This is a genomic window from Paracoccus beibuensis, assembly GCF_026162625.1.
GTDB classification, from domain to species: Bacteria; Pseudomonadota; Alphaproteobacteria; order Rhodobacterales; family Rhodobacteraceae; genus Paracoccus; species Paracoccus beibuensis.
The window spans coordinates 165,760-214,443 of record NZ_JAOTBD010000004.1 but is presented as its reverse complement, the minus strand read 5'-3'; the positions used below and the strand labels follow the sequence as shown (position 1 = coordinate 214,443).

Below are 48,684 nucleotides of genomic sequence, written 5' to 3'. Positions count from 1 at the left end.
TGGGAAAACGCTTTCTCAGCCTCTCGAGCCGATGTCTCTTGACCCCGCGGCCTGACTGGAGCCAACCTCACATGCCCGGAGCCCGCTGCTCAACAATTTCCACCACATTCGCGACACGACCGCTTGGCGTGTCTGCGATATACTGACGGCCCGTGCCTTGCCCATTGTTTCCGTAGACGGCAACGCGCTTCTCGCCAAACAGGGGTTTGCTGGCCGCCTCCCATTGGTATCTTAGGAAGTCAGCGGGCATCTTCTGCATGGCGGCAACAAGCGCCCCAATCCGGGCAGGCAGAGGCTGGTCCTTAGCAGCCAGAATGCGCGCCATCAGATCAGGGAAGCGGTTCGTGTTCTCGGCCAACTGATCCCGCTCCGCCTCCGCAGCCTCGGCACGCTTCACGGCGGCGTCACGCTCTGCGGCGAGGGCTTTGATGGCTGCAATGGGCAGATATTCCTCTGGCCAAGGGGCTTGCATCCCATAGTTTGCCGTGCCCGCGTATCGCCACGTTTCCATGAATGGCTCGCCGTTGTTAGTTTTGTAGCAGACATCAATCTGCCTAATTGGTGCTTGACGAATGCCATCACTCCTCTTGGCGCTTCTGATGCCGATAGCCAGTCAAGCCGCTCCACGTCTGCGCTCATGTGCGATCCTCCGACAGGGCGGCGGGCGCATCGGAAAGCGGCATCCAGTGGGTCGGCTGTTCAAGGGTGTTGTCATGGACATCCTGAAAGCGCGGTTCTTCAAGGTGAGGGGCGTCATTCCACTTCCCGGGCATGATTGCCTCTTGACGCCCAAGGTTCCTGCTTTCAGGCCACCACCCGAGAAACCACGTTCCATCTTTCGGCGCTGTCTCAATCGGCCGCCATCCCCGCAGCGCGTCATCAGCGGGGGCGGCGGGGCGGCCGAAGTCCTTCAGCGCAAAGTCCCGCTCGGCGCCCTTCTCCACGTCCAGCGCGGTCAGCAGCCATTGTGGTTTTCCTTTACTCTGCCGCCAGCATGGGCGGGTTGTCTTCGGGCCGACGCACGGTCGGCCAATCCAGGTCGCGGGCGATGCAGACGTCCTGCAGGTCGCGTTCGAAGCTGTCGGTGACGTCGGTGATCCCGGCAGGCAGCCCGTCGGCGGTCGCGATTTGCCAGACCTCCACCGGGTCGCCGTTGTCGGCCGCGCAGGTGAAGTCGTCGTAGGCCGAGTCCCGGCAGCTGGTCGGGTCGCTGCAGCCGATGCCGAGGTCGCCATGGTCGCGGACCACGATGTAGAGGATCGGGGGCATTGGGGTACGGGGATGATCAAAAGACATTCTTGTGCCCATCCCATCCGGCTTCGGCATGCATCCATGCATTCCTGATGATCGCGATCAGCGTCGATCTGTTCGACCATCTGCCGATGTCTGGCGTTCTGCCCGGTCCGAGCCTCCTGTTTGATTGCCTTGCATCGCTTGCTGCAAAACCTGGCTCAACCTCTCGCTCGGTCAACGGTGCGTGCCGTGAACGGTTTGCTGCAGCATGGGAAGTGTCGCGACATCGCTAGCTTACAAAGACGCCGAGGTTCGGATCTACGATCGTCATTGGCAATATGAACTGATCGCCTATGATTCTGAGGCCATTGACTTCATCATGGTTCACCTGGCCAACCCGAATGATCCGGCGGAACAGACCGTCAAGGCCGGGATGCCGTCCGGTCCGAATGAAGCCTACAACTCAGCCGGCTTGCAGCGCGGCGGGCGGTCTGCATCGATCCGCGTCCACGGCTGGAACCCGACGCAGAGCAACGCGGCGTCTTTCGGTATCGATCCGGCAGTTCTCGATACCGTCACGATCCAGAACCACATCACCGATGTCATGGGCGCGGCGGCGGATGGCGTGGCCGAAATCGACAAGATCAAGGCATACGACTACTGGTTGCGGACCAAGTCCTTCGCGGAACGGCAGGCGCTGAAAGACCAGGCGCTCAGCTATTTCGGAAGCCCGTGGGATCTCGATCTACCGAAGCGCATCAACCCGGTCGTCTGCGCGTTCGAGCCGCATGTCCAAACGTCGGGCCGCCGAACGCTACAACTGGTCCACGTCCGACACGCCGGGCACGGTGGACGGAGACAGCGCGGAAGCCCGGGGCGCTTTCGCTTTGTAGGGCGAGATCACCGCAGACATAGATTATTGGGACTCGGAGGGCGGCGATTCCAGGTTACATGAAGGTCAACGAGTTCCTAAACTCGCCCAAGATCACGGGCACGCTGTCGGGCACGATGATCGTGGACTCGGTGGTGAACTGCCCTGTTTGGGAATGGAACAGCGGGACCTTGGTCTATGAGAGCGCAGTCTCCGGGATCGACTTGAAGGTAGACGGCCGGTTCCCCGAAGTCCTCCTGGGGCCGGATTTCACCGTTTCGGCCGGGAAGGTTCTCGATATCTGCTGCGGCCAGAAACAAGGCGCGGTTGGCTGGGATCACGAAGCCAACCCCGTCCTGACCGTCGCTTCCGGCGGCACATTGCGTCTGCGCGCCTATAACGGCGGTATGTCCCGCATCGAGGTCTTCCGGTCGGGTTTCTGGGATGAAGAAGCCCCTACGTCTGTCGGCAACATAATGCTGGAAGCCGGTGCAATCCTGGAGGTGGACACCACTGGAATGGCGGTCGGAACCCACGACTTCCAGTGGCCCGGTGTGACAATCGCCGACAATGGCGCCATCAAACCTACGAACGCATCCATCGTCGGCGGTCAACTGAGGGTCGTGGTCAGCTAATCTTGCGGCGGCGCTTTCGCATCGCAGCGACAGCGCCGATGCCCATCGGAAGAAGTATGGCAGGTGCCGGCAGAGGGACGGGCGCCAACTCTATCGTGGCGTCCGCGAAGGTGTAATCGGGGTGTCCGTCAAAGGTATACTGCAATACGCCCGACAGCCCATTCCACGCGATCTCTTCCCACTTAGTCCCGGACACTTCATCCTGCAGCCCGCTGAATTTGTCGAACGTGCCGCTGACATTCTCGCTGAAAAGCGTTCTGCCGGCGACAACAAGCTCAGCGAACAGGCATCCAGCACCTGCGCAGTCCGATACCGTCAGCGTCCCTCGCTCGGAGGAGCCAGTTCCGAAGCCCCAGAAACCGGGCAGCGGTGTATCGATGCGTTCGTCTCCCGGCCAATATGAGTCGAATGCCGAAACGACTGTAAAAGAAACCCGGCGGCTGACCGTCGCCGCTTCAGCCGCCGTCCCAATCGTCATCGCCGCGGCCAAGCCGAAGCACCAGTTACCAACACCCATCTCAAACACCTCCAGCAGACCGCGGCGAATCATTCTTGAATCACCGTCCCGCGCGGATCTTCACCATCACGCCGCCGTGAGTCCCGGAGAATGGACGGCGCGCAAGTCAACCGGCAGGTGATCGGCGCGTGAATCCATCAGCATAAGGAGAGCCGCATGCGCTCTGACAACGCTCGCAGGCCGACATGCTGGGCCTGATCCGCGACATGCTGCGCACGCCCGAGGCGCAAGCAGACGGCTACAGTTGGTCCGCTACCTTCGGCGGCCACGCGTCGGTCGCCCTGGGGCCGTGGGGCATCATCGCAATCGTGCTGGATATGTGGACCGCGGCATGGCTGACCCCGCTGCTCTACTTCGTCTTCTGGGAAGGCATGCAATGGGCGCTCTCCCCGCGCCGCACATGCCCGCTTCTGTGGGACGGCATCCTGGACACCGTAGCGGTGGCTTTCGGCTGCTACGCCGCTGCCTTGCTGGGCCACGATCACCAATTCGCCGCAGTCATGTGCTGGGGGGCAAGCATCGGCGTCATGGCAACGGGATGCAGGGTCCGCGAATGATCGTCGTCAGACTTGCGCAGGGCGCTTGGGCGGGCGTTGTGGGTTCGCCCAGGTCGAGGCGGTGCAGGTTGTCGGGGTGGGCGTGGTGTGGGGCGGTCATGCTGCACCGTCTTCCGCGCGTTTGCGCATGTCTTTCAGAGCTTCCTCATTGCTCTCGTAGAGCAGCCCGAGCAATCCGAGCAGCACGCGCTATTCATCGAAGCTAATGTTGATGGCACCAACCAGATCATCGCGGCTGCCAACCGCTTTGCCGTGGCGACAGGGACAGGACCGGCTGCCACACGACGCATTCCGTTTCTGATCGACAACGGTCAAGTCTACATGGACATCGCGTTCATCAAAGACCTGTCGGTCGACACGATCAAAATCACCAATTCTGCCGTAACCAAGTTCGCGGAAGCACTCAACTGTAACGGAGTGGTAACTGACAATACATCAAGCACGGTTCTTGTTGTTCGGTCAGATTGGACAGCTGACACGCGCCACCTGGTGACAGCAAGGGTTGAGTATCAGCCCCGCGCCTCCGACGGCGGGGCCGTCAACATCGAGCCGTATATCGAACTGGTCAAGGACGGCACAAGAATACTCCAGATCAGGCGCCCGCAGATACCGAACGACGCAACATCAAGCTCGCACGGCACGCTCTACCAGTATGACCTTCCTTTGGAGTGGTATGATGCTGGCAACTACAGCTTACAGTTCAGGTTTACCACCACCGGCCTGTCGGCAAGGCTAGGCGGGCGCATCACGACTGCGAGGTGGGTGAGATGATCGCAGCCACCTACTACGACATCTCATCGGGCGAAATCGGCAAGACCCTGACGGCTGAGGGTGAAGACAACCCGGTCGCATACTTTGAGCTGAACGCCGAGCCGGGCACGGCTTGGGTCTTCGGCGCCTATGATGCCGATCAGTTTCATTTCGATGACGGGCAGATGGTTGAGCGTCCTGCCCGTCCCGGCCCCTGGGCTATCTGGGATGGTGAGAAGCGGATCGACCCTCGCACAGAGGCGACCGTGGCTGCTGATGCGCAGAAGGTCAGAACCATGGTCTTTGCAGACCTCCGCGATGACCGTGACCGCCGCTTGCTAGCCTGCGACGGGACGCAGGTTAGAGACGGCGGCGCGGTTCGGCTTCGCCCCGATGACAGCAGACACGACCCAAATATGTCGCCCGATCACCTTGCCTTGTTGTTTCAGCGATTGTTGCACGAGGCGGTAAGTCCGCCCTATCCGCTGAAACAGCCAACTTGACGCAGCCGGGCGGCAAAAATGTAGCTCTGCAGATTGAAATTCTTCGCCAGGATGAACAGGCTGAGGCGTAGCAACAGGATCATGTTACGCGATCCGGTGACCGACCTGGGGGCGCTGCATCGGCAAAACGCGGTAACCGTCAAAATCTGGCGGGTTCCTGCTGAAAGTGCAGACGGCTCTTTCTTCTGCGGGCGGTTCGTGGAACAGGGGCATCCAACAAGAGCGGTGCGGCCCCGAGTCGCGATCCGCCGGAGAGCAGGAGCAGAGTCGACGTGTCAGACCGATACGCCCGGACCCCGGACGAGACCATGCCAGCAAGGGTCGCTGCGCTTCAGGTGCGCGGCCGCTTCCTGACCGTGCTTGCATTGCGGGTCGATCCGCAGGCCCTGGACGGCCGGCTTTACGCGCAGCTTGATGACCAGCTGAGCAAGACGCCGCAGTTCTTCTCGGGCGCTCCGGTCGTGCTCGACCTCGGGAACGCACTGCAGCCGGGGGACGCCGATCCCCTGCGCGAATTGGTCGAGAACCTGCGCCGGCGCGAGCTGCGGGTCTTTGGCGTCCAGAACGCTGCGGGTCTGGATGCGGATGCGCTGCAGTCGCTGGGGCTGATCGCCGTCAGCACCGGCCGCGACGCGCCGATGCCGCGTGCTGCCGGTCCGTCCCGGGCGGCCGAAAAGCCGCGCCCGGTCCAGAACAAGGTTATCCGCTCGACCGTGCGGTCGGGGCAGATGATCGTGGCCGAGCAGGGCGACCTGACGGTCATCGGCTCGGTCGCGTCGGGGGCCGAACTGGTCGCGGCGGGCAATATCCACGTCTATGGCACGCTTCGCGGTCGTGCCATGGCGGGTGCCCATGGCGATGAGGACGCGCATATCTTCTGCCAGAGCCTGAACGCCGAACTGGTCGCCATCGCGGGTCTGTATCAAACCAGCGAAGCGATCGAGGACGCGGCCCGCAACCGCTGCACCCATATTTACCTGGAGGACGAGAAACTTCGCATGGAGGTGATCGCATGACGACGGAAGCCAAGGAAAATCCGCCCCTGGGGCGGGTCATCGTGATCACCTCGGGCAAGGGGGGCGTCGGCAAGACGACCTCGGCCGCGGCGATCTCGGCAGGTCTGGCAAAGCAGGGCTTCAGGACGGTGGTCATCGACTTCGACGTCGGGCTGCGCAACCTGGACATGATCATGGGATGCGAGCGGCGGGTCGTGTTCGACTTCATCAACGTCATCCAGGGCGACGCCAAGCTGAAGCAGGCGCTGATCAAGGACAAGCGCCTGGACACGCTGTCGATCCTGCCCACCTCGCAGACGCGCGACAAGGATGCCCTGACCAAGGAGGGCGTCGAGAAGATCCTGGCCGAGCTGAAGGCCGAATTCGACTACATCGTCTGCGACAGCCCCGCCGGGATCGAGCGTGGCGCGCAGATGGCGATGTATTTCGCCGACGAGGCGGTGGTCGTGACCAATCCCGAGGTGTCGTCGGTTCGCGACAGCGACCGGGTGCTGGGCCTGCTGAGCAGCCAGACCAAGCGCGCCGAGACCGTGGGTGCCGAGCCGATCAAGGCGCAGGTCCTGTTGACCCGCCACGACCAGGCCCGCATCGACAGCGGCGAGATGATGACGGTCGAGGACGTGCTCGAAATCCTTGCGGTGCCGCTTCTGGGTATCATCCCGGAAAGCAAGGCGATCCTGCGCGCGTCGAACGTTGGTACGCCGGTGGTCCTCGACGGTCCCTCGGCCGCGGCCCAGGCCTATGAGGACGCCGTGGCGCGCCTGACCGGCAGCGAAGTCGAGATGCGCATCGCGGGCGAACGTCGGCCCGGCCTCTTCCAGCGGCTGTTCGGACGTGCGTCATGAACCTGTTCAGCTTTGCCCGCAAGCCGCGCCCGCCCAAATCCGCGCAGACGGCCAAGGACCGGCTGCAGATCCTCCTCGCGCATGAACGCAGCGGCGGCACTAAAGAGGCCGACTACCTGCCGATGCTGCAGCGCGACATCGTCGCCGCAATCCGCAAGTATGTCGAGATCGGGGAAACCGATGTCGACGTCCGAATGGAGCGCGGCGAGCAGATGTCGAGCCTGGAGATCAACATCGACCTGCCGCAGGTCAAGCCGAAATCCAGCTGACGGCTGCCCCGGCAGGGGCGGCAGGATCTGAAGCCCTCTCGGCGCCGACCGCGCCGAGAGGGCATTATGCTTCGGATTGTTTCCGATTTTATATGAAATATGGAAAACAATCAGGCTCTGGACGCCTTGTCCGCCCTTGCACATGACATCCGGATGGATGTCTTTCGTCTGCTGGTCAAGGCCGGACCCAGGGTCTGCCCGCCGGAGAGATGGCCGACAGCCTGGACATCAGGCCGAACACGCTGTCGAACTACCTGACCATCCTGACGGCTGCCGGGTTGGTGCGCTCTGTCCGAGAGGGGCGCTCGATCCGCTATCTCGCACGGAGGGAGACGATGCGCGGCCTCCTCGGTTTCCTGATGGAGGACTGCTGCGGTGGGCACCCACAGCCGTGCCAGCCGGTTCTGGACCAGATTGCGTGCGGGTGCTGACGGTGACCACCGGTGTGAATGACATGACGCAGCCAAAGGCGAACCCTTGGGCATCTTCGAGCGCTGGCTGACCCTCTGGGTCGGCCATGCGATGATCGGCGGGCTGGCGATCGGTCATTGGCTGCCGGATCTGGCGCAGGGGATCGCGGCGCTCGAGGTCGCCTCGATCAACGTGGTCGTCGCCGTGCTGATCTGGGCGATCGTCTATCCGACGATGGTGCGAGTCGGCTTCGGTGCCGTCGCCGGCGTCGCGCGGCAACCCAAGGGGGCTGCTGATCACGCTGGCTGTCAACTGGCTGATCAAACCATTCACCATGGCGTTTCTGTTCTTCGACCACGCCTCCGCCCCCTGGTTCGCGCCCGAGGATGCGCAGCAATACATCGCGGGTCTGATCCGGCTCGGCGCGGCGCCCTGCACGGCAAGGGTATTCGTCTGGTCGCAACTGACCCGCGGCGATGCCACCTATGCGCTGCAGGTGTGACCTGATCATGGTCGTGGCCTTCGCGCCCGTCGTGGCCCTGCTGCTGGGCGTGACCCTGATCGCGGTGCCTTGGCAGACGCCGGTGCTTTACGTCGTGCTCCCCTTTGCGGCGGGTGCTGCGCGATCCCCGGCGCATCGAGGTCTTTTCGACCAGCGTCAAGCCGTGGTCGATGATCGGGCTGATAGCGACGGTCGCGATCCTCTTTGCGCTGCAGGGGCAGACGATCCTGAACCGCCCGACGATCACCGCGCTGATCGCCGTGCCGATCCTGATCCAGAGCTATCTTGTCTTCGCATCGGCTATGGCGCGGCCTACATCATGCGCATTCCGTACCGAATCGCGGCATGGTCTGATGTTTGCCAGACCGTCACGGCGGGGTGTCCGCCGTGATGAAGACCCTGAGCGGCTGGATCGCGCTGTCCCTTGATGGCGTGCGGTCGATGCAGGGCAAGACGCCGGCGGTGATGCACGTCCGGGCTGCAGCCAAAGCTTCAACACCGTGAACCAGCTGCGCATCCTGGGACGCTGGATGCGCCTTCTGACGATCCCGAACCAGTCGGTCGCCAAGGGGTGGGACGAGTTCGACGACGGCGGCCGGATGAAGCTCTCGCCCTGTTGCGTCCTCATGGTGGACTTGATCGAGGATCTGGTGCGGTTGGCCCTTCCGACCTGCGATATCAAGGACCACCATTTGGACCGGTACTCGGAACGGGTGGAAAGCCATGACGCTCTGTCGCGGCGCGTGTGCCAGACGAAAGTTGTCTGAAGATAGCGGGATCAATGGTTTTTCGCTTGTGCCACCCGCAATGCTGCCATGCAGCATCAGCGGTTGTGGCAGGCGCTTCGAGCGGTCATCTTGGCGGCAAGGGAGGAAACGACTTCGATCTTCGAAAGGAGTTTCCAAATGGCGACAATCGCCTCGAACCATCAAACCGTCGTCAGCCTTGCAGCTGCCCTTCTCGCTCCGCTGCGCGCAGTCGGTCGCATACTTGTCGATCTGGCGGATGCCGCCAGCCTGGCGCGCAGCCTCGCCGAGGTCAGCCGCATGTCCGAAAGCAGCCTGACGGCCAGAGGCCTCACTCGTGACGGAGAGATCCGCCGCCTTCTGCATGGCACCCCGTCGGCGTGACGAACATCGGCGTCCTGCCAGTCGGCCGAAACGTTCCCACGTCCGACCCGACATGCCTGCGCCTGAAGATCCCCCTGTCTGCCTTTGCCAGAAAGCTTACGCACATGAAAATGATCATCGTTTCCACCGTCGCCGCGCTTGGTCTCGCCGCACCTGCCATGGCCGAAGTCGCCGTGCTTTCAGCGCCGCTGCAGGCCGCAAGCCTGCGCACCGGCGCTCTCGACGTGGCGGCCTATCGCGTCGACCTTGCCGACGGCGCACATGAAGTCACAGCCATGTTCCGGGGCCGCACCAGCGCAGAACCCCAGCGCGTCGTAATGCGCCTGGAGGATGCGGACGAAGTCCAATTCTCGATGCCGGGCGAGCCGGACACGATCTACACCTTCGCCAGCGTCGGCAACGCCGTCGAGATCTCGGCGCAGCGCACCTCGGTCCAGATCGCCTCGCGCTGATCTTCCGGCGGCCCGTCGTCACCCGACGATAGGACGCCTTTCCACGACCAGGTCCGTCATCTGCCAAGACAGAGAGGCGGTCTGACCGCGAAAGACGCTCCAGTTAAGCGATCTGTCGTGCCTTCCGGCAGTTTCAGGCAACCTTCTCTCCACGACATGAAAGGCAGACCCCGAGGTTCTGCCTTTTCCCGTTCAGCGCATCCGCTTTTGTCCGCGCACTCATCCACCCGACGGTCAGACAACGTCCTGCATCCGCAACGCCGGCTTTGGAGCAGGCGCGGAAAACAGCGGGGCAGCCGCGGTCCATCGAGACATGCCCAAAGCCAACGCCCATCCACCGATCAGGCTGACCACTATCGAGGCGAATGCCGCAACCGCATAGCTGGTTATTCCCGCCCGACCTGCGCTCTTGGCAATCAGGATCATGAAGATGGCGTGGCTGACGTAGAAGACAATGGATCGCTGTCCGATCCAGATCGGGGGGCGGGCCAGCACGGTCCGTTCCAGCCTGACCGCCACTGCCGGGAAGAACAGCACACCAGCCAGCGACATCGCGATCCAGTGGGGTCCGAAGTTGAGGTCGAAGCGCACTGTCGCCAACCCGGTGACGACCACGGCCGGCGTCAGCCATCAGATCCAGCGAGAGGCCAGCGTTCTGGCCAGGACGTCCGGACAGCGGGCGGCCGAGGTGCCGAGGAAGAACAGCGCCATGAGGAAGAACAGCCGTTCGGAGTATTTGGCGCCGTCCGCCGACAGGATCGAGAGCAGGAAGGCCGTAACGGCCACAAGAAGCGGGTCCACGCTCTCAAGCGTCTTGGCGACCAGATAGTACACGAAGATGAAGCCCAGGAACCACAGGTGGCTTCCACCGGTATAGACTTTCTGAAGGTAATGCAGGTTCGTCGGCTCTGTCCCTGTCACCAGCACGTAGCTCGTGGACCAGACCAGGAACGGCCACAAGATGCCCCGCAGCTTGCCGCCAAGGTACTGGGACGCGGGCTTTGCCAGCGAGCGCGCCAGCAGCATGCCGGACGGAACACAAGCAGCGGCATCCGGAACAGCTTCAGCGTCTCGTTGAGCTGGCGCCAGGTGTCGTTGGAGGCGAAACCGCATTTCTCTGGGATGGTGACGGAATGGAACGCGATGACGGCGAGGATCGCGGCGCCGCGCAGGATGTCCATCCAGAACATGCGCTGGGACTGTTCGCGCGTCCTGTCGGATGTGGCGTCATGTGTCATGTGAGGCCGGTCCCATGTCAGTATCTTGTTCATGCCGACGCGGCTAGCGCGGCGGGTGGGTGCGCATCGCCCGAGAGAGGGCGGCGAACTTGTTACTGTTGACCGTCATGCCATGCTCGCACAGCGACCGTCGACCCGACGAGCCGAACGGAGATTGAAGAACTAAAGTCCATTTATCAAAGGTACATGACAGAACTCGCCGCAACGAACAGCAGCAAGGCGCGGGCGGGCGGCATGCCGCCCACGTCCGTCTGCAACGTCGGCAGCGGGCTGCTGGTCGGGCCTGGGAAGTGTCACCCGTGCAGGCAATCCTTCGCCGGGGCGGCAGACTTGCCCCGCGCTCCATCAAAGGGGATGATGCCGCGACACCGCGGAGGGGGGCTTGTGGCACAGGCGACGGACATGAGGCTCGGCACGGTCGTGCGACCCCTCTTCCTTTCGGAAGGGAGGCGGCGTGTCGTTGCAGCCGTTCTGCTCGGTCTTCTGGGCTGGGCGATCCTGTGGCAAGGGGGTGCATGGCTGGCTGCACGGCAGGTCGCCGCGACCGTGCCGCAGGGCGAGAACATCCTGCGGCTGGCCGTCTCGGGTCTGAGGGGCGAGCTGGCACGGTACGAGCGTCTGCCGGACCTGATGGCGCGCACCTCGGTCCTTGGGGCTGCGCTTGCGCCGGACGCCTCGCGCGCCGAGGTCGCCGCCGCGAACCTCTATCTGCGACACGTCACGTCGATGATGGGGCTGTCCGATGCTTATATCATGGACCGCGGCGGAACGACCGTCGCGGCCAGCAACTTCGACCAGCCTCTCAGCTTCATCGGCGAGACCTTCGACTATCGCCCGTATTTCCGCAGCGCGCTGGACGGCGGCACCGGGCGGTTCTTTGCGTTGGGCACGACATCCGGCAAGCGCGGATACTATTTCGGCGCGGCCGTCCACGACCGCGGCCGCGTTGTCGGCGTCCTGGCGCTGAAGGTCGACATGGACGCCATCGAGGACAGCTGGCGCGCTGCCGAATACGAGATCATCGTGACCGACAGCGAAGGCATCGTGTTCCTGGCCAGCCGCCGCGACTGGCATTTCCGGTCGCTGGCCCCGCTGACATCCGAGGCGCGGGCGCGCATTGCGGCCACCCGTCGCTATGGTGGCCAACCGCTGCAGGCGCTGCCTCTGCGGCCGACCAGTGACGTGGCCGGACACCAGCTGCTTCGTCTGGACGCCGGTGGCGCGCGGCGTGAATTCGTTTCGGTCGCCGAGACGATGCCAGAGGCCGATTGGACCGTTCAGGTCCTGCTGGACACGGCGCCCGCGCGGCGCCAGGCGCAACTGGCGGCGGCGGCGGGGCTGCTGATCGTCGGCGCGACGCTGGCGGCGCTGATGGCGTGGATGCAGCGCCGGGCGCGGCTGCGGGAACGGCTGTCCATTCAGGCCGAAGCGCAGGCCCAGCTGGAGGAGCGGGTGTCGGCGCGCACGCTGGAACTGGCGCGCGTCAACGCGCGGCTGGAAGCCGAGGTGACCGAGCGTCGCCTGACCGAGGCAGAGCTGCGCCGCACGCAGCGCCACCTGGTCCAATCCGCCAAGCTGGCTGCCTTGGGCCAGATGTCCGCCACCCTGTCGCACGAGTTGAGCCAGCCGTTGGGCGCGGTCCGCAACTTCGCCGCCAACGCGATGACCTATATCGACCGCCAGCGGGTGCCAGAGGCGCGCGACAACATCGCCCGCATCCTGACGCTGGCCGACCGGATGACCGAGATCGGTCGCACCCTGCGCAACTTTGCCCGCAAGCCGAACGCCCAGCTGTCGGATGTCGACCTGCACGAGGTGCTGCGCGACGCGCAGGAGGTCATCGCCTGGCGGATCGGCAAGCAGCCGGTCGATCTGCAGGTCGACCTGCCGCCGGGGCCGCTAATTGTCAGGGCAGGGGCAGTGCGGCTGCAGCAGGTGATCGTCAACCTGCTCTCGAACGCTTTGGACGCGCTGGACGGCCGCCCCGACGCGCTGATCCGCGTCACGGCCGAGGCCGCGTCCGACAGGATCGCGCTGATCGTGTCGGACAACGGCCCCGGCATCCCAGCAGAACTGGAGGAGCGGATCTTCGATCCCTTCTTCTCGACAAAGGGGGTCGGCAGCGGGCTGGGGCTTGGCCTTTCGATATCGTATAATATCATCAGGGACTTCGGCGGAGAACTTCGGCTGGTCCGTCGATCCGGCGGGGCCGGCTTCCGGCTGGATCTGCCGCGTCCGGGGAAGGGCAGATGAGCGGCGGCCGGATCCTTTTGATCGATGACGAGGCGGAGATGCGTCTCTCGACGGCGCAGGCGCTCGACCTCGAAGGGTTCGAGGTCGAGGACGTCGCCGATGCGCAATCGGCGCTGGATCGCGTTGGCTTTGGCTTCGACGGGATCGTCGTGACCGACATCCGCATGCCGGGAATGGACGGCCTGACGCTGATGCGCCGGATCCACGAGATCGACGCCGACATCCCGGTGATCCTGGTCACCGGCCATGGCGACATCCAGCTGGCGGTCCGGGCAATGCGGCAGGGTGCTTATGATTTCGTGGAAAAGCCCTTTGACGGGCAGCAACTGGCCGAGATCGCGGCCCGCGCCATGGATTACCGCCGCGTCGTGCTGGAAAACCGGGTGCTGCGGGCGGCGGCGGGGCAGGCGGACGACCTGGAAACGCGGCTGGTCGGCCGGTCGACGGCCATGATCGACCTGCGCCGCCGCCTGCGCACCATCGGTCCGACCGAGGCCGACGTGTTGATCGTGGGCGAAACCGGCGTCGGCAAAGAGATCGTCGCCCGCGCCCTGCACGACCTCTCGCCCCGCGCCCGCAAGCCTTTCATCGCGATCGACTGCGCCGCCCTGCCTGCGTCGTTGATCGAATCCGAGCTGTTCGGTCACGAGGCCGGGGCGTTTCCCGGCGCGCTGCGCCCGCGCTATGGCAAGTTCGAACATGCGCGCGGCGGCACCATCCTGCTGGACGAGATCGGCTCGACGCCCTGGGACGTGCAGGGCAAGCTGTTGCGGGTGGTGCAGGACCGGGTGATCTCTCCGCTCGGCTCGAACGAGGATCGGGTGCTGGACGTGCGCTTTCTTGCGACGTCCCGGCAGGCGCTGGAGGACGAGGTCGCGGCGGGGCGGTTCCGCGCCGACCTGCTCTATCGCCTGAACGTCGTGACGCTGCATGTCCCGCCCCTGTCGGCGCGGCGCGAGGATATCCAGCTGCTGTTCATCAAGCTGGTGCAAGAGGCCGCCGCCCGCCACCGGCGCCCCCCGGTGACCGTTCCCCCGCAGCTTCTGGCCGCCGTCGCCGAACGCGCCTGGCCCGGCAACGTCCGCGAGTTGCGCAACGCCGCCGACCGCCATGCCCTGGGCATCGCCCTGCAACCGGCCGAGGATCGCGCCCCCGACCAGATGCGCCTGGCGCATCGCGTCGCGGGATTCGAGCGGGACGTGATCGTCTCGACCCTTGCGGCTCATGGCGGCCGGCTGAAGCCGGTCTACGAGGCGCTCGGTCTGTCGCGGAAGTCGCTTTATGAAAAGATGCAGAAATACCGGATCAACAAGACGCAGTACATAGACACGGGCGACGACATTGATGGTTGATGGGAGGATTTCCACCCGCACACCGCGACGGATGTTACCGAATCCACCCATGACTTACGAAACAGGATCGAGAGTTGGCTGCGCGAACGCATGGCAGCGTTGCGCCGACCGCATGACAACCGCTAGCTGGCGCCACGTCATCCGGTCGCCGGTGCCAATGTCCCGCGGCCTGTCGTTTGATATGGGAGGATTTTACATGCGTTTTCTGACAGCCGCCGTTGCGGCCGCCACTGCCATCAGCATCACCCCCGCCGTCGCGCAGGACGATCGTGCCGACTGGCCGTCCAGCCTGACGATCGGGACCGCCAGCCAAGGTGGCACCTATTTTATCTATGGGACCGGCCTTGCCGGCATGCTCAGCCAGAACCTGGACCTGAACGCCTCGGCCGAGGTGACCGGCGGCCCGGTGCAGAATGCCACGCTGGTCGAGACCGGTGACCACCAGATCGGCCTGGTCACCATGGGCCCCGCCTACGAGGCGTGGTCAGGCAACAGCGAACTGGCCCCTGGGGTCGAGCACAAGGCCCTTCGCGCTCTTTTCCCGATGTACCAGACGCCGTTCGAGGCCGTAGCATTGGAGTCCTCTGGCATCGCCGATGTCACCGACATGGACGGCAAGCGCGTTTCCGTCGGCCCGGCCGGCGGCACGGCGGCGACCTACTGGCCGCGCTTCTTCGAGGTGCTGGGGGTCCAGCCCGACATCAGCTATGCAGGTGCCAATGACGCGACGGGTCAAGTGAAGGACGGCCTGATCGACGCCTTCGCCTTCGCGGCCGGCGTGCCGATTTCCGCTTTCGCGCAGATCGCGGCGGAAAACCCGGTGAACATCTTCGGCTTCACCGAGGAACAGCGCGCGCAGATCCTTGAGGCGATGCCGGAAGTGTCGGCTTTCGAGGTCCCGGGCGGCATGTACCAGGGCTTCCCCGAGGGCCATGGCACCGTCGCCATGTGGAACTTCGCCGTGGCGCATCAGGATATGCCTGAAAGCCTTGCCTACGAGATCACCAAGCTGGTGATGGAGAGCAACGAGGCGATGATGCAGATCCACGCCACGGCGGCCGAGACCATCCCCGAAAACGCCGACAAGAACTCCTTCCTGCCCTATCATCCCGGTGCCGTGCGCTATTTTGACGAAAAGGGCATCGAGATCCCCGACGAACTGCGCGGCTGATCCCGTTCCCGCCGGGGGCCGGTAAGGCCCCCGGATGTCCCCAACGCACCGACCGCGCCCCCGGACACCACCGCGCCGCGCGGCAATCGGAGATGTTTCCATGTCTGCTGATGCTGCATCCGTGGCCGCGCGCGGTCCCGTCATCGCGCAGGGCGTCGATGACGAGCCGATGGCCCCCAACCAGCGCCACCCCCAGGCACGCATCGGGGCGCTGATCGCCGTCCTTTGCGCGGCCTATACGCTGTTCCATCTTGTCGTGATGGTTCTCTATCCGCTAGAGACCTGGGCCTATCGCATGATCCACGTCTGCGGCGGCCTCGTCATCGGCTTTCTGACCTACTCGGCCATGACGCAGGACGATGAGCCGCACGAGGCCACGCGCCGCGGGCCGCTGGAACTGGCGCTGCTGGCCGTGGCCGCCCTCGGCATCGGCTATGGCTTCGTGATCGTCGCCTATGCCTGGGCGGCCTGGTGGCTGGCGGGCGAGGCGATGCCACCAGCCTTCGGGTTTCGCACCTATGGCATGGCACTGGCCATCGGCACGGTCGCCGCCATCGTGGCGGGCTGGCGCTATTCGCCGCGCGACCGTGGGCGCATCTACCCGGCCGATGTCCTGCTGTGCTTCGCCTCGGTCGCGGTGCTGGGCTATATCCTGTTCGTCGTTGGCGCACTGCGCATGCGGGCGGGCACGGGAATGGCGCAGCCGGGCGATTTTTGGGCCGCTCTGACCGGGGTCGTCCTGATCCTGGAACTGACGCGCCGCCTGACCGGCCTTGCGCTGGTCATCATCGTCGGCGTCTTCATCGGCTACAGCTTCCTCGGGCCCTGGCTGCCCGGCTTCCTGAACCATCGAGGCTATACCCCCACGCGGTTCTTCACCTATATCTTCACCGACCAGGGCGTTCTGGGGGATCCGATCGCCGTCAGCTCGACCTATATCATCCTGTTCATCGTCTTCGCGGCCTTCCTGCAGGCGTCGAAAGTCGGCGACTACTTCGTGAACTTCGCCTTTGCCTGCGCGGGCCAGGCGCGCGGCGGGCCGGCCAAGGTGGCGGTCTTCGCCTCGGGGCTGATGGGGATGATCAACGGCACCTCGGCAGGCAACGTCGTGTCCACCGGCTCGCTGACCATCCCGCTGATGAAGAAGGTCGGCTACTCACCGAAATCCTCGGCCGCGATCGAGGCCACGGCCTCGTCCGGCGGTCAGATCCTGCCCCCGATCATGGGGGCGGGCGCCTTCATCATGGCCGAGGTTACGGGCATTCCCTATACCGACATCGTCATCGCGGCGATCATCCCGGCGCTGCTGTATTTCGTGTCGGTCTATTTCATGGTCGACCTTCAGGCGCTGAAGCTGGACATGAAGGGCCTTCCACGATCCGAGCTGCCGCGCTTCGGCACGCTCGTCAGGCAGGTCTACCTGTTCCTGCCCATCGTCATCCTGATCTATACGCTTTTCGCGGGCTATTCGGTGATCCGCGCGGGCGCGATGGGCATGGCCTCGGCGGCGGTGGTCAGCTGGCTGACGCCCCACAAGATGGGCCCGCGCCAAATCTTCCGCGCGCTGGAGATGGGTGCCAAGATGTCCATCCAGCTGGTCGCGGTCTGCGCAGCGGCGGGCGTCATCGTGGGCGTCATCGCGCTGACCGGGGTGGGTGCGCGGTTCTCGTCGCTGCTGCTGACGATCGCGGACCAGAACCAGTACCTGGCGATGTTCTTCGCGATGTGCATCTCGATCATCCTGGGCATGGGGATGCCCACCACGGCCGCCTATGCGGTCGCGGCGGCGGTCGTGGCGCCGGGGCTCATCCAGCTGGGCGTGCCGGTCCTTGTCGCCCACTTCTTCGTCTTCTACTATGCTGTCATGTCGGCGATCACGCCTCCCGTGGCGCTGGCGGCCTATGCCGGCGCGGCGCTGTCGGGATCTGACCCGATGAAAACCTCGGTCGAGGCATTCAAGCTGGGCCTGGCCGCGTTCATCGTGCCCTTCATGTTCTTCGGTTCGCACGAGCTTCTGATGCAGGGTCAGGTGCTGGATATCATCCATGCCACGCTGACAGCGCTTCTTGGGATGTTCCTGCTGTCGGCAGGCGTCATCGGATACTACTTCGGCCCGGCAAGTGCCGTCGTCAGGATCGTGCTGATCGGCGCGGCGCTGTCGATGATCACGGTCGGCTTGCTCAGCGATATCGTCGGTCTGCTGACGGCGGGGCTGCTGTTCCTCTGGCAGCGGAAGGTGGTTGCGTCCTCGACACTGGCGCATGGTAGCGAATGACGGGCCGCGCGCACGGCATCGAATGGTCAGGTGCGCCCGACCCTTCGATGCATTTCGCAAGTCGGCGCCTATCTGCATCTGGCAAACTATCTGTCGTGCCGACGGAATAATCGCATGGCCCGATCGTCGTCCTGAGGACACGCCCCAAGCCGGACGGCAACGACCGGCCGGGCCTTGTCACCCAACGTGGTTCGAAAGGGAGACGATAACATGGCACGACTGTTTGGAAACGACGACGACAACCGCCTGAACGGCACCGCGTTCGGCGACCTCATCTATGGCCGGACCGGCGACGACCGCTTGCGGGCCCTTGCGGGCAAGGACACGGTCGACGGTGGGGAAGGCAACGACCTTATATGGGCGGGGACCGGCCACAACCGTGTCGTTGCAGGCTCTGGCAACGACAGCATCTGGGCCGGCAACTGCAGCGACCGGATCTTTGCCGGTGAGGGCAACGACATGATCGCGGCTGGTGGCGGACACAATCGCCTCTTTGCGGGCGAGGGCAACGACACCGTCCACGCAGGCAACGGCCGCGACACGATCAACGGCGGCGAAGGCAACGACCGTCTCTTTTCCGGCGCCGGCAATGACGTCGTTTCCGCGGGCGAGGGGGACGACCTGATCCTGGCCGGCTGGGGCGACGACCGGCTGATCGGGGGCGAGGGAAACGACCGTCTTAGCGGAGGTGCGGGCAACGACGTCATGACCGGCTGCGAGGGCGCGGACCGCTTCGTCTTCGTGGGCGGCCGCGACCGTATCACCGACTTCGAGAACGGCGACGACCGGATCGACCTGTCGTCTTTCGCGAGGATCGACGATTTCGGCGACATCCGCACGGCAGCGACGCAGCGCGGGGCGGATGTCGTCATCCGGATCGGGCAAGAGCATCTGGTCATCGAGGGCTTCCGCCTGAGCCAGATGAACGGCGACGACTTCAACTGGTAGAAAGGGCACGGCCCTATGCGTGGTGCGATCCTGGCTTGGCGTGTTCCGCAGGCGACATGATGCACTGGGCAAGTCGACGATCAGGCGACCTGACGCTGGCAGCCGGCCAGGCTGCATCAGGATGAGCCGTGACGCTTTTCAGATCAATCACGCTCTCGGTTGCGGAGTTGATCCAGCCGATGCGGTCGGGAACGTGATCGAGGTCGGACATCGCACAGCCGGGTCGATGCGGAGCCAGTTGCACATGCCGATCGACGGGATGGTGTCGGCCCCCGGGGCTCGCCCAGGGGGCCGCTCTTTCCACCGGCAGAGCCGCGGTTCTCTGCCGATCCCGGAAAGTGCAGCGCGACCTCTTGCAGCTCGGGCACGGAACACGTTGACCCGCCCGATGCCGCGACGGCGCATCAGACGATGCCCCCACCTCCGGCTGCCGCGGCGGGGCGGGCCGAGGTCGCGCGCGCGCGCCAGCCGGCGGCGCGGTAGGTCGCGACCGGGTCGATGGCCGCACCCTGGCGCAGGCGCGCCATTCGCAGGATCGGCTCGACGTCGGTGCGGAAGGCGCCTCGCAGGGTGGCGGCAGCCATCAGCGCGTCGTTGTCCTGCCGAAACTCCTCCAGCGCCGCACGATCCACAAGGCTGGCCTGAACGAAGGCCCGCTGGATCTCGCAGGCCGAGATCATCAGGCTTTCGATCGGGTCGGTGACGTTGTGGCTCTGGTCGATCATGTGCGACAGGTCGAGGTCTGGCGTATCCTCAAGCTCGACCAATTCGTTGAAGACCAGGAACAGGCGGAACGGCTCGATCGTCCCGGCGTCCAGGTCGTCGTCGCCATACTTGCTGTCGTTGAAGTGGAACCCGCCCAGCTTTCCGGCCCGGATCAGTCGCGCGACGATCATCTCGATGTTGACGTTCGGGGCATGGTGGCCCAGGTCCACCAGGCATTGCGCCTTGGGGCCCAGTTCCTGCGCGGTCATCAGGCTCGTGCCCCAATCCTGCACGACGGTCGAGTAGAATGCCGGCTCATAGATCTTGTGTTCGCTGAAGATCCGCCAGTCATCCGGCAGCCCGGCATAGATCTGCTTCATCGAGTCGAGATAACGATCGAACTGGCGCGACAACGAGGTCTGGCCGGGAAAGTTCGACCCGTCACCGATCCAGACCGTCAGCGCCTTCGATCCGATCGCCTGCCCGATGTCGATGCATTCCAGATTATGCTCGATCGCCTGACGGCGCGTCGCCGCATCGGTATGCGACAGCGAGCCGTGCTTGTAGCTGTGCGCCTGCCCCGACTGGTCCTGGAAAGTGTTCGAGTTCATGGCATCGAAGCCAAGTCCCACCTCTTCGGCCTTTTCCAGCAGCAGGGCGGGGTCGACCTTGTCCCACGGAATGTGCAGGCTGACGCGCGGCGTGGCGGCCGTCAGGACATGGATCACGCCGCAGTCGTCCAGCTTGTCCATGATGCCGGCCGGCTCTCCTCCGCCCGGGAATCGCGCAAACCGGGTGCCGCCGGTGCCGGTCCCCCAGCTGGGGATCGCAACGCCGAAGTTCATGGCGCGGGCGGTCAGCGCCCCGATGTCCACGCCCCGGCGCGACAGCCGTGCGCCAAGCGCGTCGTAGTCGGCCTGAAGGTCGGCGCGGCGGGCGTCATTCTGCGCCTCGATGATGCTTTTGTCGATCATGGCTTACCTCGTGAAGGCCTGGACGTTGCCCGCATCCACGTTGAGGATGTTGCCGGTCGACTTGGCAGACAGGTCGGAGGCGAAGAAGTACGCTCCTTCCGCGATGTCCTCGGGCAGGACCGCCCGCTTGAGCATGGACCGCTTGCGGTACATCTCCTCCAGCCCCTCCTTGTCGGTGCCATAGGTGCTGGCGCGCTGGTCCAGCCACTCGCCCTCCCAGATCCGCGACCCGCGAAGAACGGCATCGGGATTCACGACGTTGACGCGGATGCCGCCTTCGGCCCCCTCCAGCGCCAGACAGCGGGCCAGATGGATCTCGGCCGCCTTGGCGGTGCAATAGGCGCTGGCATTGGGGCTGGCCGCCAGCCCGTTCTTCGAGGCCACGAAGATCACCGAGCCACCGATCCCCTGCGAGCGGAAGGTCCGGAATGCCTCGCGCGAGACGAGGAAGTAACCGGTGGACAGAATGTCCATGTTCTTGTTCCAAAGCGCCAGCGAAGTCTCCTCGACGGGCGCCGACGACGCGATGCCGGCGTTCGACACCAGGATGTCGATGCCGCCGAACTCGACCGCCATCTCGGCATAGGCGCGGGCGACCTGGCTTTCGTCTGTCACATTCATCTGCACGCTGCGCACGACGTCGCGGCCAAAGTTGGCGGCCAGCCCCTGATGCGCGGTCTTCAGCGCACCCGCGTCGATATCGGCCAGCATGACGCAGGCGCCTTCGCGCAGGAAACGCTCGGCCGTGGCCGCCCCGATGCCGCCCGCACCGCCGGTGACCAGCGCCACACGGCCGGCCAGCGATTTCGGCTTGGGCATCCGCTGCAGCTTGGCCTCTTCCAGCAGCCAGTATTCGATGTCGAAGGCTTCTTGCTCGGGCAGGCCCTGATAGGTGCTGACGGCGCTGGCGCCGCGCATGACGTTGATCGCGTTCACGTAGAATTCGGCCGAAATCCGCGCCGTCGTCTTGTCCAGCGCGAATGTGATCATGCCGACGCCGGGGATCAGGTAGACGACCGCGTTCGGGTCGCGCAATGCCGGGCTGTCAGGCTTCTTGCAGCGGTCGTAATAGGTCGAATACTCATCACGATACCCCGCGATGGCCTGAGGCAGGCCTGACAGGACCGCATCCAGATCGGGATTGGCAGGATCGAGGTCGATCACCAGCGGCCGGATCTTGGTGCGCAGGAAGTGGTCGGGGCAGGACGTCCCCATCGGCGCCAGCGTTCCCAGTGCGTTCGACCCGACGAATTCCAGCACCGCCGGCTGGTCGTCGAAGTGGCCGACCTTGTGCCGGTCGTTCGAGATCAGGCCGCGGATTGCGGGCATCAGGCGCGCGGCGATGTCGCGACGTTGTGCAGGCTCCAGCGTGGGAGCCCGGGCGCCCCCAAAGGCGGGCTGGGCGGCGGTCTTGCGGTCCAGCCATCCAGCAGCCTGGTTGATGATCTCCAGCGTGGTCAGGTAGCAGTCCTTGGCGTCGTCCGCCCAGGTGAACAACCCGTGGCTTTCCAGCACCGCGCCGCGCATCTGCGGGTTATCGGTCGCCAGTTTTTCCAGCCACAGACCCAGTTCATAGCCGGGCTTCTTCCAAGGCAGCCAGCCGATCTGGTCGCCGAAGATCTCTGCCGTCAGTTCGCGCGAGTTGATCGATGCGGCGATGGCGATGATCGCGTCGGAATGGACGTGATCGACATGCTTGTGGGGCACATAGGCGTGCAGCGGTGTGTCGATGGAGGCCGTTCGCGGGTTCAGCGCGAAGGTGGCATGGGGCAGATAGCCGACCATTTCATCCTCGTGCGCGAGCCCCCGGTACTTGCCCTTCAGCGCCCGCAGCTTGTCCATGTAGAGGGTCGCGAACCCGTCCATCTTCATCGACCCGATATCGCCGCCCGAGCCCTTGACCCACAGCACCTCGACCTGTTCGCCCGTCAGCGGATCGGTCTCCATGACCTTGGCCGACGTGTTCCCGCCGCCATAGTTGGTGACACGTTTGTCCGAACCCAGAAGGTTCGAGCGATAGAGCAGCTTTTCCGACTCGCTCATGCCGGCGGCGCGGGCATCATCCCACAGGTTGTCCAGCCGGTTGGCGGCAATTGTCTCGGTCATGGATGTCTCCCTGAAAGCGGCCTTCGCGCCGCATCTCTTCGGTCAAGCGATAGCCGTGGGTGCCACGTAGGTCAATCAATTTCGATCATGAACGATCATTCATGGCGATCATGGATCATTGTTGATTGACAATGCGTCGGAATGAGGGAAACTGCGCGAAGAGGAGATCCTAATGTTGGAAGCGGAACGCCATCGCATCATCCTGTCGGCCGTGCAGGAACGCCCCGTGGTCACGGTGGCCGACCTGTGTGCGTTGACCGGTGCATCGGAAGCGACGGTGCGCCGCGACATTGCGCAGCTGCATGTGTCGAAAAAGCTGCGCCGCGTGCGGGGCGGGGCCGAAGCGATTTCTCCGCCGCAATTCGTGGGGATCAACGCGCGGCCCTTCGCCATCAACCAGACGATCAACATCGCGCAGAAACGCTCAATCGCGCAGGCGGCGGTGGATCTGTGCGACGACGGCGACGCGATCATCATCAACGGCGGGACGACCACGTTCCAGATGGTGCATCCGCTGACCACCAAGCGCCTGCAGGTCTTCACCAACAGCTTCCCGATTGCGGAACACCTGCTGAAGCAGTCGCGCAATACCGTGCTGCTGCCGGCGGGCGCGATCTATCGCGAACAGAACATCATCCTGTCGCCCTTCGACGACGACGGCAGCAACCATTTCTATGCCCGCCGCATGTTCATGGGGTGCCGTGGCCTGGGACCCCTGGGCCTCATGGAGGGTGATCCGCTGCTGGTGCAGGCCGAGCAGAAGCTGATCGACCAGGCGGACGAACTTGTCGTGCTGGCCGACAGTTCGAAGTTCGTGACCAGGTCCAGCCTGCTTTTGTGCCCGCTGACCCGCATCCACACCGTCGTCACCGATGACGGGATCGAGGACCGCGCCGTCCGGATGCTGGAAGCCGCCGATATCAAGGTGATCGTGGCCCCCGTGGCCACCGCCGACAAAAAGTCCCGCGCGCTGGAGGAGTGACGCGGCACCGCTCATAAGGGGAGGACGACATGAGCATCCTGAAGACGATCCTGACGACGGCGGCCACCGCCTCGGTCCTGATGGCCGGGGCGGCGCAAGCCGAACCCATGCGCATCGCGCTGGTCGCCAAGGCCCTGGGCATCGGCTTCTTCGAGGCCGCCAACAAGGGCGCCGAGGAAGCCGCAGCCGAACTGGGCGACGTGGAGATCATCTATACCGGCCCGACCGACACCACCGCCGAGGGCCAGATCGAGGTGCTGAACGCCCTGATCGCACAGCGCGTCGATGCGATCGCCGTCAGCGCCAACGACACGGACGCGCTGGTGCCTACGCTGAAACGCGCCATGGACCGCGGCATCACCGTCATCAGCTGGGATTCTGGCGTCGCACCCGAGGGGCGGCAGATGCACCTGAACCCGTCCTCGGCCCCGCTGATCGGCAACATGATCATCAAGCTGGCCGCCGACCAGCTGCCCGAGGGAGGCGACGTCGCGGTGCTGTCGGCCACAACAACGTCCACGAACCAGAACACCTGGATCGAGGAAATGAACAAGGTCGCAGGCGATTATCCGAACGTGAACGTGGTGGCGACGGTCTATGGCGACGACCTGGCCGACAAGTCCTACCGCGAGGCGCAGGGCCTGATGCAGAGCCACCCGGACCTCAAGGCGATCATCGCGCCGACCAGCGTGGGCATCGTGGCCGCCGCTCAGGCGGTGACAGACGCGGGCAAGATCGGAGACGTGAACGTCACTGGCCTGGGTCTGCCGTCAGAGATGGCCGGCCACGTCAAGTCGGGCGCATCGGAAAGCTTCGCGATCTGGAACCCGATCGACCTGGGCTATTCCGCAACAATGATCGCGCATCACCTGGCCTCTGGCGAGGCCGAGGCCGAGGCGGGCGCGACCATCCCCATCGGCCGCATGGGCGAGGTCACGCTGGACGAGAACAACGAGGCCGCGATGGCCGACCCCTTCGTCTATGACGCAAGCAACATCGACGAGTTCAGCTCAGTCTTCTGAGCCAGATTGCCCCGGCCGCTGCGCCGGGGCGCCCCAATTGCCAGGACAACATCATGCAGGCTGATCATCGGCCGCAGGACGGCGCAGCCCCGGTGCTGTCGCTGCGCGGCATCGTCAAGTCGTTCCCCGGCGTGCGTGCGCTGGACGGCGTGCAGCTGGACCTTTACCCGGGCCAGGTGACCGCGCTGATCGGAGAGAACGGCGCCGGAAAGTCGACCATCGTGAAGGTGCTGACCGGCATCTATCAGCCGGACGAAGGACAGATCCTTGTCGATGGCCAGCCCGCGACCTTTCCGACCGCTCAGGCGGCGGGCCGCGCGGGCGTCACGGCGATCCACCAGGAAACCGTGCTGTTCGACGAACTGACCGTGGCCGAGAACATCTTCATCGGTCATGCGCCCCGCAACCGGTGGGGCCTGATCGACCGCCGCGCCATGCGTGACCGGGTGGGCGCGATCCTGCGCGACATCGGGTCGGACCTGTCGCCGACGGCACGGCTGCGCGACCTTGGCATCGCCAGCCGCCACATGGTCGCCATCGCCCGCGCGCTGTCCATCGATGCCCGCGTCGTCATCATGGACGAGCCCACCGCCGCCTTGTCCCACAAGGAGATCCAGGAGCTTTATGCCCTGGTCGAGACGTTGAAGCGGCAGAACAAGGCGATCCTGTTCATCAGCCACAAATTCGACGAGATCTTCCGCATCGCCGACCGCTGGACGGTCTTTCGCGACGGACAGTTCGTGGGCCAGGGACTGATGCGCGATGCGACCGAGGCCGGGCTGGTCCAGATGATGGTCGGCCGCGCCGTCGACCAGATCTATCCCAAGCGTCCCGCCCGCATCGGAGAGCCGATCCTGACCGTCGCCGGCTATTGCCACCCGACCGAGTTCGAGGACATCACCTTTACCCTGCGGCAGGGCGAGATCCTGGGCTTCTATGGCCTGGTCGGCGCGGGACGGTCCGAACTGATGCAGGCGCTGTTCGGGATCACCCGGCCGTCGAAGGGTGCCTGCAAGATCGACGGCAAGGTGCGCGTCATCCGCTCGACCGCCGAGGCGGTGGATGCGGGCATCGTGTATGTCCCCGAGGATCGAGGGCGCCAAGGCGCGGTCAAAGGGCTGCCGATCTTCCAGAACGTCACGCTGCCCTCGTTGCAGCGCACCGGGCGTGGCGGCTTCCTGCGGCTGGCCGAGGAGTTCGCGCTGGCCCGCGAATACACGCAGCGGCTGGACCTGCGTGCCGCCAGCCTCGACCAGGACGTGGGGCTTCTGTCGGGCGGCAATCAGCAGAAGGTGGTCATCGCCAAATGGCTGGCGACCCGGCCGCGCGTCATCATCCTGGACGAGCCCACCAAAGGCATCGACATCGGTTCAAAGGCCGCTGTCCACGACTTCATGTCCGAACTGGCGGCCGAGGGGCTCTCCATCATCATGGTCAGCAGCGAGATCCCCGAGGTTCTGGGCATGTCCGACCGCGTCATCGTCATGCGAGAAGGCCGCATCGCCGCCGAATGTTCGGGCCGCGAGATGACGCCCGAGAACCTGGTCCGCGCCGCCGCCGGCATCGGCCTGACAAAAGGAGAGGCCGCATGAACGCCCTGAAATCGCGCGAGGCGATCCTGGCCCTGGCCATCCTGGCGCTGCTGGCTGCCATCGCCAGCCGTTTCCCGGCCTTCGTCGCGCCCGCGAACCTGGTGCGGGTGCTGAACGACACATCGCCCCTGATCCTGCTGGCGATGGGCCAGATGATCGTGATCATGACCAAGTGCATCGACCTGTCGATCGCGGCGAACCTGGCGCTTTGCGGGATGATCGCGGCCCTGATGAACGGGGCAGGGGTGCCGCTGCCCCTGATTCTGGTTGCGGTCATCGCCATCGGCGGGGCGCTTGGGGCCGTGAACGGGCTGCTGGTCTGGAAGCTGGGCATCCCGTCCATTGTCGTCACCTTGGGGACGATGACGATCTTCCGCGGCTCGATCTTTCTTCTGACGGGCGGCGCCTGGATCAACGCGCACCAGATGAGCGAAGGCTTCAAGGCGCTGCCCCGCGCGATGCTGCTTGGGTTGCCGGTGATGACCTGGATCATGCTGGCGCTGGTGGCGGCCATCGGCCTGATGATGACCCGCACGCCCCTGGGCCGCGCGTTCCTGGCCGTCGGAGGCAATCCGCATGCGGCGGTCTATGCCGGCATCTCGGTCGGGCGGACGCAGTTCGCAGCCTTTGTTCTGGCCGGAGCCCTTGCGGGGCTGGTGGGCTATCTGTGGGTGGCGCGCTATGCCGTCGCCTATGTCGACATCGCCGGCGGGTTTGAACTGGACGTCGTTGCGGCCTGCGTGATCGGCGGAATCGCGATCGCGGGTGGCGCTGGCACGGTTGCAGGTGCCGTCATGGGCGCGCTGTTTTTGGGCATCGTCAAGAACGCCCTGCCAGTCGTCGGCATCTCTCCGTTCTGGCAAATGGCCATTTCCGGTGCGGCGATTTTGGCCGCCATCGCCTTCAACGCCAGCCGCCGCACACCGGGCCGGATCATCCTGAAACCGTCCGAGGTGACCCCATGACCCCTACAGGCCGCCATATCCCCGACCACCTGACCAGCCCCGCGGCCCGCGCCCTGAAAAGCTGGGAGGCGCTGCTGGCCGTCGTCGCCGTCGCCATCTTCATCCTGAACTCGATGGCCTCGCCCTATTTCCTCGATCCCTGGAACCTCAGCGACGCGACGTTCAACTTCACCGAAAAGGCAATGATCGCCTTTGCCATGGCCATGCTGATCGTTGCCGGTGAGATCGACCTGTCGGTCGGCGCGATCGTCGCTTTGGCATCCACCGCAATGGGCATGGCGATGACGGCCGGCGCCGGGACACCGCTGCTGGTCGCGGTCGGGTTGGCGACGGGGCTGGCCTGCGGGGCGTTCAATGGCGTGTTGGTGGCGCGCTTCGGCCTGCCGTCGATCGTTGTCACCATCGGCACCATGAGCCTCTTTCGCGGCATCAGCTATATCGTGCTGGGCGACGGGGCATTCACCGGCTATCCGCCGGGCTTTGCCTGGTTCGGGCAAGGCTATGTTGTCTGGGTCATCACTGTCGAACTGGTGATCTTTACATTGTCGGCCTTGGTCTTCGGGATCCTGCTGCACCGCACCAGCTTCGGCCGCACCGTGCAGGCCGTCGGCAACAACGCAACCGCCGCACGTTTTTCCGGCATCCGCGTGGACCGCGTGCGCTTCATCCTGTTCCTTCTGACCGGGTTGATGAGCGGGATCGCCGCCATCTGCCTGACCTCGCGCCTCGGCTCGACCCGCCCCTCGATCGCGCAGGGGTTCGAATTGGAGGTCGTGACCATCGTCGTTCTGGGCGGCGTCAGCATCCTCGGCGGCTCGGGCACCATCCCCGGCGTCGTGCTGGCGGCGCTGGTGATGGGGCTGGTGACCTTCGGCCTGGGGCTTTTGAACGTGCCGGGCATCGTGATGTCCATTGTCGTTGGCGGGCTGCTGATCGGCGTGATCGCCATTCCCCGCCTCTGGACGATGAGCAGGAGCAGATGATGCAGAAACATGCTTTCCGGATGCAGCTGAATCCCGGCATGGCCGACGAGTACCGCCGCCGCCATGAAGAGATCTGGCCGGAACTCGTCGCGCTGCTGAAGGACGCCAGGGTGGAGGATTACTCCATCCACCTTGATCCCGACACAAACGCCCTCTTTGGGGTGCTGTGGCGCCGAGACGACCACGCAATGGACGACTTGCCTGCGCACCCGGTGATGCAGCGTTGGTGGGCGCATATGGCGGACCTGATGGAGACGCATCCCGACAACGAACCGGCCGCGGTTCCCCTGGTCGCGATGTTTCACCTGCCATGACCCATGTCGCCGTACTGGATATCGGCAAGACCAATGCCAAGCTGGCGCTGGTCGATGGCCACAGCTTGGCAGAAATTGCCGTCGTCACCCGCCCGAACCGCCCGTTGCCGGGACCGCCCTGGCCGCATGTGGACCTGGACGGCCACTGGCATTTCTTTCTGACCCAGTTGGCGGCCATGCAGGCGGAGCATGGAATCGATGCGATATCGGTGACCACGCACGGGGCCGCCGCCGTGTTGCTGGACGGGGCAGGGGCGGCCCTGCCGATGCTGGATTACGAACACACGGGTCCGGACGCGGCGGCCGCCGCCTATGATGTGCTTCGCCCCGGATTCGACGCGACAGGATCGCCGCGGCTGTCGTGCGGATTGAACCTTGGCGCGCAGTTGCACTGGCTGATGACGGCCCAGCCCGGGCTGGCGGACCGCGTGGCGCATGTTGTCACCTTTCCGCAATACTGGGGCTGGCGGCTGACCGGAAAGCTGGCCAGCGACATGTCCTCGCTGGGGTGCCACACGGACCTGTGGGACCCGTGGCAGGGCCGGTTCTCGGCCCTGGTCGGGGCGCTGGGGCTGATTGGCCGCATCGCGCCCGCGCGCCGTTCGGACGAGGTTCTGGGCGGGCTGACGCCAGAAGCGGCCAACGCGACCGGCATCACGGCGGGCACGCCCGTCGCGGTGGGCATCCATGACAGCAACGCATCGCTCTATCCGCACCTGCTGGGGCGGGAGGGGGCGTTTTCCGTCGTCTCGACCGGCACATGGGTCGTGGCGATGGCCGTGGGTGGCGACACTCCGCCGCTGGACCCGCGGCGCGACGTGCTGGTGAACGTGAACGCGCTTGGCCAACCGGTGCCCTCGGCCCGCTTCATGGGCGGGCGCGAGTTCGAGATGATCCGCGAAGGTTCTGACGCACGTCCAGCGGCGGATGACCGGGCGCAGGTGCTGCGCAGCGGGTCCATGATCCTGCCCGCGGCAGAGCCGGGGTCGGGTCCGTTCCAGGGCCGCCGGATGTCATGGATCCGCCAGCCATCCGCGGAGGGTGCGCGGATGGCGGCGCTGTCGTTCTATCTTGCGCTGATGACGGACACCTGCCTCGACCTTGTCGGCGCCAAGGGGCCGGTCATCGTCGAAGGGCCCTTCGCCCGCAATTCCGACCTGCTGGACATGCTGGCCGCCCTGCACCCGGACGGGGTGGAAACGGCGCCGTCCGCGACCGGAACTTCGGTCGGTGCGGCGTTGCTGTGCCTGCCGGATGCACGTCCGCCTGCGACGCAGCGATGGCCGGTGCCTGCGGATGCCCATGCGCTGCGGGACTATGCCGGCGCCTGGCGGTCAGCAGTCGAATGTCAGATGTAACCCAGCGCGGCCGAGGCGGCGCGTCCTGCATCGGTCACCAATCGCACATATTCCGGCCGCCGCGTCTCGTCGAAGCGCACCAGTGGGAACGCGATGCTGATCGCCGCGACGGACTTGCCCGTGTGGTCCAGCACCGGCGCGGCCATGCAGCGTACGCCCGCCTCGCTTTCCTCGATTTCCTCGGCAAAGCCGCGGGCCCGGGTGTCCGTCAGTTCCGCCAGCAGGCGGTCGCGGTCGGTGATGGTCCGGGGGGCAAGGCGCGTCAGCTCCATGCGGGACAGTCGCTCGCGGATCTCGTCCTCGTCGCGGAAGGCCAGCAGCGCCTTGCCAAGCGAGGTCGAATGCAGCGGATTGCGCTTGCCCAAGGTCGACTGCATCGACAGGGTGTAGGCGCTGTCGTACTTGTGGATATAGGCCACGCGCTGGTCGAAGTCGTCCATGACCCCCAGGTTGATCGACTCGCCCGTCGCCCGCGACAGCTTCCCCATTTCCCGGTCGCAGGCGCGCAGCAGGTCTTCCTGCCCCCGCAGGACCCGCGCGCCCAGGCCGAACAGCTTCAGCGTGAGGCCGTACTTCTCGGTTTCCGGTTCCTGCTCGACATAGCCGAGGTCCACCATGGTCTGCAGCAGCCGGTGCGCCGTCGTCTTGGACGTCATGGCCCGTTGCGCGATGTCGGCCAGTGCCGCCCGCCGTTCGCCCGCCAGCGATTCGAGCACGGCAAACACCTTGAGCACGGCAGCGGCATTTTCGGTCTTCTGCGGTTTCTGGGTCATGGAGACGTTCTTTATTTTTCGGAACTACATTCTGAAAACTGAGGCGAAATAAGTCAAGCTCCTTCCAGCGCGGGAAAAGCGCGTCGATGTTCCTCCGAATTCCCGATTGATTTTCGGAATGGAGTGTGGTTCCTTGTTTTTCGGAATGGAGTTCCGAAACAGGAACGGAGGAGATATCGCCATGCATCCGCTTCTGCGGCAGAAGGACCGCTTCATCTCGCGCAGCGAGGTTTCGGGCCTGATCGAGCGTCTGGCCGACAACCTTGTCGCCATCACCGATGAGACCGGAGAGTTCCTGCTGCGCCTGGAGGACGGGCGCGTGATCGACACCAAGGGTTGGGCCGGCTGGGAATGGACCCACGGCATCGGTCTCTATGGCCTGCTCAAGTACTGGGAACTGACCGGCAGCGACAAGGCCATGGGCATCATCCGCGAATGGTTCGACGCCCGCCTGGCCGAGGGCACGCCCACCAAGAACATCAACACCGTCGCGCCCTTCCTGACCTTGGCCTTTCTTTACGAACGTGACCGCCACCCCATGTGGCGCCCTTATCTGGAAGCCTGGGCCGAGTGGGTGATGCACGAGATGCCGCGCACGCGGCAGGGCGGGCTGCAGCACATCGTCTATAACAGCGTGAACGATCAGCAGCTGTGGGACGACACGCTGATGATGTCCGTGATGCCCCTGGCCAAGATCGGGCTGGTGCTGGACCGGCCGGACTATGTCGCCGAGGCGAAGTACCAGTTCCTGCTGCATGCGCAGTACCTGACGGATACGGCGACGGGCCTGTGGTTCCACGGCTGGACCTTTGACGGCGACCACAACTTCGCCCGTGCGCTCTGGGCGCGGGGGAACAGCTGGATCACCATCGCGATCCCGGAATTCGTGGAGCTGCTGGACCTGCCAGAAAGCGACCCGCTGCGTCGCCACCTGCTGTCGCTGCTGAACCGGCAAGCGGCCACCCTGCGCGACCTGCAGGACGACAGCGGGCTGTGGCACACGCTGCTGGACGACAAGGACAGCTATCTTGAGGCCTCGGCAACCGCCGGTTTCGCCTATGGCCTGCTGAAGGGCGTGCGCAAACGCTATCTGTCCGCCGACTACGCCCCCGTCGCCGAAAAGGCGATCCGCGGCGTCATCGACAACATTACCCCCGAGGGTGAACTGCTGAACGTGTCCTTTGGCACCGCGATGGGCCAGGACCTCGACTATTATCGCCAGATCAAGCTGACCTCGATGCCCTACGGGCAGGCGATGGCGATGTTCGCGCTGGCCGAATTCCTGCGCGGATACATCTGACGCGCATCTTTGCCTTGGAGGAGGAGAGTCCATGACCCATGCCAACACCGCGCTGACCGCGCTGGCGCTGATCCTGTCCGCAGGGGCCGTCCAGGGCGAAACGCTGCGCTTCGGCTATGCGCAGAACGCCACCCCCACCGTTGAAGCGATGGAAACTTTCGCCCGGCTGGTCGAGGAAAAGACCGGCGGCGACGTGACCGTCCAGTTCTTCCCGGACGGCCAGCTTGGCGGCGAACGCGAGATGGTCGAGATGGTGCAGGGCGGCGCGCTGGACATGACGAAGGTCTCGGGCGGACTTCTGGAGAGTTTCGCACCGATCTATGGCGTCTTTCCGATGCCATACCTGTTCGACGACCAGGACCATTTCTACCGGGTCATGGACGACGCGGCGATCATGGACCCGATCTACCAGTCGACGGCCGACCTGGGCTTCACCGGGCTGACCTACTACAATTCGGGGGCGCGCAATTTCTACACGGTGAAGACGCCGGTCGAGACGGTCGATGACCTGAAGGGCCTGAAGATCCGCGTGCTGCAAAGCCCGACCGCCATCCGCATGACCGAGCTTCTGGGCGCCACGCCCGTCGCCATGGGCCAGGCCGAGGTTTATACCTCGCTGCAGCAAGGCGTTCTGGACGGAGCCGAAAACAACGAGTTCGCCCTGACCATCGCCCGCCATGCCGAGGTGGCCAAGCACTACAGCACCGACGGCCACAGCCGCATCCCGGACATCCTGCTGATCGGCACCGCCGCCATGGAGCGCCTGACCGAAGAGCAGCGAACCGCCGTGGCGGAAGCCGCGAGAGAGTCGACGGAATTCCACAAGTCAGTTTGGGATGCCGCGGTCGAGGAAGCAGCAGCGCAGTCGCGCGACGAATTCGGGGTGACCTTCCACCAGCCCGACATCGCGCCCTTCCGCGATGCGGTGGCGCCGATGTACGACGAACTTGACGCCGACAAGCAGGCGGTCGCTTCCGCCATCCGCGACGCCGGGGTCAACTGATGCGGCGGCTGCGGCGCGGGCTGGACGCGGGTCTGGGCATCCTGTGCTGCAGCCTGCTTCTGACTTTGGTGGGGGTGCTGGCCTGGCAGGTCATCAGCCGATACGCGCTGAACGCGCCGTCGTCCTCGACCGAGGAAGTGTTGCGTTACGGCGTCATCTGGATGTCGCTGCTGGGGGCGGCCTATGCCACCGGCCGGGGCAGCCACATGAGCGTCGACATGCTGCGCGACCGCCTGCCGCGTCGGGGCAAGCTGCGGCTGGACGCGGTGGTGGCGGTGGGCTTCGTGGCCTTCGCGGGGCTCGTGCTGATCTGGGGCGGGATGAAGGGCGTGGCCATCGCATCCCTGCAGACAAGCGCCGTGATGCAGATCCCGATGAGCTGGGTCTACCTGTCGCTGCCGGTCAGCGGCGTCCTGATGATCCTCTACAGCCTGCTGAACCTGGCGGACCTGGCGCAGGGCCGGACGCATCACGCCCCCGCCGACGAGCAATCCGAGATGGTGGGGGAATAACATGGCCGGACCCGCAAGCCTGATCCTGATCGGTGTCTTCGGGGTGCTGACGATGATCGGCATTCCGCTGGCGCTGTCGATCACCGCCGCGGCCATCGCCGCCGTGCTGCTGGTGGTGCCGCTGGACATGGCGCTGTTCACCTCGGCACAGAAGATGCTGGCCAGCCTCGACAGTTTCTCGCTGCTGGCGGTGCCGTTCTTCATCCTGTCGGGCGTCATCATGAATTCGGGCGGGATCGCCGTGCGGCTGGTCGACTTCGCCAAGCTGATCGCGGGGCGCATTCCGGGGCCGCTGGCGCAGACCAACATCGCGGGCAACATGCTGTTCGGGGCGATCTCGGGCTCGGCCATCGCCGCCTCGACCTCGATCGGCGGCGTCATGGTCCCGATGCAGAAGCGGGAAGGCTATGACCCCGGCTTTGCCGCCGCCGTCAACATCGCCAGCGCCCCCACCGGCATGCTGATCCCGCCATCGACGGCGTTCATCATCTACTCGTTGGTGGCGGGCGGCGCGTCCATCGCGGCGCTGTTCATGGCGGGGGCAATGGCCGGGCTGCTCTGGGGCCTTGGCATGATGATCCTGACCGGCATCATCGCCCACCGCCGCGGCTGGCCTGTCGCCGCCGGCATCCGCGCGGCCGAGGCGCTGCGCGTGATCGGCCGCGCCATCCCCAGCCTGATGCTGATCGTCTTCATCATCGGCGGCATCATGCTGGGCATCGTCACCGCGGTCGAGGCCTCGGGTATTGCCGTCATCTACACCATGCTTCTGGCCTTCGCGGTCCACCGCACCGTGCCCCTGCGCGCTCTGCCGAGCTTCCTGATGGAGACGGTGCAGATGACCGGCACCATCATGCTGCTGCTGGCAGCCTCGGCCGCGCTCAGCTTCGCGATGGCGTTCACCGGCATCCCGGCTGCGGTGACCTCGCTGATCCTGACGATCTCTGAGGATCCGATCCTGGTGATGCTGATCATCAACGTGGTGCTGCTGGTCGTCGGCTGCTTCATGGACATGGGACCGGCGATCCTGATCTTCACGCCGATTCTGCTGCCCATCGCGCAGAAGGTCGGTTACGACCCCGTGCATTTCGGCGTCATCATGATCTTCAACCTGGCCATCGGCACGATCACTCCCCCGGTCGGGACTGGCCTTTTCGTTGGTGCCGGCGTTGCGCGCGTCCGGGTAGAGGTGGCCGTGCGTGCGCTTGGTCCATTCTATCTTCTGCTTCTGGGCGTCCTGCTGCTGGTGACATACGTGCCGGGGCTCACGATGTGGCTGCCGCGTCAGTTCGGTTTGTGAAACCGGGCGCTGCCGGGCAGGATCGGGTGGCGCGGACCTGTAACCGCTGGGGGTCCTTCAGGGGCGCGTCCTACAGATCTTGGCCCGCCGCAGCGGATGGTCCGGCTTAGGGGCGCCATCACGGCGATCGATGTACGCCTGATCAGCGACGGGGCACCCGAAGAACATCGGCAATATCACCACCGGTCGCCGATCAAAGATGGACATGGCACCGCCTCCACCCATGTCCGCAGCTTGTGTCGCCCTGCAGTTCCTCAGGGCGCTGCTCAGGTCTTGTCGGAAACGACGGGACGGGGGAGGTACGCTCAGATGGCGAAGATCTGACTTGCCGCGCCTGATCCTGCAACGCCGCCTGCCGGCAGCAGGCACTTGCGGCTCGAACGACGTCAGGGAGTGGTGAACGACCGCTGTATCGGCTTGTGGGCATCACCAGGATCAAGTTTCCTGACCGCGGTGAACTGCGAACGCCAAAGTGGTCGATTGGGGTGACGCCGATGGCGCAAAGGCTATTTTGCCACACCGACAAGACCTGGCACTGTTCCGCCACAAAGCTGAAGGAGAAAGCCGTTGTTGAAACTGAACCTTGCCGCCACCGCGACGATCGTTGTGTTGACGCTGGGACAGGGGGCCGCCGCCGAGTGTGTGGGCAAGAACCTCTTCGACCATTTGCCTGCCGCGCAAATGGACGCGATCGAGGCAGCCATCGTCGACGTGCCCTTCCACGAGGGCCTGATCTTCGAGGCCCGACGAGACGACCAGCGCATTACCCTGATCGGCACCTATCATTTCGGCGACGCGCGCCACCAGCCGATGATCGACCGCCTGCGCCCCGTCATCGCCGATGGGAACGCGCTCTATGTCGAAGCCGGGCCCGAGGAGGAGGCGCGGCTGACCAAGGCCTTGGCCGAGGACCCGTCGCTGATGGTGGACCAGAGCGGCGCGACACTGCCGGAACGGCTGTCGGGCGCGGAATGGCAGGCGCTGGCGGATGCGATGGCAGATCGTGGCACGCCGGCGGTCATCACGGCCCGGATGCGCCCTTGGTACGTGGCGATGATGCTCGGGATCTCTCCCTGCATGATCCGGACCATGGCCGAGCAGGGCGGCAAGGCAGGAGGGCTGGATCACCGGCTGGTCAAGGTTGCCGAAGAAGCCGCAGTCCCGGTCCGCGCGCTGGAGCCTTGGGACACCGTCTTCACCCTGTTCGCCGACCTGACGCCGCAAGAGGAACTGGACATGATCCGCGCCTCGCTGCCCGCCGCGGGCTATGCCGACGACTATGCCGTGACGCTGACGGACGCCTACTTCGAGGGCGACGTCTGGAAGATCTGGGAATTTGGCCGCTTCGACGCCTATGCCAATTCCGGCCTTTCGCGGGAAGAGGTCGACCGGCAGATGGACCTGGCGCAAGCGCGGCTGATGAACGACCGGAACCAGGCGTGGATCGGGCCGCTGCTGGACGGCGCCGCCGCGGCCGCCGCCGAGGACCGCGGAATCGTCGCGGCCTTTGGCGCGCTTCACCTTCCGGGCGATCGCGGCGTCCTGTCGCTGCTGCAGCGGGAAGGCTTCCGCATCGAGCGGCTGGACTGACCCTTACTGGCCGTTCAGTACGCCCAGGGCGTGGGCCTGGTTGCCCTTGCGATAGGTGATGCGGCTGTCACCGATGGCCGTGATCGTGCCGCCGTTGATGCGGTCGCCAAGCCGCAGCGTCAGCACGCGACCGTTCGACAGGCGCACCAGCGCGCGGCTGGCCTGTCCCGCGCCGATGGTACCGATGATCTGTGTGCTGTTCAGCCGGATGCCGTCCGACACCGTCGCGCTGGCCCCGGCATTGCCGACTGCATTTTGAGGAACGGCGGCGACGACGTCGGGTTCGTTGTCAACCTCTGGGGGGCGATAGTTCTGGTTGCGGGCGGCGGCGGCCCGCGCCTCGGCCTCGGCCTGCGCACGGGCGCGGGCCTCGGCGGCGGCGCGGGCCTGCGCCTCGGCCCGCGCGTCGGCGGCGGCCTGCGACCGCGCGCGCGCCTCGGCCTGCGCCTGCAGTTCGGCATCCTGGCGCAGCTGTTCGGCGCGGCTGGCCTCCATCGCCTGAGCCTCGGCTGCCGCACGCAGGTCGGCCGAGGACGGCACGGCTGCCGCGACCGGCGCGGCTGTCGCCACCATCGCGTTGACGGCCGCCCCGGCAGCGCGGCGGGGCGGAAGCGCGGATGACGTCAGAGCCGTCAGCGCCACGGCGCCCGGCGATGCGGGACTTTGCTCGATGGCCGAGGCGATCGCCGCCTCGACGGCGTCGGCGGACGCTCCGCCTCCGGGTTTGCTGCGTGGGCGGGCTGACCGCCCGATGCCAGCAGATGCCGAAGGGGCAGGTTCCACTGCGGCGGTGCTGGCGCGGCTGGCGGGCCGTGAGGACGCGACGGCTTCCGACACTGCGTTCTCGACCGCCTGTTGCGAAGGCGCGCGCAGCGAGACGGGCTTCCGGCTTGGCCGGGCATCGGCCAGTTGGAAGACCAGGCCACGCTCGGCCTTGGACAGCGGCGCGGCATCGGCTTGCGCCGTCCGCAGGTCGCGCAGCTGCTGGCGGACCTGGTCCTTCTCGGCCTCGGTCAGGCGACGGGGCTGATCATCTTCAGCCGTGCTGCCTTCCTCAAGCTGCGACAGGTTCGCGGGGCGCGACGGTGGGCGCGGGGACCCGGCGGCAATGGGCGCGGCGGGTTCGGCCGCCGCCGGAGCGGCCTGGCGCTGGGTGGGGCTGGGCGGACGCGCGGCCGTGGGTGCCGGCGCTGGCGCGGGGGACGGCGCAGCGGCCGCAGGCGCCGGAGCCTCGGCCGCAGCAGGCGTCGGCCGTGCCGGAGGCCGTGACCCCGACGGTCGCGCGGGCTGCGTCTGCGTGGCCGCATCGTAGGGCAGCGGGTTCGACGGCACGCGCGGCCGGCTGTCCGGAAGCGCCGGAGCACTGGCCGAGGCCGGCGTCGCCCGCGGCGGGCGCTGCGACGTCGCAAGCCGACCTGCTGGGCGGGCGGCCGTCGGTGCCTGTGGCGCGCTTGCCGCGGTCGCAGGGATGGCCGTGGTTGCCGGTGGTGCCGTTCCGGTCGCCGGCGCGGCCTGGGTCGCATCCGCAACGGGCGCTGGCTGAGGCGCGACAGCATCGGGCGCCGACGCAGTCGAAGCTGTCGGCGCAGCTTCGGCAACGATCTCGGCGGCGGGACCGGCGATCGACGCACCCGTTTCGCCGAGGTCACCTGCGTCCGGGGCGTCTGCGAACGGCTGCGGCAGGTCGGCTTCAGCTGACGCCTCGGCCGTGGGTGCGAGGGGCATCGCAGGCGCTGGCGCCACCTCGGGTGCGACAGGTTCAGCCGCTGCGGCGTCGACCGCCGCAGGCGCTTGGGGCACAGCGGCGTCTTCAGGGTCTGCCATCGCTTCGGCGAGGGCGCGGCTCAGAGCATCCTGACCCGACGGAGCCTCGGTCGGTGCGGGTTCAGGCTCGGTGGCCGGAGCAGTGGCGACCTGCGGCGCAGGTGCCACTGTCTCTGCGACGTCGGGGGCGGTGGCGGGTTCGGGCACCGGTCGGCCGAAATAGATGAGCGCGGCGACAAGCACCAGGGCCAGCGCCGCGACCATGATCGGCAGACGGGCAGGGTCCATGCCGCGCAGGCGGGAAACGAGGCCGCCTGAGGTGGCGATCTCGGTCGTGGATACGCTGCTCCGCTGCGCGCGGGCGGCCGCGGCGCGCGAGTGAACGGCCTCGGCCCTGGGCGACAGCCGCTTGGCCGTCAGCGGCCCTTGCCCGTGGCGGATCACGGCTGATCCCCCTTCGACAGTTGGGGCCTGCGCCACGGCGGCAGGAGGGGCCGCTTCGCGATCTTCCATCACGACGTGCGGGATGATGCGGGACACCACCGGCAGGACCGGTCCCACGGCCTCACTCGATTGCTCGACCTCGATCCGGGGAGCAGTCACGCGGGCCTGCGTCAGGTCGGGTTCGCTGAAGGGGCGGCGGCCCACCTGGTCCTGCGCCAACCGCGACGGCCCGAAATCCGGCTGCCCGTCAAACCGGTCATCGCCCGGCCGCGCCTGGAATCCCGACGGCCGGAAGCCCTGGGCGCGGGCGAACTCCTCGGCCTCATCCAAGGTGCGGCGCGCGACGGCGGCGACGCGCAGCGTTTCGATGTCGCCGTTTGCGGCCGGGCACCAGTCGAAGGCCAGGTCGCCGGAATGATATGGCGTCGAGGCCTCGAGTGCCTTGGCGATCGTCGCTGCGGTGTCAGAGCCGAAGGGCACCGTCAGCACGGTATAGAGGATCTGGTCGTCGGGGATCACCAGCACAGTATCCGGCTCTCCGACGCCGGGGCCTGCCTGCAGGCGCAGCGCGTGCAGCGCGCCGGCGATGTCGCGCCCCGAGAAGGGCGCCTGTCCCAGCACCTGCCAGCCGGGACCGTCCCGGTATTCGAGTTGTACCGCCTCCTGCGTGAAGCTCATGGCGAATTCCGGATGCGCGGCGTGCTGATTCATGTGTGTTCGTTGCTCGATCTGCACCGTGCGATCATTGCGCGCGATGTCGTTGTCCTCAATCCGATCTCTACCGCAAATTGTGGATCGTTGAAAGAAGAACTGCCACATCTGTGATCGGATTCGCGGCGCCGGGGGCTAGGCAGCCGGTGATCGGCGGGGCATCAAGTCTTCAGCGATTGCGCGATCAGAAAGGACCCTTGATGCGACCGATCTTCACATCCTCCCGTGTTCGCCGGCTGGCCTTGTCCGGGGCCGTCGCGGTGCTTGCCGCAGCCCCTCTTGCGGCGGCCGCCCAGTCCTGCGGCATGGCCGGACCCTCGCGCCTGACGGTCAGCGGCGAAGGACAATCCCGCGTCGCGCCGGACATGGCGACTGTGCAGTTGGGCGTAACGACGCAGGCCGACAGTGCGGCCGAGGCGATGCGCCTGAATTCGGACCAGCAGGCGGCCGTCATCGAGGCGCTGCGCGGCGCCGGCATCGACGAGACGCAGATCCAGACTTCGGGGCTGACCCTGAACCCGATGATGAACTATCCCGAGAACCAGGCGCCCGAGGTCACCGGCTATCAGGCCAGCAACATCGTCAGCGTGCGCGTGACCGACCTGGCCCGCACCGGAGAGGTTCTGGACGCAATCGTCGCGGCCGGCGCGAACGAGATCAACGGCATCACCTTCAGCCGCGAGGACGGCGCCGAGGCGCTGGACCAGGCGCGCCGCGACGCGGTCGCCGATGCGCGCCGCAAGGCCGAGGTTCTGGCCGAGGCCTCCGGCACGACGCTTGGCCCGATCATCGCCCTGCGCGATGTCGCGACCGGCGGCGGCGGTCCGCGCCCGATGATGCGCATGGATGCCGCGATGGCCGAGTCGGTGCCGGTGCAGCCCGGAGAGGTCGAGATGTCGGCGCAGGTCGAGATCGAATACGGCCTGACCGGCGACGGAGCCTGCGCGCCGATGCACCACGGCAAGCGCCACGGTCACGGCAAGGACGCGCCCGAAGTCGTGCCGCCCATGCCGGGTGACGCCGCCCCCGCGCCGGACGAGCCGATCGTTCCCGGCATCGAGGAACCACTGCCCGAAGCGCCCGCGAACTGATCGGGCGGACCGGGGGCAGCATCCCGGTCCGCACCCTCAGGCGGTCGCCTTGGCCAGCGCCTGGTCCAGATCCGCGATCAGGTCGTCGGGATCCTCGATCCCCACCGACAGGCGCACGACCTCGGGCGCGGCGCCTGCGGCGCGCTGCTGGTCTTCGGTCAGTTGCCGGTGCGTGGTCGAGGCCGAATGGATCACCAGCGACCGCGCGTCGCCCAGGTTGGCGACATGGCTAAACAGTTGCAGCGCATCGACCAGCCTGACCGCCGCCGCATATCCGCCCTTGATCGCGAAGGTGAACAGCGCCCCCGCGCCCTTCGGGTAAAGCCGCCGCGCCGTCGCACTGCAGGGCGAGCTGTCCAGCCCGGCATAGGTCACCGTTTCAACCCGCGGATCGGCCTGCAGCCATTCCGCGACCTTCTGGGCGTTCGCGACGTGGCGCTCCATCCGCAGGCCCAGGGTCTCGATCCCCATCAGCGTGTAATGCGCACCTTGCGGGTTCATCGTCATGCCGAGGTCGCGCAGCCCGATGGCGATGCCGTGGAAGGTGAAGGCGAGCGATCCGAAGGTCTCGTGGAACGTCATGCCGTGATAGGCGGGCTCGGGCGCCGAAAGGCTGGGGAACTTGTCGCTGGCCGACCAGTCGAACTTGCCGCTGTCCACGACGACCCCGCCCGTCACGGTACCGTTCCCGGTCATGTACTTCGTCAGACTGTGGACAACCAGCGTGGCGCCCATCTCGATCGGGCGGCAGAGGTAGGGCGTCGCCAGCGTGTTGTCGACGATCAGCGGGATGCCCGCCGCATCCGCCACCGCGGCGATTGCGGGGATGTCCGCGACATGGCCGCCGGGGTTGCCGATCGACTCGCAGAAGATCGCCCGCGTGTCGCCGTCAATGGCCGTCCGCAGCGCGTCGGGGTCGTCGATGTCGACGAAGCGCGCCTTCCAGCCAAAGCGGCGGATCGTGTGGCTGAACTGCGTGACCGTCCCGCCGTAAAGGCGGGTCGAGGCCACGATGTTGCGCCCCGGCTCCATCAGCGGGAACAGCGCCATGATCTGGGCGGCGTGGCCGGACGAACAGCAGACCGCCCCTGCGCCGCCCTCGAGCGCGGCGATGCGCGATTGCAGCGCCGCGACCGTCGGGTTCGTCAGGCGCGAATAGATGAAACCCACCTTTTGCAGGTTGAAAAGCCGCGCGGCGTGTTCGGCGTCGCGAAAGGCATAGGCCGTGGTTTGATAGATCGGCACCTGCCGCGCGCCGGTGGCCGGATCGGCGGCGGCACCCGCATGGATGGCAAGCGTGTCGAAGCCGTGGTTCTGGGTCATGTCATCCCTCCTGATGGTGCGGCCAGCTTAGCGGGGCCGCGCCCGTGCGCCAACGATCAGCGCGTCTGCCGCCGTGCCATGAAGGCCAGCTTTTCGAACAGCGCGACGTCCTGTTCGTTCTTCAGCAGCGCGCCGTGCAGGCGGGGCAGCATGGTCGACGGGTCGCGCTTCAGGTCCGCGGGCGCCAGGTCCTCGGCCAGGATCAGCTTGAGCCAGTCAAGGAACTCGCTGGTCGACGGTTTCTTCTTCAGGCCCGGCACATCGCGCAGTTCCACGAATTGCGAGAGCGCCGCGTCCAGAAGGGCGGGTCTGAGGCCGGGGAAATGCACCTCGACGATGGCCTTCAGCGTGTCGGCGTCGGGGAAGCGGATGTAGTGGAAAAAGCAGCGGCGCAGGAAGGCGTCCGGCAGCTCTTTCTCGTTGTTCGAGGTGATTATGACGACAGGGCGATGTTTGGCGCGGACGGTCTCTCCGGTCTCGTAGATGTGGAACTCCATCCGGTCGAGTTCCTGCAGAAGGTCGTTCGGGAATTCGATATCGGCCTTGTCGACCTCGTCGATCAGCAGGACGGTACGCGTTGGCGCCTCGAACGCCTGCCACAGCTTGCCCTTGCGGATATAGTGCGCGACGTCGTGGACCCGTTCGTCGCCCAACTGGCTGTCGCGCAACCGGCTGACGGCGTCGTATTCATAGAGGCCCTGCTGCGCCTTGGTAGTGGATTTCACGTGCCATTCGATGATCGGCATCGCCAGGCTGGCCGCGACCTGCCGCGCCAGCTCTGTCTTGCCGGTCCCCGGCTCTCCCTTGACCAGAAGCGGGCGCTCCAGCGTGACGGCCGCGTTGACGGCCATCGCCAGGTCGGGTGGCGCGACATAGCGGTCGGTGCCGGAAAACTGCATGAAAACACTCCTTTTGCGAGAAACCCTTGGCGCAAGCAGCCCTTTTGCGGTGTCGGATTGCACAATACGCATGACAGCAGCTTCAACCCTAGTGACAAGCAGGACGTCATACTTTATGGGGGCGCGCAAGGTGCCGGAATCTTTGCTCCGCCCGGCGCCGCCGGAGGACGTATGAAAGCCCAGACCTTCCTGCCCCAGGACTATCGTCCCGCCGAGGACGAGCCCTTCATGAACGACCGCCAGCTGGAATACTTCCGGCGGAAACTCGAAGCCTGGAAACAGGAGCTGCTGGACCAGTCGGCCGAGACGCTGGAAGGTCTTCAGGACAGTGCCCGCGCGGTGCCCGACCTGGCCGACCGCGCCAGCGAGGAAACCGACCGCGCGCTGGAACTTCGCACCCGGGACCGCCAGCGCAAGCTGGTCAGCAAGATCGACGCCGCGCTGCGCCGCATCGAGACGGGCGATTACGGCTATTGCGAGATGACCGGAGAGCCGATCAGCCTGCGCCGCCTTGACGCCCGCCCCATTGCCACCATGACGCTGGAGGCGCAGGAGCGTCACGAGCGCAAGGAACGCGTTCACCGCGACGACTGAAAGGTCTTTCCGCCGGAGGTGCCGATGGGTTCGCTTTCCGACCGCACGGCGACGATCGTGGGGGCCGGCATCGGCGGCCTGACGGCGGCGCTTGCCCTGGCACGGCGCGGGGCGCGCGTGACCGTTCTGGAACGGGCGCCGGCACTGACCGAAGTCGGCGCGGGCCTCCAACTGTCGGCCAATTCGGTTCGGGTGCTTGATGCGCTCGGATTGGGGGCCTCGCTGGATGCGGTCACGCTGCGGACGGCGGCGGTTCAGCTGAACGACCAGCAGGGGCGCCGCGTGCTGCGGATGGATCTTCTGGCGCACCGGTCGCAGGTCCGCTTCGTGCTGATCCACCGGGCGTCCTTGGTGTCGCTGTTGGCAGAGGCCGCGGCGGCCGCCGGCGTGGACCTGCGCTTCGGCCAGGATCTCGACAGCGTTCCCGATGTGCCGCTGGTCGTGGCCGCGGATGGGGTCAAAAGCCGCCTCCGCCCCTTGCTGGCCGGGCGCGAGGTGCCGTTCTTCACCGGCCAGACCGCCTGGAGGGCGGTGATCCCCGCCAAGCCGGACTCCGCCCCGGAAGCGCATGTCTTCATGGGGCCGGGGCGTCACATCGTCAGCTATCCGCTGGCGGGCGGGCTGCGCAACATCGTCGCCGTCGAGGAGCGGCGCGACTGGCAGGACGAAGGATGGTCCCACCCCGGCGATCCCGACCAGCTGCGGGCGGCCTTCGCAGGCTTCGGCGGCCCTGTCCCCGGTTGGCTTGCCGCCATCGGGCAGGTCCACCTCTGGGGGCTTTTCCGGCACGAGGTTGCGACGCGGTGGCATGACGGGCGGCTGGTCCTGCTGGGCGATGCCGCGCATCCGACGCTGCCGTTTCTGGCCCAGGGCGCGGGAATGGCGATCGAGGATGCCTGGGTTCTGGCCGCCTGTCTGGACGACGATGCCGACCAGGGCGTCGCGCTTTCGCGTTATCAGTCGCTGCGACAGCCGCGCACGCGTCGCATCGTGGCTGCCGCGAACGCCAATGCGCGGAACTATCACCTCGGCGGGGCGAAGCGCCTTCTGGGTCATGCTGCCCTGCGGCTGGCGGATCGCGCGGCGCCCGGGCTGATGCCCGGACGCTTCGACTGGCTCTACGACTACGATCCGGTGGCGGACCTGGCGGGTTAGACGGCGTGCTCGACGGCGGTGACGATGTCGTCGACGACCTGGCTCAGCACGGTTTCATCCTCGGCTTCGGCCATCACGCGGATCAGCGGTTCGGTGCCGGACTTGCGGATCAGCACGCGACCGTGGCCCGCCAGCCGCGCCTCGGCATCGGCGATGACCCGTCGTACACCGTCGGTCGACAGCGGATCGGCCCCCGGCGCATAGCGGACATTCTTCAGCATCTGCGGGACGGGATCGAACTGGCTGACAAGCTCGCTGGCGGTTTGCCCTGTTTCGGCCATCGCGCCCAAAACCTGCATTGCGGCAACCAAGCCGTCGCCGGTCGTCGCATAGTCCGTCATCACGATGTGGCCGGATTGTTCGCCGCCCAGGTTGAAACCACCCTCGCGCATGCGCTCGACCACGTAGCGGTCGCCGACCTTCGTGCGCTCCAGCCTCAGGCCGCGACCGTCGAGATAGTGTTCAAGCCCCAGGTTCGACATCACCGTCGCGACCAGCGCCCTGCCGGCCAGCCGGCCCTGGTCCGCCCAACGGCCCGCCAGCAGCGCCATGATCTGGTCGCCGTCCGCGACGCGCCCCTTCTCATCGACGATCACCACGCGGTCGGCGTCCCCGTCCAGGCTGATCCCAAGATGCGCGCCGTGTTCGCACACCGCCGCAGCACAGGCCTGCGGATGGGTGCTGCCGACGCCATCGTTGATGTTGGACCCGTCGGGCTTGATGCCAAGCGGGATGACATCGGCTCCCAGCTCCCACAAGACATCGGGCGCGGCGCGATAGGCGGCACCGTGGGCGCAGTCGATGACCACCTTCAGCCCGTCCAGCCGCAGCTTCGAGGGCAGGGTGGTCTTGGCATATTCGACATAGCGGCCGCGTCCGTCGTCGATGCGCTTGGCGCGGCCGATATTGACCGGTTGCGCCGGTTCGATATGACCCGAGACGATCGCCTCGATCTCGGCCTCGGCCTCGTCGGACAGCTTGAAGCCGTCGGGACCGAAGAACTTGATCCCGTTGTCGTCGGCCGGGTTGTGACTGGCCGAGATCATGATCCCCAGGTCGGCGCGCATGGACCGCGTGAGGAACCCGACCGCGGGCGTCGGCACGGGTCCCAGCAGCAGGACGTTCATGCCGGTGCTGGTCAGCCCCGCCGTCAGCGCGTTTTCCAGCATATAGCCGGACAGCCGCGTATCCTTGCCGATCACCACCCGGTGACGATTGCGCCCGTCGCGGCGGAAGTATCGTCCAGCCGCCGCACCAAGCCGCAACGCCATCTCGGCGGTCATGGGAAAGGCGTTTGCCCGCCCGCGCACGCCGTCCGTTCCGAAGAGTTTCCTGCTCATGTCACTGCCTTTTCATTTTCATTGAGGGCTGCGATCAGGCGCAGCCCTTGTGCATGTTCGGCGACGTCGTGGACCCGGTGGATCTGGATTCCTTGCGCAACCGCCGCAACCGTCAGCGCCAGCGTTCCCGGTACCCGATCGGCTGGCGTCTCGGCGCCGCCGATGGTGCCGATGAAGCGCTTGCGCGAGATGCCCAGAAGCACCGGGCAGCCCAGGCCGTGAAACAGCGAGATCCGCCGCAGAATCGCCAGATTATGCGCCTGCGTCTTGCCAAAGCCGATCCCCGGATCGATCACGATCCTGTCCGCCCGGACCCCCGCCGCGACAGCACGCGCCACGCGGTCCGCCAGCGCGTCGTAGACATCCAGAAGAACATCGTCGTATCGCGGATGGTGCTGCATCGTCTCGGGCAGGCCCTGGGCGTGCATCAGGCAGACGGGAACCCCGGCCTGCGCCACGACCGCGGGCAGATTGGGGTCGAAGTCGAACCCCGACACGTCGTTCACCAACGCCGCACCCCCAGCCAGCGCGGCCCTTGCGACCTCCGCCTTCCGCGTATCGATCGAGACCGGGATCATCGCCGACATCCCCGTCACGACCGGCAGGACACGGGCCGTCTCCTCGGGCACGGGCAACTCCGCCGCTCCGGGGCGGGTCGATTCGCCGCCTATGTCGAGGATGTCGGCGCCGTTGTCGACCAGCGTCCGCGCCTGCTGCAGGGGATCGTAATGGCCGCCGTCCGAAAAGCTGTCCGGCGTGGCGTTGACGATGCCCATCAGGCGCGGGCGGTCCAGCGACAGGCCCATGAGTGGTGGGCGAGGCGCCGTCAGCGCCTTCATGATGTCATCGGGTGCCGTTTCGATCACGACGGGTGCCTGGCCGCGCTGCAGACGTTCGAAGCTGGAAAAGCCCGTCCAGCCGCCGGCAAGGCGCCAGCGACCGCCATGGGCCTGCGGGATGGGGCGGTAATAGACGCGGTCCCCGGACATGGTCGCGCCCGTCACCCTGCGCCAAGCCGCCGGGACAGCCAGGCGGCCAGGTCGGCGGGCGTTTCACCTGCGGCGGGATCATCGGCCGCAAGGCGCGCCGGCGCCCAGACCACGGGCTGGCGCTGCCGGATGGCGGCGTCGAGTTCCGTTCGCGTCTCGGCAACCTCGATGCCCAGACCGCCCGCAACTGCCCAGGCCGACTGGTCGAGCGCCAGAAGGGTGATGCGGCGGGCATTGCGCGCCCGGGGCAGGTGATGATCTGATGGCGGGGGAACCAGCACCACAGCTCCTTCGGGCGCGGCAGCACCCGGCTGAAAAAGTTGCACGGTCACGTCGGGAACGGCTGCCGTGACCGGCACGCGTCCGGCATCGCGGACGATCGAGACGCCGAGTGCGCCCGGGCCGCGATCCAGCTTTTCGACGGTGACGGCGACAGTTGCGGCACGCGGATGGGCCAGCACCTCGGCAGCGATCTTTTCGGCCAGCGTCTCGACAAGGTTATAGCGCCGATCGGCGAGGGCCGTCGCGACCGCCTGCGTCAGCACGTCATAGGACAGGATGTTGTCAACGTGGTCACCGCTGCCGGTGACGGCGTCCCGCAGGTCGACCGTGACGTTGAAGCGCAGCCGCTGGTCCAGCCCGCGTTCGGACTGGAACGCGCCGATTTCAGCCGAAATGACGTGGTCGCGCAGAAAAATGCGATCTGGATGTTCCATAACCGTCATTCAGCGCAAAACGGCGGCGCGGGCAAGCCCCTGTCGCGTCAGTTGGACGCCACGCGCTGGTTGGCGCGGTAGAAGATGTGACGGCCGATCTGCACCGTCTTCTGGAATCGGCGCGACCACGAGGGGCGAACGGCCGGCGTGTGAAAATAGGTGGCTCCGCCAGTCAACTGGCGCGGTGCGCCCGCCAGCGCCTCGGCCGCGATGTCCCGGGCCCGCAGGAAGGCGGACTTGTTGCGGATCGGCTTCGACCCGCCGATGGTATAGCTGAACTGGCTGGGCTGGTTGATCACGCCGCAGACGGTGGCGGGAAAGGCGCGGCTGTCGACACGGTTCAGGATCACCTCGGCCACGGCCTGCTGGCCCTGGCGCCCTTCGCCCCGCGCCTCGTGATAAAGGGCCTCTGCCAGGCATTGCAGATCGGCCTCGGAATGGGTGGTCCGGGTGCTGGCGAGGTGCAGCGTTGCTACCGGCGCATCGTCGATCATTTCGACTGCCACGGGGTCAGCGCCGGTAAACAGCAACGGCGTCGGTCGCGGCGCATTCGCCGCGGCGGCCGTGCCGAACAGGCCGCCGCCGGACGAGAAGAGGGAACCGTTCCCCCCCGCGGCAGCACCCGAGACAAAAAGAGGCGTGGCGATGGCAGCACAAAGACAGGCGTGCGCCAGCCGATCTGGCAGCATGGGCATGTTCAGTCCTATAAACTTCACCCCTTGAAAGGGCGTTAAGGTCAGAGCGCCGAGAGCAGATCGGCGCGTTTCAGGTTCGAAGAACTGCTTAAGGTTTTACCGATTGCCCGATCTATCCCACTTCGCCGTGAAGGGCGGGAATGGCGGGTTTCTGGCAGATCGGGGCGAAATACCGCCATGCGTGTCGGCGCGATCAGGCGAGTTCCAGCCGATCACGCCGCCGTGTTGCTGCGGAGCAGAAAACCTTGCAACGTCAGGTTGCAGGTTCAGTCCGAATCACAGGACCTGCGCGCCCGGATCGCGGACTGCGCCGCCGCAAGCCGGGCGACGGGAACACGGAATGGCGAACATGACACGTAGTCGATGTCGGCGTCATGACAGAACGCGATGGACTCCGGGTTGCCTCCGTGTTCGCCGCAGACGCTGATGGTGATCCCCGGTTTCTGCTGCCGGGCCCGACGGACGCCGGTCAGCAGCAGTTCCCCGACACCGTCCTGGTCGAGGACGTGGAACGGGTCCTCGGCATAGACGCCCTGGCCGACATACGTACCCATGA

General features: G+C 66.0%; 48 protein-coding genes and 2 pseudogenes (1 of these 50 only partly in view). 33 read left to right on the top strand and 17 right to left on the bottom strand.

Going from position 1 to position 48,684, the window contains the following annotated elements:
- Positions 1-67: 67 nt before the first annotated feature.
- The 3 genes from OC159_RS04985 to OC159_RS04975 form a co-directional block, all read right to left on the bottom strand.
- Complete coding sequence (locus tag OC159_RS04985; protein WP_265500046.1) at positions 68-511, bottom strand: hypothetical protein; 444 nt, start codon at positions 509-511, stop codon at positions 68-70.
- A gap of 124 nt (positions 512-635) precedes the next feature.
- On the bottom strand, positions 636-944 hold the full coding sequence (locus OC159_RS04980; protein WP_265500045.1) for a DUF551 domain-containing protein: 309 nt from the start codon (positions 942-944) through the stop codon (positions 636-638).
- Positions 945-978: 34 nt separating this feature from the next.
- Positions 979-1,269: a hypothetical protein gene (locus OC159_RS04975; RefSeq protein WP_265500044.1), complete on the bottom strand. Its 291-nt coding sequence runs from the start codon at positions 1,267-1,269 to the stop codon at positions 979-981.
- Positions 1,270-1,501: 232 nt separating this feature from the next.
- Here OC159_RS04975 and OC159_RS04970 point away from each other — a divergent pair, with 232 nt between their 5' ends.
- The gene (locus tag OC159_RS04970) at positions 1,502-2,188 is read left to right on the top strand and encodes a hypothetical protein (RefSeq protein ID WP_265500043.1); all 687 of its coding nucleotides are present in this window, start codon (positions 1,502-1,504) and stop codon (positions 2,186-2,188) included.
- Complete coding sequence (locus OC159_RS04965; protein ID WP_265500042.1) at positions 2,185-2,739, top strand: hypothetical protein; 555 nt, start codon at positions 2,185-2,187, stop codon at positions 2,737-2,739. Before OC159_RS04970 ends, OC159_RS04965 begins: the two co-directional genes overlap by 4 nt.
- Here the strand turns inward: OC159_RS04965 and OC159_RS04960 are convergent.
- Positions 2,732-3,289 carry a VPLPA-CTERM sorting domain-containing protein gene (locus OC159_RS04960; protein ID WP_265500041.1) on the bottom strand — a complete coding sequence of 186 codons (558 nt, stop codon included), beginning with the start codon at positions 3,287-3,289 and terminating at the stop codon, positions 2,732-2,734. The genes OC159_RS04965 and OC159_RS04960 overlap by 8 nt on opposite strands.
- Positions 3,290-3,441: 152 nt before the next feature.
- On the opposite strand from OC159_RS04960, the gene OC159_RS04955 reads away from it, so the two are divergent.
- The 11 genes and pseudogenes from OC159_RS04955 (at position 3,442) to OC159_RS04905 (ending at position 9,691) form a co-directional block, all read left to right on the top strand.
- On the top strand, positions 3,442-3,813 hold the full coding sequence (locus OC159_RS04955) for a hypothetical protein (protein ID WP_265500040.1): 372 nt from the start codon (positions 3,442-3,444) through the stop codon (positions 3,811-3,813).
- 87 nt (positions 3,814-3,900) lie between these two features.
- A complete protein-coding gene (locus tag OC159_RS04950; protein WP_265500039.1) occupies positions 3,901-4,584 on the top strand; it encodes a phage tail tip fiber protein in 684 nt (227 codons plus the stop codon).
- On the top strand, positions 4,581-5,066 hold the full coding sequence (locus tag OC159_RS04945; protein ID WP_265500038.1) for a hypothetical protein: 486 nt from the start codon (positions 4,581-4,583) through the stop codon (positions 5,064-5,066). The genes OC159_RS04950 and OC159_RS04945 overlap by 4 nt, the downstream gene beginning before the upstream one ends.
- A 308-nt stretch (positions 5,067-5,374) precedes the next feature.
- Complete coding sequence (minC, locus tag OC159_RS04940; protein ID WP_265500037.1) at positions 5,375-6,082, top strand: septum site-determining protein MinC; 708 nt, start codon at positions 5,375-5,377, stop codon at positions 6,080-6,082.
- Positions 6,079-6,927 carry a septum site-determining protein MinD gene (gene minD, locus OC159_RS04935; protein WP_265500036.1) on the top strand — a complete coding sequence of 283 codons (849 nt, stop codon included), beginning with the start codon at positions 6,079-6,081 and terminating at the stop codon, positions 6,925-6,927. The genes minC and minD overlap by 4 nt, the downstream gene beginning before the upstream one ends.
- Positions 6,924-7,196, top strand: a complete 273-nt coding sequence (gene minE / locus OC159_RS04930) for a cell division topological specificity factor MinE (RefSeq protein ID WP_265500035.1) — start codon at positions 6,924-6,926, stop codon at positions 7,194-7,196. Before minD ends, minE begins: the two co-directional genes overlap by 4 nt.
- A 99-nt stretch (positions 7,197-7,295) precedes the next feature.
- Positions 7,296-7,627 (top strand): annotated as a pseudogene (locus OC159_RS04925) (ArsR/SmtB family transcription factor).
- A gap of 91 nt (positions 7,628-7,718) precedes the next feature.
- Positions 7,719-8,455: pseudogene (locus OC159_RS04920) on the top strand (arsenic resistance protein); the annotation flags it as partial.
- 154 nt (positions 8,456-8,609) lie between these two features.
- The gene (locus tag OC159_RS04915) at positions 8,610-8,876 is read left to right on the top strand and encodes an NADPH-dependent FMN reductase family protein (RefSeq protein WP_265500034.1); all 267 of its coding nucleotides are present in this window, start codon (positions 8,610-8,612) and stop codon (positions 8,874-8,876) included.
- Between the two features lie 138 nt (positions 8,877-9,014).
- Positions 9,015-9,239, top strand: coding sequence for a DUF1127 domain-containing protein (locus tag OC159_RS04910; RefSeq protein WP_265500033.1), 225 nt, complete (start codon positions 9,015-9,017; stop codon positions 9,237-9,239).
- A 104-nt stretch (positions 9,240-9,343) separates the two neighbouring features.
- A complete protein-coding gene (locus OC159_RS04905) occupies positions 9,344-9,691 on the top strand; it encodes a hypothetical protein (RefSeq protein ID WP_265500032.1) in 348 nt (115 codons plus the stop codon).
- 234 nt (positions 9,692-9,925) lie between these two features.
- Here OC159_RS04905 and OC159_RS04900 read toward each other — a convergent pair whose 3' ends face one another.
- Both OC159_RS04900 and OC159_RS04895 read right to left on the bottom strand, forming a co-directional pair.
- Positions 9,926-10,291 carry a hypothetical protein gene (locus OC159_RS04900; protein ID WP_265500031.1) on the bottom strand — a complete coding sequence of 122 codons (366 nt, stop codon included), beginning with the start codon at positions 10,289-10,291 and terminating at the stop codon, positions 9,926-9,928.
- A 30-nt stretch (positions 10,292-10,321) separates the two neighbouring features.
- Positions 10,322-10,717 (bottom strand): hypothetical protein, encoded by a 396-nt coding sequence (locus tag OC159_RS04895; protein ID WP_265500030.1) that lies wholly within the window; start codon positions 10,715-10,717, stop codon positions 10,322-10,324.
- A 614-nt stretch (positions 10,718-11,331) separates the two neighbouring features.
- On the opposite strand from OC159_RS04895, the gene OC159_RS04890 reads away from it, so the two are divergent.
- The 5 genes from OC159_RS04890 to OC159_RS04870 all read left to right on the top strand — a co-directional run bounded on the left by OC159_RS04890 (position 11,332) and on the right by OC159_RS04870 (position 18,928).
- Positions 11,332-13,182: a sensor histidine kinase gene (locus OC159_RS04890; protein ID WP_265500029.1), complete on the top strand. Its 1,851-nt coding sequence runs from the start codon at positions 11,332-11,334 to the stop codon at positions 13,180-13,182.
- Positions 13,179-14,534 carry a sigma-54-dependent transcriptional regulator gene (locus OC159_RS04885; RefSeq protein WP_265500028.1) on the top strand — a complete coding sequence of 452 codons (1,356 nt, stop codon included), beginning with the start codon at positions 13,179-13,181 and terminating at the stop codon, positions 14,532-14,534. Before OC159_RS04890 ends, OC159_RS04885 begins: the two co-directional genes overlap by 4 nt.
- A gap of 196 nt (positions 14,535-14,730) precedes the next feature.
- Complete coding sequence (locus OC159_RS04880; protein WP_265500027.1) at positions 14,731-15,705, top strand: TAXI family TRAP transporter solute-binding subunit; 975 nt, start codon at positions 14,731-14,733, stop codon at positions 15,703-15,705.
- A gap of 100 nt (positions 15,706-15,805) precedes the next feature.
- Positions 15,806-17,980: a TRAP transporter permease gene (locus OC159_RS04875; RefSeq protein WP_265500026.1), complete on the top strand. Its 2,175-nt coding sequence runs from the start codon at positions 15,806-15,808 to the stop codon at positions 17,978-17,980.
- A gap of 210 nt (positions 17,981-18,190) precedes the next feature.
- Entirely contained in the window at positions 18,191-18,928 is a 738-nt protein-coding gene (locus OC159_RS04870) for a calcium-binding protein (protein ID WP_265500025.1), read from the top strand.
- Between the two features lie 404 nt (positions 18,929-19,332).
- Here the strand turns inward: OC159_RS04870 and rhaI are convergent, their stop codons facing one another.
- Positions 19,333-20,607 carry an L-rhamnose catabolism isomerase gene (rhaI, locus tag OC159_RS04865; RefSeq protein WP_265500024.1) on the bottom strand — a complete coding sequence of 425 codons (1,275 nt, stop codon included), beginning with the start codon at positions 20,605-20,607 and terminating at the stop codon, positions 19,333-19,335.
- A gap of 3 nt (positions 20,608-20,610) precedes the next feature.
- Positions 20,611-22,713 carry a bifunctional rhamnulose-1-phosphate aldolase/short-chain dehydrogenase gene (locus OC159_RS04860; protein ID WP_265500023.1) on the bottom strand — a complete coding sequence of 701 codons (2,103 nt, stop codon included), beginning with the start codon at positions 22,711-22,713 and terminating at the stop codon, positions 20,611-20,613.
- 172 nt (positions 22,714-22,885) lie between these two features.
- Here OC159_RS04860 and OC159_RS04855 point away from each other — a divergent pair, with 172 nt between their 5' ends.
- Genes OC159_RS04855 through OC159_RS04825 form a run of 7 tightly spaced genes read left to right on the top strand, consistent with a single transcriptional unit; the run spans position 22,886 to position 29,929 of the window.
- The gene (locus OC159_RS04855) at positions 22,886-23,695 is read left to right on the top strand and encodes a DeoR/GlpR family DNA-binding transcription regulator (RefSeq protein ID WP_265500022.1); all 810 of its coding nucleotides are present in this window, start codon (positions 22,886-22,888) and stop codon (positions 23,693-23,695) included.
- Between the two features lie 29 nt (positions 23,696-23,724).
- Complete coding sequence (gene rhaS / locus OC159_RS04850; RefSeq protein WP_265500021.1) at positions 23,725-24,717, top strand: rhamnose ABC transporter substrate-binding protein; 993 nt, start codon at positions 23,725-23,727, stop codon at positions 24,715-24,717.
- 53 nt (positions 24,718-24,770) lie between these two features.
- Positions 24,771-26,309, top strand: a complete 1,539-nt coding sequence (locus tag OC159_RS04845; protein WP_265500020.1) for a sugar ABC transporter ATP-binding protein — start codon at positions 24,771-24,773, stop codon at positions 26,307-26,309.
- A complete protein-coding gene (locus tag OC159_RS04840; RefSeq protein ID WP_265500019.1) occupies positions 26,306-27,274 on the top strand; it encodes an ABC transporter permease in 969 nt (322 codons plus the stop codon). The genes OC159_RS04845 and OC159_RS04840 overlap by 4 nt, the downstream gene beginning before the upstream one ends.
- The gene (locus tag OC159_RS04835) at positions 27,271-28,257 is read left to right on the top strand and encodes an ABC transporter permease (protein WP_265500018.1); all 987 of its coding nucleotides are present in this window, start codon (positions 27,271-27,273) and stop codon (positions 28,255-28,257) included. Before OC159_RS04840 ends, OC159_RS04835 begins: the two co-directional genes overlap by 4 nt.
- Positions 28,257-28,571 carry an L-rhamnose mutarotase gene (locus OC159_RS04830; RefSeq protein ID WP_265500017.1) on the top strand — a complete coding sequence of 105 codons (315 nt, stop codon included), beginning with the start codon at positions 28,257-28,259 and terminating at the stop codon, positions 28,569-28,571. Before OC159_RS04835 ends, OC159_RS04830 begins: the two co-directional genes overlap by 1 nt.
- Entirely contained in the window at positions 28,568-29,929 is a 1,362-nt protein-coding gene (locus OC159_RS04825) for an FGGY-family carbohydrate kinase (protein WP_265500016.1), read from the top strand. Before OC159_RS04830 ends, OC159_RS04825 begins: the two co-directional genes overlap by 4 nt.
- Here OC159_RS04825 and kdgR read toward each other — a convergent pair.
- Entirely contained in the window at positions 29,920-30,702 is a 783-nt protein-coding gene (gene kdgR / locus OC159_RS04820) for a DNA-binding transcriptional regulator KdgR (RefSeq protein WP_265500015.1), read from the bottom strand. The two genes, OC159_RS04825 and kdgR, sit on opposite strands and share 10 nt — an antisense overlap.
- 181 nt (positions 30,703-30,883) lie before the next feature.
- Here kdgR and bglB point away from each other — a divergent pair, with 181 nt between their 5' ends.
- From bglB to OC159_RS04795, 5 genes are all read left to right on the top strand, one after another.
- Positions 30,884-32,002, top strand: a complete 1,119-nt coding sequence (gene bglB, locus OC159_RS04815) for a beta-galactosidase BglB (protein ID WP_265500014.1) — start codon at positions 30,884-30,886, stop codon at positions 32,000-32,002.
- A gap of 31 nt (positions 32,003-32,033) precedes the next feature.
- Complete coding sequence (locus OC159_RS04810) at positions 32,034-33,005, top strand: TRAP transporter substrate-binding protein (protein WP_265500013.1); 972 nt, start codon at positions 32,034-32,036, stop codon at positions 33,003-33,005.
- On the top strand, positions 33,005-33,517 hold the full coding sequence (locus OC159_RS04805) for a TRAP transporter small permease (RefSeq protein ID WP_265500012.1): 513 nt from the start codon (positions 33,005-33,007) through the stop codon (positions 33,515-33,517). The genes OC159_RS04810 and OC159_RS04805 overlap by 1 nt, the downstream gene beginning before the upstream one ends.
- 1 nt (position 33,518) lies before the next feature.
- Positions 33,519-34,817: a TRAP transporter large permease gene (locus tag OC159_RS04800; protein WP_265500011.1), complete on the top strand. Its 1,299-nt coding sequence runs from the start codon at positions 33,519-33,521 to the stop codon at positions 34,815-34,817.
- A 567-nt stretch (positions 34,818-35,384) separates the two neighbouring features.
- Complete coding sequence (locus OC159_RS04795) at positions 35,385-36,407, top strand: TraB/GumN family protein (RefSeq protein ID WP_265500010.1); 1,023 nt, start codon at positions 35,385-35,387, stop codon at positions 36,405-36,407.
- Between the two features lie 3 nt (positions 36,408-36,410).
- Here OC159_RS04795 and OC159_RS04790 read toward each other — a convergent pair whose 3' ends face one another.
- The gene (locus tag OC159_RS04790; RefSeq protein ID WP_265500009.1) at positions 36,411-39,326 is read right to left on the bottom strand and encodes a hypothetical protein; all 2,916 of its coding nucleotides are present in this window, start codon (positions 39,324-39,326) and stop codon (positions 36,411-36,413) included.
- A 200-nt stretch (positions 39,327-39,526) separates the two neighbouring features.
- On the opposite strand from OC159_RS04790, the gene OC159_RS04785 reads away from it, so the two are divergent.
- Positions 39,527-40,417: an SIMPL domain-containing protein gene (locus OC159_RS04785; RefSeq protein ID WP_265500008.1), complete on the top strand. Its 891-nt coding sequence runs from the start codon at positions 39,527-39,529 to the stop codon at positions 40,415-40,417.
- Positions 40,418-40,453: 36 nt separating this feature from the next.
- On the opposite strand, the gene OC159_RS04780 is transcribed toward OC159_RS04785, so the two are convergent.
- Both OC159_RS04780 and OC159_RS04775 read right to left on the bottom strand, forming a co-directional pair.
- The gene (locus tag OC159_RS04780) at positions 40,454-41,740 is read right to left on the bottom strand and encodes an O-acetylhomoserine aminocarboxypropyltransferase/cysteine synthase family protein (RefSeq protein ID WP_265500007.1); all 1,287 of its coding nucleotides are present in this window, start codon (positions 41,738-41,740) and stop codon (positions 40,454-40,456) included.
- 56 nt (positions 41,741-41,796) lie between these two features.
- The gene (locus OC159_RS04775; RefSeq protein ID WP_265500006.1) at positions 41,797-42,639 is read right to left on the bottom strand and encodes an AAA family ATPase; all 843 of its coding nucleotides are present in this window, start codon (positions 42,637-42,639) and stop codon (positions 41,797-41,799) included.
- 171 nt (positions 42,640-42,810) lie between these two features.
- Here OC159_RS04775 and dksA point away from each other — a divergent pair, with 171 nt between their 5' ends.
- Both dksA and OC159_RS04765 read left to right on the top strand, forming a co-directional pair.
- Positions 42,811-43,233: an RNA polymerase-binding protein DksA gene (gene dksA, locus OC159_RS04770; RefSeq protein ID WP_265500005.1), complete on the top strand. Its 423-nt coding sequence runs from the start codon at positions 42,811-42,813 to the stop codon at positions 43,231-43,233.
- 24 nt (positions 43,234-43,257) lie between these two features.
- On the top strand, positions 43,258-44,388 hold the full coding sequence (locus OC159_RS04765; protein ID WP_265500004.1) for an FAD-dependent oxidoreductase: 1,131 nt from the start codon (positions 43,258-43,260) through the stop codon (positions 44,386-44,388).
- On the opposite strand, the gene glmM is transcribed toward OC159_RS04765, so the two are convergent.
- The 5 genes from glmM to OC159_RS04740 all read right to left on the bottom strand — a co-directional run.
- The gene (glmM, locus tag OC159_RS04760; protein ID WP_265500003.1) at positions 44,385-45,728 is read right to left on the bottom strand and encodes a phosphoglucosamine mutase; all 1,344 of its coding nucleotides are present in this window, start codon (positions 45,726-45,728) and stop codon (positions 44,385-44,387) included. The genes OC159_RS04765 and glmM overlap by 4 nt on opposite strands.
- Positions 45,725-46,717: a dihydropteroate synthase gene (gene folP / locus OC159_RS04755; protein WP_265500055.1), complete on the bottom strand. Its 993-nt coding sequence runs from the start codon at positions 46,715-46,717 to the stop codon at positions 45,725-45,727. The genes glmM and folP overlap by 4 nt, the downstream gene beginning before the upstream one ends.
- Positions 46,718-46,728: 11 nt before the next feature.
- Positions 46,729-47,433 (bottom strand): dihydroneopterin aldolase, encoded by a 705-nt coding sequence (locus OC159_RS04750; RefSeq protein WP_265500002.1) that lies wholly within the window; start codon positions 47,431-47,433, stop codon positions 46,729-46,731.
- Positions 47,434-47,480: 47 nt separating this feature from the next.
- A complete protein-coding gene (locus tag OC159_RS04745) occupies positions 47,481-48,128 on the bottom strand; it encodes a cell wall hydrolase (RefSeq protein WP_265500001.1) in 648 nt (215 codons plus the stop codon).
- 266 nt (positions 48,129-48,394) lie between these two features.
- On the bottom strand, positions 48,395-48,684 hold the 3' portion of the coding sequence (locus OC159_RS04740; protein ID WP_407674051.1) for a putative PEP-binding protein. It continues 2,251 nt past the right edge of the window; the window shows 290 of its 2,541 coding nt (coding positions 2,252-2,541); its start codon lies off the right edge, out of view — the gene reads right to left on this strand; the stop codon is at positions 48,395-48,397.

Bases quoted from the DNA above. Each gene is read 5' to 3' on its own strand.
- OC159_RS04985 (WP_265500046.1), bottom strand. From the start codon at position 511: ATGGAAACGTGGCGATACGCGGGCACGGCAAACTATGGGATGCAAGCC.
- OC159_RS04975 (WP_265500044.1), bottom strand. From the start codon at position 1,269: ATGCCCCCGATCCTCTACATCGTGGTCCGCGACCATGGCGACCTCGGC.
- OC159_RS04970 (WP_265500043.1), top strand. From the start codon at position 1,502: ATGGGAAGTGTCGCGACATCGCTAGCTTACAAAGACGCCGAGGTTCGG.
- OC159_RS04965 (WP_265500042.1), top strand. From the start codon at position 2,185: ATGAAGGTCAACGAGTTCCTAAACTCGCCCAAGATCACGGGCACGCTG.
- OC159_RS04960 (WP_265500041.1), bottom strand. From the start codon at position 3,289: ATGATTCGCCGCGGTCTGCTGGAGGTGTTTGAGATGGGTGTTGGTAAC.
- OC159_RS04955 (WP_265500040.1), top strand. From the start codon at position 3,442: ATGCTGGGCCTGATCCGCGACATGCTGCGCACGCCCGAGGCGCAAGCA.
- OC159_RS04945 (WP_265500038.1), top strand. From the start codon at position 4,581: ATGATCGCAGCCACCTACTACGACATCTCATCGGGCGAAATCGGCAAG.
- minC (WP_265500037.1), top strand. From the start codon at position 5,375: ATGCCAGCAAGGGTCGCTGCGCTTCAGGTGCGCGGCCGCTTCCTGACC.
- minD (WP_265500036.1), top strand. From the start codon at position 6,079: ATGACGACGGAAGCCAAGGAAAATCCGCCCCTGGGGCGGGTCATCGTG.
- minE (WP_265500035.1), top strand. From the start codon at position 6,924: ATGAACCTGTTCAGCTTTGCCCGCAAGCCGCGCCCGCCCAAATCCGCG.
- OC159_RS04910 (WP_265500033.1), top strand. From the start codon at position 9,015: ATGGCGACAATCGCCTCGAACCATCAAACCGTCGTCAGCCTTGCAGCT.
- OC159_RS04905 (WP_265500032.1), top strand. From the start codon at position 9,344: ATGAAAATGATCATCGTTTCCACCGTCGCCGCGCTTGGTCTCGCCGCA.
- OC159_RS04895 (WP_265500030.1), bottom strand. From the start codon at position 10,717: ATGCTGCTGGCGCGCTCGCTGGCAAAGCCCGCGTCCCAGTACCTTGGC.
- OC159_RS04890 (WP_265500029.1), top strand. From the start codon at position 11,332: ATGAGGCTCGGCACGGTCGTGCGACCCCTCTTCCTTTCGGAAGGGAGG.
- OC159_RS04885 (WP_265500028.1), top strand. From the start codon at position 13,179: ATGAGCGGCGGCCGGATCCTTTTGATCGATGACGAGGCGGAGATGCGT.
- OC159_RS04880 (WP_265500027.1), top strand. From the start codon at position 14,731: ATGCGTTTTCTGACAGCCGCCGTTGCGGCCGCCACTGCCATCAGCATC.
- OC159_RS04875 (WP_265500026.1), top strand. From the start codon at position 15,806: ATGTCTGCTGATGCTGCATCCGTGGCCGCGCGCGGTCCCGTCATCGCG.
- OC159_RS04870 (WP_265500025.1), top strand. From the start codon at position 18,191: ATGGCACGACTGTTTGGAAACGACGACGACAACCGCCTGAACGGCACC.
- rhaI (WP_265500024.1), bottom strand. From the start codon at position 20,607: ATGATCGACAAAAGCATCATCGAGGCGCAGAATGACGCCCGCCGCGCC.
- OC159_RS04860 (WP_265500023.1), bottom strand. From the start codon at position 22,713: ATGACCGAGACAATTGCCGCCAACCGGCTGGACAACCTGTGGGATGAT.
- OC159_RS04855 (WP_265500022.1), top strand. From the start codon at position 22,886: ATGTTGGAAGCGGAACGCCATCGCATCATCCTGTCGGCCGTGCAGGAA.
- rhaS (WP_265500021.1), top strand. From the start codon at position 23,725: ATGAGCATCCTGAAGACGATCCTGACGACGGCGGCCACCGCCTCGGTC.
- OC159_RS04845 (WP_265500020.1), top strand. From the start codon at position 24,771: ATGCAGGCTGATCATCGGCCGCAGGACGGCGCAGCCCCGGTGCTGTCG.
- OC159_RS04840 (WP_265500019.1), top strand. From the start codon at position 26,306: ATGAACGCCCTGAAATCGCGCGAGGCGATCCTGGCCCTGGCCATCCTG.
- OC159_RS04835 (WP_265500018.1), top strand. From the start codon at position 27,271: ATGACCCCTACAGGCCGCCATATCCCCGACCACCTGACCAGCCCCGCG.
- OC159_RS04830 (WP_265500017.1), top strand. From the start codon at position 28,257: ATGCAGAAACATGCTTTCCGGATGCAGCTGAATCCCGGCATGGCCGAC.
- OC159_RS04825 (WP_265500016.1), top strand. From the start codon at position 28,568: ATGACCCATGTCGCCGTACTGGATATCGGCAAGACCAATGCCAAGCTG.
- kdgR (WP_265500015.1), bottom strand. From the start codon at position 30,702: ATGACCCAGAAACCGCAGAAGACCGAAAATGCCGCTGCCGTGCTCAAG.
- bglB (WP_265500014.1), top strand. From the start codon at position 30,884: ATGCATCCGCTTCTGCGGCAGAAGGACCGCTTCATCTCGCGCAGCGAG.
- OC159_RS04810 (WP_265500013.1), top strand. From the start codon at position 32,034: ATGACCCATGCCAACACCGCGCTGACCGCGCTGGCGCTGATCCTGTCC.
- OC159_RS04805 (WP_265500012.1), top strand. From the start codon at position 33,005: ATGCGGCGGCTGCGGCGCGGGCTGGACGCGGGTCTGGGCATCCTGTGC.
- OC159_RS04800 (WP_265500011.1), top strand. From the start codon at position 33,519: ATGGCCGGACCCGCAAGCCTGATCCTGATCGGTGTCTTCGGGGTGCTG.
- OC159_RS04790 (WP_265500009.1), bottom strand. From the start codon at position 39,326: ATGAATCAGCACGCCGCGCATCCGGAATTCGCCATGAGCTTCACGCAG.
- OC159_RS04785 (WP_265500008.1), top strand. From the start codon at position 39,527: ATGCGACCGATCTTCACATCCTCCCGTGTTCGCCGGCTGGCCTTGTCC.
- OC159_RS04780 (WP_265500007.1), bottom strand. From the start codon at position 41,740: ATGACCCAGAACCACGGCTTCGACACGCTTGCCATCCATGCGGGTGCC.
- OC159_RS04775 (WP_265500006.1), bottom strand. From the start codon at position 42,639: ATGCAGTTTTCCGGCACCGACCGCTATGTCGCGCCACCCGACCTGGCG.
- dksA (WP_265500005.1), top strand. From the start codon at position 42,811: ATGAAAGCCCAGACCTTCCTGCCCCAGGACTATCGTCCCGCCGAGGAC.
- OC159_RS04765 (WP_265500004.1), top strand. From the start codon at position 43,258: ATGGGTTCGCTTTCCGACCGCACGGCGACGATCGTGGGGGCCGGCATC.
- glmM (WP_265500003.1), bottom strand. From the start codon at position 45,728: ATGAGCAGGAAACTCTTCGGAACGGACGGCGTGCGCGGGCGGGCAAAC.
- folP (WP_265500055.1), bottom strand. From the start codon at position 46,717: ATGTCCGGGGACCGCGTCTATTACCGCCCCATCCCGCAGGCCCATGGC.
- OC159_RS04750 (WP_265500002.1), bottom strand. From the start codon at position 47,433: ATGGAACATCCAGATCGCATTTTTCTGCGCGACCACGTCATTTCGGCT.
- OC159_RS04745 (WP_265500001.1), bottom strand. From the start codon at position 48,128: ATGCCCATGCTGCCAGATCGGCTGGCGCACGCCTGTCTTTGTGCTGCC.